The following is a 57,671-nucleotide window of genomic DNA, read 5'->3' as shown; positions in this document are numbered from 1 at the left end:
GAAACAGGGATATCGGCATTACTGTCTTCACCGTCCTGAAGCGCATTGTTAACATTAAAGTTAAGACTAAGCTCTTGTTTTTCTAGAACATCATTGAAGTTGCTTTTATCAATGCTAATTGGTTGGCGATCCTCCAACTTTCGATCATCACTACGCTGGGTAAAGTCACCTAAAACCATGACCTTAAGAGGTAGTTCAACATCTTCCGTTGCCCCATTACTGGCTGGTTTGAATGTAACGTTGACACGTTCCTTGGGGGCGACAGAGGCTTCTTTCGACATGGTATCTCCTTGATAATTAAATGTTTAAAATTCTAATGGGATTAAGACTGCAAAGCCTCTCACTAATAACCTGTATCTGCTCCGGATCCTGTTCCTTGCCTGGTCGTTGTTGCAGACTACTGAGCCAAAGCGCCAGTAATCGCTCCTGCAGTACTGGCTCCCAAGTCGCTAGATGTGACGACGTAAAACGGGTATCGAGTGAATGTAAAATTGAGCATGCAAGATCAAACCGACGTGAATATATAAATAACTGGGCTTGAGAGAGTTGCCAGAAGAACTGTTCACGTTGTGAATATGCCTGCTGCCAACCTTGAACAAGTGGTGCAACAGCACCGCTGATCCCCAGTTTTTTTAACGATGATTTAGCTTGTTCCAGAGCGAGATCCCATGGCATCTCCGTGCCGGCGATAAGATGATGTTCAGCCGGTATTTCGCTTGCGTCACCCGGTTTAGTTCCTTGTTGTGAAAGCCAGTCTTGTGTCTCAATACTCGCAAATGGGATCCCATCATCAAATGTCAATTTGGTTAAATTCGGATTTTGTTGAACAAATGCAGTAACTTCTCGGCACACCACTTCAGCCCCCTCTGAGTTTCCAAGAGCTTCTAAGCTTTGCCATGCCAGATAGTGGCCATCCAACCAGAATGGCGCTTTAGTTAAACTTATCTCTAATTCTGTCAGTAATTCGCTGTATTTTTGGTCGTTAAACAGATTGTCATAGTGTTGTGTTTTACTTAATGGAACTGGCTTTAAAGGCGTGGCACCGTCGAGGTTTCCTTTTGGAGCTTGTAAAATGTTCAACCAGGTCAAGGTACGATTTAATTTGTATGCTCTTGAATCACCAATTTTTTTTGTTAGCCAAAAGTGAGATATTTTGCGAGAAATTTCCTGTATTTGTCGCAGTGCTTTATTCGCATCCTCGTTGCTGGATATTTCGCAATCTTGAGATTGCCGCTGCCCCAGAGTTGAACCGATATTTATCGTTTGAGTTACAGCTTTTGTTTCTTGTGTATTGGTTTTTTGCGTGTCAATGGCGATGCGTCTGAGTGCTGTTTTTGCCTTTTTTATTAATGGTAATAAGCCTGGAACCTCATTTGGATATAAGATTTCAATCATTTCATCGGTGTGGCTAAACACCTCGATTGCAAGCTCCAGGTCTGATTTCGAGGCTTGTTCGAGGTATTTACCGAACTCAGTGTCGATAAATGTTATGTAGTTAGTGACAACACCTATTTGCGTCCTTTTTCTCAAAGGATAGGCTAGTTCTCCAAATGCTGAAAAAAAGGCCCCAAGAATTCTGACACCTGAAATTAATCCTTTCAGGCTGGCGTTGATTTTATACTCTGATCTTAGATACCAGTTTAATAGTCGGTAATCTTTTGTCTCAGATTGTAATAAAACAGATGTTTGATTTTTTATTTTTTCCCAGTCGCTATAAGAGCCTGAATATAAGCTATTATCTTTATTGACTTCATTCTCAATATTTTCGAAACGTTCATCATATTTAAGATCCGTGCCAGCCTTATCGCCATCGGTAAAGGGCGATAAAATAATATTATCGAATTCCATATGTAATTATAAATTTTAGCTGAAAGTTATTTTGATTCTTTAATCCTTTAAGTGTGTGCAATGCTATTGCATATGGCAGGGCTCTGTAAAGACAATTCTCTCCGCGGTGTTTTTGTTTTTATTTCTTTTATTACAATGACTTGGTTTGTTTTTGTTTGGTGGTTATTATTTAAATGGGAAGATAATCAAGAAGTTTGGAGTTATATCACAGCAATGGATGTTGAATGAAAATGTAGAGTGAATCTAATGATTTTGTTATTTCCATGAAAGTGATAGTTGAATAATTAATGACTTTTAATTGATGGTTTTGTTTTTATTATCTCTTAAGGTTACATTTATATTTATGGGTTTTTTAGATTTTATGGTTAAATTTTTTGTGTAATGAACTCTATTTTAATGAAGCTAAAAGTCATTTTACGAAGTCGTGGCGATTCAGTTTTAGCTGGATTAGTGTTCGCGATGATGGTTGAGGTTAGTCTTGTTTAATACCGTATATCATAAAGCCACCATTCGGTGGCTTTATAGTCGGGCGGGGCATAGAGAGAGTTTAGGGAATTACTCCTCCCACTGGATCAGCTTGTCTTTTGGCCAGTTGGCTCCTAAGTCATGGTATTTTTTCTCTAAGATATGACGTTTGATCTTAAGCGTCGGAGTGAGTATGCCATTCTCAACCGTCCATGGCTCTTTTACCATCAGTACCCCTTTGATTTTCGCATGGGATTCCAGTTCGCTATTAATGGTTTCGATTACTCGTTGGATCTTATGTTCATAACGGGCAGGGTCGAAGTGAGGGAACTCATGTGGGATCGCCAATAAGATAGGGAAAGGCATACCAGAGCCTATTACACACATTGTTTCAATGTTGCTCAATTCGAATAAGCGTTTTTCAATGGGAACGGGGGCGACAAACTTACCTTTGGCTGTCTTGAAGTTGTCATTAATACGACCTTGAATGGTGAGGTAGCCGTCTTCGTCAAGAGAGCCAATATCACCGGTATGTAACCAACCATCTTCATCGAAAATTTCCTTGGTCGCTTTTTCATTTTTGTAATAGCCAGAAAACAGGCCGAGACTGCGAACAAGGATCTCGTCATTAGAGGCGATTTTAATCTCGACCCCAGGACCAGCATTACCGACTGTGCCAACTTTGTCACTGCGGAACGGGTGGTTTATGGTGCTGTAAGCAAAATTCTCGGTCAGTCCCCAGGCTTCGGTGATATTCAGGCCGATGTTTTCATACCAGCGTAATAGAGCAGAGGATACAGGAGCCGAGCCACACCCGAGCATACGTGCTTTATCTAAGCCTAAACCTTTAGCGAGCTTGCGTTTGATAACACCGGAAATGAACGGGATCTTAAGCAAAATATTCAGTCTGGCTTGAGGCAGCTTATCTAAGATACGCTGCTGGAACAGCGTCCACAGCCGAGGGACTGAGATAAAGAGGGTAGGTCGGTACATTTTGACATCTTCGATAAAGGTATCGAGCGATTCAGGGAAGGCGACCTGAATCCCCGCCATGACTGATGTACCGAAGACATAAACGCGTTCAGTAATATGGGCTAAAGGCAGGTAAGAAAATAGTCGTTCGCCATCTTGCATGCCGATATGGTCAACCAGGCGTTGTGTCGTCCAGGCAAATGAACCGTAAGTCAGCATTGCCCCTTTAGGCAAGCCTGATGTACCTGATGTATAAACAATCGACATCAGGGCATCTTGAGCATGTTTTGGACGTTCTTCACTTGGAGGGGTTTCAGTGACGAGTGTATTAAATTTGTGGGTGCACTCCGGGGTTCCGGGATAGGAGAAAGCTATCGTTGGAAGGCCGGGATATTTAGCCAATACGGAGTCAATTGCTTTCGTGTCGTCAAGTTTACCGATAATGAGCACTTTAGATCCACTATGCGTGGTGCAATGTTCGATCGTATCAGGGCCTGCTGTTGGAAAAATGGGAACACTGATATAACTACCCAGCATGAGTGCAAAGTCAGTAATAAACCATTCAGCACAGTTTTTTGACATTAATGCTACCCGATCGCCGGGCTGGATCCCCATATTGCGTAGAGCGCTAACAAGACGAAGTGCTTTATCGGCTACGTCGGCATAAGTGAAATCAACGAATTTTCTATCAATAATCTGTCGCAGATAGACTTCATTCGGACGTTCTTTGGCCCATTTTAAAATCATCTCGTGAGGTAATGGTTGAGCCATAAGTGTCTCTCTTAAGCGTTCCGTGGGCAGAGGTAAAGTCATATTAGTCCCATCCTTGTGGTGTTATGATGCTGTTAAAGTAAAGGCTCTAAGAACTGACCCGTCAAGTTTAAATTTTGACCAGATTTCATGCTATTAGTGGAGTAACACCCCAGCCATGTTGGTGATGTTGCGCCATCTGCCCGAAATACAAGGGAAAATTTAAACGCTTATATTATTTTTTGTGCTCAATGACGAGCTTTTGAAATAATTGCATATGTTATCACCATGTTTCATATGTGTTGAGGTAAATGTGCCGTTGGTTTGTTTTGATGTTCGCTTTCTGGACATTGACCACACCAATCTCATTTATGATTCTGGGATACAATCGTACTTTTAGCGAAAGAAATATCATTTTATCTTGGCTCTTTTGTTTTTTATTGGGATGACTTTATAAAGACGGTCAGTGACGCTCCTTTTTCAGCCTCTCAACCACTCAGCCACGATGATCTGTGCTAGGCAGTTACTATGACGTGAAACGAAAGCGGCGGTGACACTCAAGACGACTCTCAGCTTGAGGTGGTTTGGGGATGGTTGATTTCTTCAAAGTATGATGTGGGGCGAGTATTTTGTTATCTTTTGGCTTTTATTCAGCTTGGCGTATGGAAAAGATGATAATAATGATCGGAACGCTGGTTAGCGGAATTGTATTTTGTGATACTAGTCAGACCAGACTGACAATGAAACCGTTACAGTAGCCTTTCGGACTATTTGCTTGAAAGTGACATTGTTGATAAAAAATTTAAGATCAGAGTCTATTCATTATGCCGAAGCGTAGTAAAGAAGATACAGAGAAAACGATTCAGACGATCATGGATGCAGTGGTCGATCAGATACTAACCTTGGGTTATGATAAAATGTCATACACCACGTTAAGTAACCAGACAGGGATTTCACGTACCGGTATCAGCCACCACTTCCCTAAAAAACAAGACTTCTCTAATGCGCTGGATGGACGTATTTTCTCTCTATTTGTTGAAAGGTTAGAATTGGAACAAGACCTTGATGCATTTGTAACCAGCTGGGTTGAGGCTCTGAGGGATGAAAAATTCTGTGCTATATTACGCTTGTTGTTCCATCATATTGTGACGGCAGATACGTCCCATGAATTTGCATCGCGTGGTATTGATCGCCTGTACAGTCTCTGTCAGGAACGTTTCGGTGAAGGCTGTGGAAAAGAGCTTGAGTGGTTGTTTGGTAAATCGCTAATAAGCCTTGCTTGTTAAGCTAACAGAAGAACAATATGAAAGCGGTCTGTATTATTGCAGGCCATTTTTAATCCATAGTGCTTCTATTTTCTGTCATAGATTGTTGCTTGATTGACTCAAACAATTTCTTTCCGATAGGGTGTTAACTTTTCTTTTTAAAACGCCTCACCCCTTACCTATCTTTTTATTCTTATTTAAGTTATTGAAATTTAATTAAATATATTAATATTCTAGTTTCAATAAGGTGATTGAAAGGATGGATATGACGCTTTGCACTACTTCGTCTCTATTGTTAAGTTGAATTTTAGAGTTAAAACTCTAAAATAGCCTTGAATCAGCCAAAGATAAAGGCTTATAAGGGTTTAACAATGAGAATAAAGCCACGAGTGGCAAAGCCGTTTCTTGCTGCTGTTTTAGTATTATCACCGGGCCTTCACGCGGCACCGGTGACTTTCGCTGAAGCATGGCAGGCGGTCGTTACCGGCAATGATGCATTAGCTGCAGAACGAGCCAATGTTGAGCGAGCTGGGAACCTGCAAGATGCGGCCAGCGATCTATATCTGCCGCAGCTGAGTGTTTCCGCTAACTATACGCGCTTAGATAAGCCGATAGAGATCGCCCCTTCAGATTTATTAGGGAGTATGCCTGCAGGCGGTGCGATTGCGGCTAACCCCAAATTGCAGCACTTATTGCAATCAGTAGGGATCAATCCTGCTGACCTAGATCGACAGTTCACCTCTCAGTTAACAGATCGCGATATATTTACCAGCTCGATTCGTGCGATATGGCCGATATTTACCGGCGGTCGAATCACTGCGGCGCAAGATATCGCCAAAGGTCAGACGGAAGAAGCGAAGCACTTGCTGGCAATGAAGCAGCAGGCAACGTTTGAAGACTTATCCAAATTTTATTTTGGTGTCGTGTTAACCGAGCAGGTGCTGCAAACCCGTATCGATATTGAGCAAGGTCTGCAGAAGCATTTAGATTATGCCAGGAAGCTAGAGCAGCAAGGGCAGATTGCCAAAGTTGAGCGTCTCCAAGCTGAAGCCTCTTATGATAAAGCTCGTGTAGAGCGTCAGAAATCGGCGCGTGATATGGAAATAGCTCAAGTTGCGTTAACCAAATTATTAAAACTGACTACCCCTGCAATGCCATCCTCTGGTCTGTTTACCAATGAATCCTTACCGCCAATGACGGCATTTATTGATAAGACGCTGGCTGACTATCCCGGCTTACATATTCTCGACGCCAAGAAAAAACAAGCGAACGGTTTAATTGATGTCGAGCAGGGTAAGTATTATCCGGAAGTGTTTTTGTATGGCAATTACAGCCTTCATGAAGACGATACTCTTGCTGCGAAAACAGCCCCAGACTGGGCGGTCGGGGTTGGCGTCAGCATTCCCCTGCTAGATCGTTCAGGCCGTTCAGGCAAAGTACAGGCTGCTCATAGCGCGGTCAAACAGGTGAACTACCTGCGTGCCCAGGCCGAGCAGGATTTATCGGTACTGGTTGAGAAAACCTATCGAGAAGCGCGTCAGGCGCTGGAAGAGTACGGCGGACTGGCGTCAAGCCTGACGCTGGCCAAAGAAAATGTTCGGTTGCGTGAAAAAGCCTTTAGCCAGGGCTTATCTACATCACTTGATGTCGTTGACGCTGAAATGTTTCAGGCGGGTGTCAAAATTCAGCGACTGGCGGCTGCTTACCGATATGTGATTTCACTGTCGCGCTTGCTGGCGTTAAGCGGTGAGATAAACAGTTTCAATCAGTATCAACAATATCTAGGTCTAGAGGTTAAATAATGAGTAAGTTTAAGTCACTCGCTGTGGCCATTCCCGCGGCAGCGCTAGTCGGTTGGGTTGGTTATACCTTCTGGCAGGCTTACCAGCCTCAGCCTGAGCGTATGCAAGGTCAGATTGAAGCTCAGCAATACAGTATATCGTCGAAAGTACCGGGTCGTATCGATCAGGTACTGGTAAGAAAAGGCGAGCAGATCGAACGTGGGCAACTGATTTTTACGCTGCTAAGCCCGGAACTGGATGCCAGACTGGAACAGGCTAAAGCTGGCGAACAAGCGGCCGGGGCAATGGCGGCACAAGCAGAAAATGGCGCTCGAAGCCAGGAAATTGAAGCCGCCCGCGATCAATGGCAGAAAGCCAAATCGGCTTCTTCTTTGATGGAGAAAACATACAAACGGGTTGATAACCTTTACAAAGATGGTGTGCTCGCTGAGCAGAAACGTGATGAAGCCTACACTCAGTGGCAAGCTGCTCGCTATACCGAACGTGCTGCGTATCAGATGTTCGGAATGGCACAAGAAGGTGCCCGCGTGGAGACTAAGCGGGCCGCGAATGAGAAAGTACGTATGGCGGCAGGGGCGGTTGCTGAGGTCGAAGCTTACGCGGCTGATACCAGGGTCGAGAGTTGGCACAACGGTGAAGTGACTCAGATCTTGCTGCATGATGGTGAGTTGGCGCCTCAAGGCTTTCCGGTTGTCAGTGTCATTGACATGAAAGATGCGTGGGCTGTTTTCCATGTCCGTGAAGACAAGTTAACAGCCTATAACCAGGGGGCAGAACTGAGCGTCTCTATTCCTGCTCTGGGCGATGAGCGCTATCCGTTTAAAGTGAGTCATGTTTCCGTGATGGGGGATTTTGCAACCTGGCGTGCTACCGATGTAGCGCAAGGCTTTGATATGCGAACCTTTGAAGTTGAAGCTCGTCCTTCGCAGCCAATAGACGGCCTGCGAGTCGGCATGAGTGTGATAGTAGAGTAGAGATCCCATGGCGTTAACTCCACAGCTCCAACGTGAGTGGCGAATACTGACAGCTGATGGTTGGTTGAAGGCATTACTGTTTTGGCTCCCTGTCGTCTTGTTTGTCTCGATTTGGGCCATTTTTTCTGCGGGCATCGCCCGGGATCTGGCGATTGGTGTCGTTGATCTTGACCATAGCCGGATGTCTCGCGGACTGGTGCGTTACTATGACGCCAGTCCGACTCTTGAGGTGACACAGCAGTTTCATTCGGTCGCACAGGGCAGTAAGGCACTGCGAAATGGCGATATTTACGCGCTAGTAGTGATCCCTCATGAGCTAGAAAAAGAGACCATTCTAGGGCGAGTCCCAGATGTGACGGCGTTTTACAACAGTCAGTTCCTCTTGATTGGTAAGTTAATAAACTCTGCAATGAATCAGGCCCAAGGAACCTATACGGCAGCCATTGATACAGTAAAAAATATGGCGGATGGTGCACCGGTTCCGCGCCTGGCTCTGGGGCAGGCGGTGCCGGTTCGCAGTCAGATCACGCCGTTGTTTAACAGTAACAACCACTATGGTCAGTTTTTAGCATCGACAGCGATACCGGCTATCTGGCAGATTGTGATCGTGGCCACCACGGTACTTTCCATGGCCGCAGAGTTCCGCCAGCAGGGGATCCAACCTTGGCTGGCCGCTCATCCGGTACGAAATCTGCTTGCCAAATTAGCACCTTATACGGTCTTATTTTTGGTTCAGGGGGGGCTATTCCTGTGGGGCTTGTATGGCTTACTGGAATGGCCAATGCGGGGTAGCTGGTTGATTTTAATGTTTGCCCAGTTAACGATGGTGATTGCCTGCCAAAGTATGGGAGCGCTTTTCTTCATGCTGCCACTGGACACTACTCGTGCAATGAGTTTAGTTGCCGGTTTCACGGCCCCGGCTTTTGCGTTCATGGGGATCACCTTTCCAGTCAGCGATATGCCGCTTCTGGCGCAATTATGGCGAGCGATGTTGCCTGTGAGTCATTATATTGAAATTCAGATTCAGCAAGTGAACTACGGCGCGTCGTTGCTGGCGGTAATACCTCATCTCGCAGCGCTGATGGGTTTCACTCTGGCACTTGTTCCGGTGATGTTTAAAGTACAGAAACTTGCACGCTCTGAAGCTCGAGACAGAATGCGAAGTGAGCCCGGACGATCTGAACTTGAAACTGGAGATCTGAAATGAATTGGCGCGCATTATTGAAGTTCGAGCTGAATGCGGTATTCACCAACCCGGCACTGTTATTTACCGTGTTTGGCGGGGTGATCATTTATTCGTTTTTGTATCCTCTCCCATACACTCAGCAACTGCCACGGGAGCAAGCTGTGGCAGTCGTCAATCTCGATAACAGCCAGTTGAGCCGGGAGCTGGAACGGATGGTCGATGCGACGCCACAGGTGAAGATCACCCAGCACGCATACAGCCTCGACCAGGCTAAGAGATTACTTATTAACGGTAAAGTGCAAGGTTTATTGGTGATCCCTGATAACTTTTACTGTGATTTATTATTGGGTAAAAGCCCGACCTTGGCTTATGCCGGCGATGCGGCTTATTTTCTGGTCTACGGCACCATCGTGGAAGGGTTAGCGACAGCGGGTGGTACGCTGGGAGCTAAAGCGAAGGTATCTCGAATGGTCATGTCAGGAGATAATATTGCCCTTGCCTCAGAGCAGTCTTCAGCCATGACGTTGAATATGCGACCGGTATTTAACCCGACCATGGGCTATATCAATTACGTTGTACCTGCGGTATTCGTCTTGATCCTGCATCAGACGTTATTGATTGCCGTTGCTTTACTCGGGGGCGGACAGAATGAATACCGTCTGCAGGGGCTAACGGGATACTGGCTACGCTATCCTGGATGGCAGGTTATGGTCGTGCGTGCGGCGTTGTTTGTACTGATATACTTGCCATTGGTGGCCTATTACTTTGGTTACAGCTTTTCAAGCAACCAAATTAACCGTCTGGCATCAATATCCGATCTGATTGCTATGACCATTCCCTTCTTGCTGGCAGTGATTTTCCTTGGAATAATCATTGGTCAATTGATCCCGCGGCGTGAATTGGCCACCTTGATCGTCCTGCTCAGCTCTTTCCCGTTGATTTTCTCCGCCGGATTTATCTGGCCGGCATCAGCGATTCCGGCTCCCATTCATGCCTTGGCTCAACTGGTACCGTCAACGCCTGCAATTAATGGTTTCCTGAGGTTAAATCAGATGGGAGCCAGCTTTGAGCAAGTGATTAATTGGTGGGGTCAACTATGGCTGCAGGTCTTGGTCTACGGCTTGATTGCTGCAGGTTTGATGTGCCGCACTCAGGGTAAGTCAGAGCCTGTTACGCTTTAGACTTTAATGACAAACGGCTAAAAAGCGCCACATTCTTTAATTAGAATCACTGGCGCTTTTTCCGTCATGCCCTTATGGCTTGCGTTGATTTTGAATTATTGTTGTTTCGCAGCCTGCTCGGCAGCCATCATCTCTGTCCAGGCTTCTGAGCCATAGAGTGGAACCGTTGACAGTGAATGCTTGTAGCTACCCTGAGTTTCCTTGGTAGAGTAGGATAGGTACATCAAAGTTTTGCTATCTTTATCATAAATACGACGGATTTTCAGGGTCTTAAACAAAATACTCTTCGAAGCTTTAAAAACCACTTCACCGTTTTTTGAGGTGTCGACGTTTTTCATCATGTCCATGGTAATAAAGCCGGTTTGCCGGCAAGCAATTCCCATATCAGAAGGGTCGGCTAAATCGAGATTTCCCTGAACATGGCTGATGTGGCAGGTTACCCCCGGGATTTCCGGGTCGGTGAAAGTCTGGATTTTAATATCTTTAGTGGTGAATATGCCTAAGCTTACATCACCCACTTCATCATCTGAGCAGCCAGCTAACAGGGCTGTTGCAGCCAGTAATCCCACTAATAATAGCGCTTTTTTCATTTGATTCTCCAAGTCTGTAAGGGGGGACTTATACTTTAAAACGTTTGAGCATTCATCAGCTTATACTATTTTAACAAAAAAAGGGGGAAGCATTAGGATTCACCAAGATTCGCTGGAAATAGCACTCATTGCTGTACTGCTATGAATTGATGTATGGTGGTATTTTTTAGTCTCGCTAACAGTACAAACGCTGAATAAAAATCCGTCATAGTTTCATATTATGATGAAAGGTTTTATTTGGTTTTTAATTAGGTTGTTGATAATAAATCCTTTTTTTTGCCTGTAAACAAGTGAGAGTGATACGGTAGAGTGATGAAGGTATTTTTTATTGAGAAAAATAGTCATTTAAACTTTTCTTTAATAAAAAATACACATAGGATGATAATTACAGCACGTTACAAAGAAAATGTATTAGCGGAGTATTTTTACACATAAATAGAATCTGGAGGATAAGATGTCAAATATCATAGCTTTTCCAGTAAAAGAGCAGCCAAGAGAGCTAACGCAACTCGAACAAATTGTCGAGCAAGAGCTGCTTGATATCGGTGCCGACCACCAAATGGCAAGAGTGATAATTGAGCGGATGGAAAAATTTTTATCACTGGCGTCGTTTGAGTTTGGGATGAGTATGAAGGTACCAAAAGAGTGTGTAGAAGAAATGCATAAATCTGTATTCCCGGCAATTTCACAAATGGAAGTTAACATCAAAGATGCAATGGGCGAATTGCTGACGGAGCGGGTACTTCATGAAATTCAGCTTTATCAATTAGAACAGCAAGCGTGACCAATTATATAATCAGCATCAGCCACTAGAACATGGCAATTATGGACATTTAACATGGAAAAACCACTGCATTTTGGCAGTGGTTTTTCATTTTGGCTAACAGATCCAGTCAGTCGTCGTCGGCCAGTCGAAGCTACCAACTTGGTAACTCTGCGTGAGCCTCGGTGTTCTTAGTTTAATGTGATCTATTGTTACAGCTCGTCAGCGGCAACCTCGCCAGGCATAAAGGTCAGGATGTGTTGTTCAGAGGTTAACGTGAGAGTATCGTTTTCAAGCGCGGCATTGCTCCATTGCTGAAGAGATTTAGTCATTATCGATTCAATGGTTGCTTGGTCATCTTGAATGCAAGCCATTTTAGTGGATCCCATCGCTGTTATTCTGAATTTACTGCCATCAATTTCACCTTGGCCAAAGAAGCGGTTACAGCCTCCGAAACCTGCGACTTTTAAATCGGAATCAATTGTCATATTCGGCGCGACCCGGGGTTCTGTGATATTGCTCTCTTTCCCATCGACTTTAGTCAGCACCCAACTCCGCTGAATATTTTTTGCTGAAAAACCGCTGGGTGGATTGCTGTCGCAACCGAGTAGCGAGAATGACGCAACTATAACTGCCAGTAGCCACTTTTTCATCGTTTAAGCCTTATTCATCAGAGAATTAGTACTAATTTTAGCATATCAATACTAGCGACGACCGAAGAAGTTTACTTCACCTGAATGAAAGCGACATCTCTGATCTGTCTCAATCCCAAGGGGCTAATCTAGAAGTGGCAGAGCTGATAAGCATGTACGACACAGACAGGTGCCAGGCTTGATTGCTGAAGTATTACGCTTGGATAATTCAAAACACCAGCAGGTTGATTTTCCTGCGCTAATGTCACAGTAAGCTGGCTTACCACACTGACTACAGCTGTGTGTTGACCGAATACCTTTGATTTGATCTATTTTGCTACTGTGTTGTTTATCTGACATATGACGCCATTCTCCTATTTCGGCCATTGTGCGGAAACAGCCAATGCAAATCCCTTCATTGTTCTTACATTTTGCAATACAAGGTGTTTTCATTTTTCTACACTGCACCAAATATAACGGAGAGCGTAATATATCTGTTTCTTGTTCTAGCGTCGATGACCTATCCCCAAGTCACCTGAGGATAGACTAACGCTTTCGCCAAATTGTCATTTCCGAGAGCGTGTACTGAAATTTGCGCTTAGTTTCGCGGATAACAAAGGGGATTTCTTTCACCGCGATGAGCTCAAAATTGCTGATCAGGGTTTCAGTTAACCCATCTAAGGTTGTGAAGTTTTCGCCGTGAACTTTAATTCCCCCTAACCATTTATCTTTATCCGTATAGTCTTCCAGCCATGTGTAAGGGGACGCTATGACCAGATAGCCGCTGCTATTGATACGGTGGTGGATGGTCGCCAAAAATTGTTTGGGTTCATTTAGTCGATCAATCAGGTTCGATGCATAGATAAGATCATACCCTGAATATTGTGGTTTTAAGTTACATGCATCACCCTGGATAAAATTGACTTTATGGATCAGAGATTCATAACCCAGTTGTGCTATGGATACACTCTTAAATTCAACCAGATCGCCTTCTGTGCGAATGGTATAACGCTTTTCGCCATGTTCGGCTAATACATAGGCTTGCTGAATAAATCGCGCTGAAAAATCAATACCATCAACATGATCAAAGGTTTTGGCTAATTCAAAAGTGGCCCGGCCAACAGAGCAGCCAATATCCAGCGCTTTGGCAGTATGTACCAGTTGAATTTCTTGCAGACATTGTTGTACACCGTTGATACAAAAATTTGGAACAGAGAAATATTGAGTACCGTAGTGAAATTCGAGGTATTGAGAAATAAGCTCGTCTGTTTCATAAATATTCACCCTGGCCATGGTGGCAGGGTCTTGCTTTGATTCCACATACCTGAACCCGGCATGTTGGTAGAAATGCCGCCGGAAGGCGTAACGAGAGGTGCTGGTAGCTTCGTTACCCGTTGAAATCCAGGATCCGCCTTTAATCAGGTTGTGCTTACCATCGAAGGTCGGGGTAGAGAAATCGTCATATAAAGGATGAACTTGAAAGCCGTTAAAGCCGTCAATCGGTGTTTCTGTCCATTGCCATACGTTTCCGACAATATCATATAGTCCGTTGTGCTCGAATCGGTTAACCGGACAAGAGGAGGCGTAATATTCGAGCTGGATATTTCCTGGTGCTTCTGACCACTGCGGTGAGTCTGTCGTGATATTCTCGCGTAAAATAGACCATTCAGCTTCAGTTAGTAGGCGGATGGTGGTTTGAGCTTGTTCAGTTTTCCAGTTACAGAATGCTTTCGCTTCTAATTGATTGACTTCAACGGGCCAATTAAGGGGGAGTGGCACCTCCTCTGATAAGTTACGCTGTAACCACGTATTGTCACGGTAACGCCAAAAGCGTGGCATTGTCGCTTTTGTATAAGCGAGCCATGCTTGTCCTTCTTCGTTCCAATAGCGAAGCTGGTTATAGCCGCCTGCTTGCACGAAAGCCAGATACTCCTGATTAGAAACCAGGTATTTCGCGGCTTTAAAGTCTTCAACCGTAAAGCTCTGCTCGCCGTATTCGTTATCCCAGCCGTAGGTATGGTTATCCGGCTTCTTACCTAAAGTGATTGACTTTCCTGCTACAGGAAGAAGGTGGTTGGGCTTCGCTTCGCTACTATCGGTACAGGCTGCCCATTCAGGGTGAGGGCTAACGTCGTCGAGGGGGAGCTGACGAATAATCACTGAGGAGGTTTCGAGGTGAATACGCTCATGTTCAATGCCCATTAAAATAATCCAGGCTGGATCAGATTGACTGATTGGTAATTCAAGTATCATTTCATCTATAAATGCATTAACCCTTTGATGAACTTGATTTCGATACTTTCTAACTGCATCTACAGACGGCCATTGATAGTGTGTGTCATCAAGATCATCCCACGACATCTCATCAACACCGACGGCGAACATTGATTCAAAGTGTTGATTTATCCGATGCTCTATGAATTTTCCAAGCTTTAGCTTATTGATATAGAAAGTTGCGGTATGACCAAAGTAGAAGATCAGAGGGTGGCGGAGTGGCTCCGCTATTTTAAAATAGGCGTCATCGTTGTTAACGACTTCAAACAGTGATTCATACAGGGCCCATGTTTGATTAAAATAGCGTTTGAGCTCCAGACGCTTACTTTCCTGATCAGTACCGGTTAGTAAGATGGTCTGAGTATTTCTAATGAGTTTTGTATCCATTGGCTAGCGAACTCCGTAAGAAAAGGGCCTGTATCCAGATGGTGCGAGTTTACAATCTAGTTCATCTTCAGCGATAGTTACAGGTGTACAGCCAGTAATACCGACATTGTCAGTTGGAATATAAATTTTGATGATGTTTACGCGAATAGTGGAGAAAATTTTTGCCATACTTGAAGTACTCTGCCGTAGGTACAGGAAGATGAAATTGAAAAAGGCGTTAACCATACCGACGTGGACCTTAGTTGGCACAGGCTTGCTGTTAAATGTGGTATCAGCGTTGATGACCAATTTTTATATTGATGATGCAACTCGTCAGGCAAACGCCTTTATCCAAAAACAAGCTGATAATGACAAATTAATTACACTGATATGGCAACAAGTTGAAACTGTTGAGCGTAAACGTGAGCATGTTTTAGACCTGATGGTAAATAGTGACTCAATGAATAAACCGTTAGCACCTGAAATTATGCAGCAAGTGATAAGTGATTTAAACTATTGGATAAAAAATGACATTTCAATACTATCACTCGATGGGGTTTCTTCATTAATGGTTGAATTAAATGAGGTACAACTTGAACTGAGAGATAAAATAAACCATCTATATCTGGAAAACTTGGATTTAAGTGACTTATATTCAGATGAAATGAAATATATTTCACGCCTTAGAAATCTAGCTTTATTTTTGCAAGTAATAGGTTTGGGGCTGGTACTCTCAAGGGATTTGAGTCGTCGCGATGACATGGATAAAAAAAGTAAGCCCCATAAGATAGGCTATGGGGCTTGGGATTAGTAATTATTTGTTGGTAGAGTGGAATGCAAAACGAGATGATTCCTTACCTGTTTCAGTTTTTGCTTTGTATTTAACGGAACGCGAGCTTTCCAGTGTTAATGGAATGAAAACTCGACCATTTTCATCAGTTTGGTAGCTTTGTTTTTGTTGGGGAACATTCGCTACAGAAACTGAAGCATTGGCTGCTGGCTTACCATTCTCAGTGATAGTAACCCAAGCGCCGTTATGAGTGTCCGCAACTCTGATGTCCGCAAATGCTGAAGAAGACATTAGAATCACAGCTGTGGCTGTTAGTACTTTCAAGCTAGACATAATCTTCACCTCATCGTTTGGCAGTAAATACCAATTTGTTATAAGTATATTTGTCTACAATCATTTAATAAGACCTATTGTTCACAAATATATTTCAAAAAAGCTAATTAAAATTAAAGATGCTTAATAACAAACGGTTAGACCAAAAACTGTGACTTTAAATAAGCTTGGTCATCTATATGCATATAAAGCAATTCTCAAATTTTGCTTAATCATGCCTGTTGCTTATTACATCACTATCGATATGAGTATAGTCATATCGTTAGTAATACGGTAAGTTTTTTCTATAAGGAAGTTTTTAATTGTCCTATTGTAATGAATTATTTGGAAATAAAGGCTGGTTTCTATATGTAACTAAATGTTATATATATAATTCTTCCGATGAAGAATTATCACTTATAGTTTGTTTAATACTGTCTCTTATAAAAAGGTCGTAATTAAAGTTCGTTTTATAAAATGAAAGGGCTAATGATTGATGTAATACGATATAGATGACCGATATAACTATTCGGTTAAACCAACACTATGCAGAATCCCAATTACATATCCAGTTGATCAACAATATAGCTAGCAATCGGAAAGCATGAGGTTGCGGCCGGTGAAGGGGCATTACAGACAACTAAAGATCGTTCAGTGTGGTGGAAGATAAAGTCATCAATTAATAACCCCTTCTTATCGACAGCCTGAGCGCGAATACCAGGCGGGTAAGGTTGTAAATCAGTCAGTTTTAACTGAGGACAATACTTTTGTACCCGCTTTAAATATGCGGGCTTCCAGAAGCTATTTGTTAATTCTGCTAAAGCAGAGCGGAAGTGATGACGAATTACTTTCCTGAAACCGGGGAAAGCAAGCATTTCAGTGCAGTCTTTAAGGTGTACGCTATGTTTATTATAGCCTTCGCGTGAGAAGTTAATAACGGCATTGGGTCCGACGGTCACACTGCCATCAATCATGCGGGTAAGGTGAACGCCTAAGAAAGGTAAATCCGGATCAGGAATAGGATATATCAAGTGACTTATCAGTTGATTATGCCTTTCAGGCAGTTGGTAGTAATCACCACGGAAAGGAATGATCTGGAACTTGGGTTTATCACCGAGTAGCTTAACGATACGGTCTGCCATCAGTCCGCCGCAGGCAAGTAATCTATTGCAACGCAGTGTGACATCGTTAGCCACAACGTTTACGCCATGGTTCGTTTCATCAATTGAGGTTACTTGGTGGTTGAACAGTACTTGGCCTCCGGCTTGTTTAATTAACTTAACCAGTTTCAGGCATATTTGTCGGTAATCGACAATACCCGTCGCAGGGATCAACAAAGCACCAAGCCCTATGATATTAGGCTCTTTTTGCACCAGCTCAGCATGATCGAGGATCTTAAATTCAATATCATTCAACACTGCTCGTTCAGCCAGATCATGCATTCGTTTCAGTTCGAGCTGCGTTGTTGCGACCAAGAGCTTGCCACATTCATCAAATGGAATTTGATGTTGCTGACAGAACTGTTTGATGGCGATATTACCCTGTCGGCAGAACTGAGCTTTTAAACTGCCAGGAGTGTAATAAACCCCGGCATGAATGACACCACTATTATGGCCGGTTTGATGAAAGCCCGGAGCCATTTCTTTCTCGACCACAACGACATGGCATTCTGGTTGCCGCTTCTGCAACTCATAGGCGGTACTTAAACCGATAATACCTGCACCAATGACCAAATAGTCACAATGGATCATGTAAACACCAATGGTGAAGAAAGTTGATAGCAATAATCCTAATTGATATAACCGATGAGAACTGTGCTATGGCAGGTAAAACAATAGTTTATTTCTGTTAATAAATAAAAACGATGTATTGCAAACAGAACGAATACCGATCTAATTTAACAGTGATGACTTTCCGTTTCTGTCATCGTATTGAGTTCATAATATTCTAAATTTTCAGTGATCATATTAACCCTAGTTGCATCGATTTTTGTGGTGATATGCTGCATACCAATTTTCTGCATTACTTTTCCAGGTGCAGGATCACGACTTAAATGCTGGGCGTAGATAACGTCTAAATTGAGTCGTTTGAAACCAAACTCAGTGACGCGTTCAGCAGCTTCCGTACAGAATCCCAGTCCCCAGAATGGTACGCCAATCCAGTAGCCGAGTTGGGCTTTTCGTTCATAAATGTTATGCAACCCAACGCACCCGATGAGCTGATAGGTCGACTTGAGAGTAATGGCGTAAATAGCGGATTCCTGACTTTGCCAACCCGCCAGATGCTTGCCAATCCACCGGCCGGCCATGCCATCATCATAAGGGTGAGGAATATTGATTGTACCGTTAGCAATACTTTGATCTCCAGCCAATAGCTGGACTTTATTGGCATCGGAAAGCTGGAGTGGTCGTAAAATAAGCCTTTCTGTTGTCAAAAGAGGCTGTTGTCCCATGAGTTCATCCCTGAGTGTAAGGTTGCAATTTAATACCTAGTGGTTATCAAATCGATTTCACACGTTGAATAATATTCACCAGATCAAAGATGTACTCAAATAATTTAACCGGAAAGTATGACATTCCTATTATTTTTAGGTGAAACACAGTGAAAGGACGATTGATTCAAATGGCTGACAGACTAGAAGCCAATGAGCTCTCGCTGTACTTTGTTTTTTGAAGTGGTTTGGAGCGATGTGGAGCGACATCTCAGATGAAATCCCGTCAGTACGAGGTCATCTCTGATGGTTAGCACACTCAGCGTTGCCATTCAGATTCTCCAAGTTGGGCAATATGCGATAAAGCTTTTTTGGTGTCTTTTTGTAATAAATATTTGATAAGCCAACCTGTACCTTTGATCTTTGGCGAAAAGTTAATCCGATAATGAATCAGGCTTTGGTTAGCGTTAATGCTTTGAAAGCGGATCCAGCCACCGTGTTCTTTGACTGGGCCACCTTGGATGATTTTGTAGTGGAGGTGCTCGTTTTCCTTGTAATCGATAATTTGTTCTTGAAAAGTAAATGGGCCAGTGGTGACTTCTCTGATAGCACCGATTCCATTGGTCTCAGGCTTTCCTTGCCTAACTAATGAAAACTCAGCATTAAAAAAACGGCCTAAGTTTTCATGGTCAGAGAGCAGGTGAAATAGAATGTCTTTTGGCACATTAGCTGTTTGCTCTAATGTGATGGTGTGGATGGTCATTATCCTTCCTCCCCCTCTCTTCATGCTGTGATAAGAATGCTAGCAAAATGTAAACAAGTGTCAAGGTTTTGGAGTGAATCATTTCTGGCATTTTTTTAAAAATCAGAGGATTAGTGAGATTGTTGGTTTTTATGGTGGGTCTCTGGTTTTTACGTTTTATCAAAAGATTCGAGTATAGAGCTATGCATTGATAGAATACGTTTTTATCTACAAAATCAGATATAACTCGACAAGGCGGGCGCAAAAAAAATCGACATGAATCACAAAAATATTACAAATGATACTTGTAAAAGAGCATAAAGGCTTTTATATTGGTTTTGAGATATAAATCGTCAGGTGAAATTTATTAGAGAATATGGTTTACCTTAATCCATTCAAATAAGGTAACTTCTTAGCATCACTTCCACGAAAAATATCTCATTGATCATTCATTCCTGTTCGTTTTTCAGTCGGCTAATTTTGATTGGAATGTAGAGATCGTTTTACTTTCACCTGGTCGTAATATGTTCGTCATAATTACCTGGTTATAGTAGAGCAAATAAGAGAGTGAGAACGGTATTTAATTAGTGATATCAAGCTTACTCATTGATTAAAATGAGAGGTGTTATATGAAAAGTCAAAACCGTAGAAAGTGGTTTTACTACCAAAATAAAACAACTAAAACAAAATCTAACTGATTGAAAATTCGCTAAAGCGATATGATGTGTTTTAGAACAACCAACTGAAGGTCATTATAGAGAATCTTTAGTATCCCAGTAGCCAGGAGCATGCAGAACCAAATCGGTGTTTCTGGCTAAATAAAAAGTACCCGCTTTAATGCAGATCCCCCGCTGATAAATTACATTGCAGAACGTTTTTTCTCGGCGCTAGATAAACGGTCATCTTACTTGTGTAAGCTGAACGCAATATTTGTCAATACGTTGAGTTACTAAGGCTCGTTATTGATAGATTTTACCCCCGATAGAGGCTTTTTCTGGCACCGATGCTATCTGCGTTCCGCCCAAATAGATACTCCCTTGTACAACCAGAAATTTTGGCAGTTCAGTAATTGCCGTATTTGCCAGATATAAATCACCGCCGACGTAAATATAAGGGGGAAGTTGTGTCAGTTTCGTTCCCATCAGGCTCAAATCCCCTCTGACCCTTAGACCATTATTCAGGTAGGTAATCTGAGAATGGGCAAGATTAATATAGCCGTCGACTTTCAATGTTAGAGGAAGTCGGGTCACTGAGCTATAAGCCAGATTGAGATTCCCTTTTACGACCAGTTTTTTTGGCAGGCGCTGGATACGGCTGTTTTCTAAATTCAGATTGCCATTAACTACCATAGGATCGGGTAGCTCGATATTTGTGGTATTACGGAGTGTGATATTGCCATAGGAGTCGGTGTAGTTCAGTAGCTTGAGCTCTGATACATACTGGTTGGCGTGTGCAAGGCTGATTGTGTTCAAACTGGTGAGCATGATAGCAGCACTTACCCCGGAAATTTTTAGACCGGAAAGCAAAGAGGTGGGGAAGTGGATTCCTGCCATAGTAAAAATGCCCTGAACTGGAGTGATAGTCTTCAATTATTGCCGTTTACATAACGGCACATTCCGTACCAGCGAGAATGGTCTTAGTTAAATCGGCTATGTACGGCGTGATGTACAATAATGCCTTGCTGCCGCGAACTGTCAATTTTAACCGTAGATTTTTTGAGTCAGTGTTGTTTTTTATTTAAATTAATTACTAACAAACTGTAGTCCCTTTCCTGCTATTTCCGTGAGCGATGTTCAGCTTAAATTCAGATATAAAACAATGTTTTTTATTTTAAGCTTAGGTTCAGTTTCCTTGTGTAGAGTAATCATCAACGAAACGAAGTACAGCAGATAACAACGTTAATCTGTACCTTATATAAAGAACAGGCAGGAGTGATTCATGAAAAAGTTCACAGCAATCTCATCGTTAATCTTGGCTACAACGGTTGCACTTCCGGCTTTCGCGGCTGACGCTGATTGGTTTGTTGGTGGTGGTGTCGGTTACCAGCAAGACGAAGTGAAAGGAACCCATGATCAAAACGGAGAAGATGCGACTTATCAGTTACGTGGTGGTGCGATTATCAATGATCATCACCGTGTAATGGGTACCTATAGCTACATGGATAAATCATCACAAGACATGTTATTAGCATCTTACGATTACCTGATACCGCTAGCTCAACAAGTGAACTTATTCGCAGGTGTATCGGCTGGTTTTGCTGATAGCGAGATTGCCAGTAAAAGCTCAACAGACTTTGTATGGGGTGGTCAGGTAGGCGCGATGTATGAAATTAATGATAGCTGGTCAACTGAATTAGCGTACCGTTATCTTGACCAGGACTACAGTGAAAATAACACTAAAATTGATTATTCACAGCAAGTTGTATGGTCTGTCGATTACAGATTCTAACACTCTGATGGTCGCTAACGTGTCATAAAATGAATAACAGGGAGAACGGTGTTCTCCCTGTTGCGCTATATGGACTGTCAAAACAAAATAGGAACATCGTTAGTGAAAAGTCAAATATTGAGCTTATTGCTTTATATTTGCTTGCAAACCATCCATTCGAATCCAGAGCACACTAAAAACGCCGTTTTGGATTGTTAATGTGATCTAGATCTCTATATACTCCCCTTCCGGCCAGAACCATTGAGTTCAGCCACCTTAGTTACAAGCTGTCACCAGGGAAATGTGAACGACCCACGGAGTTGGACCGGCATGATTTTTAGCTTGTTATCAAGGTGACTTGTATGTTGTTTGTTTGGGCGGACAGATCCTTATTGTCTAAGCGTTATTGCTTGGATCCCTCCTATGTTTGCTTTTTTCCTGAAAGCTTATGTTCCCCAATGACAACAAGCAGTAACACCTTCATTTTTCGATATCCATTTAAGAAAAGCAGTAGGACGAAATAATGCAGTTGTTAATTAGTATGGCCGGTATTTTGGTACTGGTAGTGTGCGCTTGGGTCTTTTCCGAGAACCGTAAAGCGATTAACTGGCGCACCGTTGGCGGAGCCTTGTTCTTACAAGCAAGTTTTGCCGCTTTGGTACTGTATGTACCCGCTGGGCAAAAAGCGTTGGGGGCGATGAGCCGTGGTATCGCCAGCGTACTGGGGTTCGCGGATGAAGGGATCAAGTTTCTGTTTGGTGATCTTGCAACGTCCGGTTTCATTTTTGCAATTCGCGTCCTTCCTCTTGTTATCTTTATCAGTGCTTTAATTTCTCTTCTTTATTATCTTGGCGTGATGCAATGGGTGATCAAAGTGATCGGTGGTGGCATTCAGAAGTTTTTGGGTACCAGCCGTGCAGAATCATTAGTTGCAACGGGCAATATCTTCCTTTCTCAAGGCGAATCACCGCTTCTGGTTAAACCTTTTCTTCCTCAAATGACCCGTTCAGAACTCTTTGCCGTAATGACTGGCGGTATGGCTTCTGTCGCGGGCAGTGTGCTAGGTGGTTATGCTGGTCTTGGTGTTGATTTAAAATATCTGATTGCTGCAAGTTTTATGGCCGCGCCGGGTAGTTTGCTAATGGCTAAGATCCTGGTGCCCGAGCAAAACGTTGCCGTTGAGCAAACGGATATTGAAATGGCAACCAGCGAGCATAGCAATGCAATCGATGCACTGGCTGCGGGTGCCATGAACGGGATGAAAGTCGCGGTTGCTATCGGTACGATGCTGATTGCTTTTGTCAGTGTTATCGCAATGGCCAATGCTGGTCTTGAAATGGTTGGTGAATGGTTTGGTATGAGCAACCTGACACTGCAAGGTGTTCTGGGATATATCTTCTCGCCTCTGGCCTTTGTGATTGGCGTACCTGCGAGTGAAATGCTGCAAGCGGGTGCATTCATTGGTCAGAAATTGATCCTGAATGAGTTTGTCGCATTTCTTGATTTTGTTAATGTGAAGGAAACCCTCTCATCTCAGAGCCAGATTATTATTACTTTTGCCCTGTGTGGTTTTGCTAATATTGGCTCGATAGCGATTCAGATTGGTTCTATCGGGGTGATGGCTCCTGAGCGTCGCGGCGATGTCGCAAACCTTGGCTTCAAAGCGGTATTGGCTGCAACCCTGGCTAACCTGATGAGTGCTGCGCTAGCGGGTATTTTTATTACGCTGTAATTTTACTCATCTGTTATAGCTCCTGCGGAGGAGCTATTGATCATGAGCTGATATTTAAGCCGTCATTGATAGTGACGGCTTATTATTTTCCTCGTTATATAAATAGATGCTTTTTGAGCGTGTTTATTGTTGATCAAACTGCTTAATCAGTACTGAGGTATCGGCGCGATTAAAGCCGCGCTTTTGCAGCTCGGCATACTTTTCATCAACTTGTTTAGCCAGTGGCAGATCAACCCCCAGTTTCTCTGCTGCATCAAAGCAGATGCCGAGATCTTTACGCATCCAGTCAATGGCGAAACCAAAGTCAAACTTGTCCTGTGCCATCGTGACAGCCCGATTTTCCATCTGCCATGAACCTGCCGCACCGTGTTTCAGTACATCGGTCATTTTTTCAATATCCAGTCCGGCAGATTTAGCCAGAGTAATCGCTTCAGACAAACCTTGTAGTATACCTGCAATACAAAGCTGATTTGCCATCTTGGTAATTTGACCGTAGCCAACATCGCCCATTAAGGTGCTGGCTTTTGCATAACATTCGATAACAGGCTTGGCTTTTTCAAACACATCAGCGTTACCACCGACCATTACCGTCAGGCATCCGTTGACTGCGCCAGCTTCACCGCCAGAAACTGGTGCATCAAGAAAATCGGCTTGAACCGCTTTGGCGGCTTGTGCAATTTCACGTGCAACTTCAGCGGATGCGGTGGTGTTATCAATCAGGATAGTACCGGGTCGAATGGTTGATAGAATACCATTTTCACCGATATACACCTGGCGAACATCGCTGTCATTACCGACGCAGGTAAAAACAAAATCCGCCTCTTTTGCCGCTTCTGCCGGAGTCAGAGCCAGTTGGCCGTGATGGCTTTTAAGCCACTTTTCTGCTGTTGCTGTCGTGCGGTTATAAACAATAACATGATGACCTGCATCGGCAAGGTGTCCCGCCATTGGGAAGCCCATAGTGCCGAGTCCGATAAATGCGATATTTTGCTGAGTCATTATAATAGCTTCCCTGTTTTGTATTTAATTTTAGTTACGGCAATATATACCCAAACCGTCTCAAGATGTAGCGTCTAGCGAAGATTCCATCAAACAGTATCAATGATAATGTTATCCAGCTCTACCCTAAAAGCAGGCCTTAGGTAGCTGGTAATACTGAGATCATAAGAGCTGTCTGAATTCTCCCAGAGCTATGCATCTTGAGGTACTTTGGGTATAAGTATGTTAACGTCGTTGCTATAGCAACTTAAAAGGATATTTGGGTTTATCATGGGTAAAAAAGAACTAGATACAAAAATTGTCACCGCTGGACGATCGAAGAAATGGACTCAGCATTTGGTCAACCCCCCGGTAAGCCGCGCATCGACAATTGTTTTTGATTCAGTCAAAGAAATGAAGCATGCAACGGCTAACCGCGCCAATAAAGCGCTGTTTTATGGTCGCCGGGGCACTAATACCCATTTCGCTTTTCAAGATGCGATGGTTGAACTGGAAGGTGGTGTTGGTTGTGCTTTGTATCCATGTGGTACCGCGGCGATTTCTAACGCGATTCTGTCATTTGTGAAAAACGGCGATCATATTCTGATGGTTGACGGTGCCTATGAGCCCACTCGTGAATTTTGCGACAAGATCCTAGATAAAATGGGGGTGGAAACTACCTATTATGATCCCATGATTGGCGAAGGTATTCGTGAGCTGATCCGCCCGAATACGACGGTACTCTTTCTTGAATCTCCTTGTTCCATTACGATGGAAGTACAAGATGTGCCGACGCTTGCACGTATTGCTCATGAGCAGGATCTGGTTGTCATGCTGGATAATACCTGGGCATCTCCAATTAACTTTCAGCCTTTTGAGCATGGTGTCGATATTTCAATTCAAGCTGCAACGAAATATATAGTGGGTCATTCTGATGTCATGCTGGGTACCGCAACGGCCAATGAACGTTGCTGGGACCAGCTACGCGAAAGCAGTTACCTCATGGGGCAGTGTACTTCTCCTGATGATGTGTACCTGGCGATGCGTGGTTTGCGTACGCTTGGAGTACGCCTGAGGCAACATGAGCAAAGTAGTCTTAAAATTGCTCAGTGGTTGTCAGAGCGCGAAGAAGTTGATCATGTGCGTCATCCGGCTTTTGAAAGCTGTGAGGGGCATGAGTTCTACAAGCGTGATTTTAAAGGTTGCAACGGGCTATTTTCTTTGGTTTTAAAACGAGGAAATACCCAAGCCTTAACGGCTTTGCTTGATGGTATGGAACATTTCAGTATGGGTTATTCATGGGGGGGGTTTGAAAGCCTGATCCTGGCGAATGAGAATATCAATGCGCTGCGTACAGCGAAGAAGAAAGACTTTGCCGGCCCGATGCTGCGTCTTCATATCGGCTTAGAAGACGCTGATGATCTGATCCGTGATCTTGAAAAAGGCTTTGAGCGTTTTAACGCCGTATTAGACAAGTAATCAGGCTGTCTTCGTAGTAGTATTTTTCTATCAGCTGTTTTCATCTTAATAGAGGCCGTATCAATGGCCTTTATTTTTTCGTGATAGTTATTCGATGAATTTTAGCCTTTGATCTCATGACGTAACTGCGTCAAAAATCCTTTCATATATTCAGTTCGCTTAACGGCTTCTTGTCTTGCCGCTGCGGTGTTCATCGTATCCTGCAACTTAAACAGTTTAGTGTAGAAGTGATCAACCGTAAAGAGCTTATCGTTATAAACACGTGTTTCACAAAAAGGGTCTTCATCTGAATACAGGCTTGCATTGAAAGAGGTACCGACCTGAATACAGCGCGCAATACCGATCGCTCCTAACGCATCGATGCGATCGGCATCTTGCACTATGGCGGCTTCTAATGTTCTTACCGGTATATTTGCACTGTAGCTATGTGCCTCGATGGCGTGTCTGATGTCAGCATAGTATTGCTCGGGATAACCCACAGAACGCAAAAAACGGATAGCTTCTTCTGCCGCTAAGCGCGATGCACAATGACGCTGAGGGTGATCTTTCGGCAGTGAAGCACAATCGTGTAGCCAGGCGGCAGGAATGATAATTTCAAGCTTGGCGTTTTCCTGGTGGGCAAATTGCTTAGCGGCCACCACAACCCGCTCAATGTGGCTAAGATCATGAGCAGGATCGGTTGCCATCATCTGTTGCACGTATTTTTTGAGTTGTGGCTCGATATGTTCCATTTGCTGTATGTTCCTCAGAAAACCAATTATCAAAAGTGTATTTTGCTGGACTTAAGTCGCTGGCTCAAGTTTATGTCGACATGAGTTTTTCAAAAACATGATGTTGTGATCGGGGGGCTTCTCTATTGGTATTAATTTGGTCAACCTAGAAAGTGCCGGAAGACTCAAGGTCAGAGCGAAATGGGCTCGCTGAAGTTAAGGTGTTAGACGGCAGTAACCCCAGTTTAACGAAGGTTAGGATACGGGAAATAAAGCATGCCAAATCAGGCTGCGAAAATGGCAGATTTTTTCTGATCATATAGACTTAGACATCATCAATAAGCCAGTTGTGCATATTTGTCGTAGGAGTATATGAATACCGGGGGGAAAGATTTCAACTTTGCGAAATTAATCTCTTTTATCGAATAGTCGATGAATATGGGAAACTTTTTATTAAAATGGGGGTGGTTAGTTTACCTGAAAATATAAAAGTTGAAGTGAATAATTGATTTTTATAAATTGTTGTTAAGTGATTGTATGTGAATTTATTGTTAATGAGAAACAGACCCTAAGGGTCTGTTTATTTATCATCTTTATTATTAGGACATTCAAAAAAACCTAGCCTGTTTTTTCTTAATCGTTATTGATACCTAAATATATAAAGAAGGTGAGCAAATTTAACTGCCAGTTATGCAGCTTGTATCATATTTATCGAGAATATTTGACCATCATGAAAATTCACCGGTACTACCATATGTACTTCAGGTAACAACAGAAAAGCACCATCATTATGCATTTTTACAATGATTTGTAAGCGCTGGTCGATTGTTTCTTGTAGTTGGGATGTACATGGTTTACTCACTTGAGTGCCAAACTGACTATAATGACCATTACTGGAATATACCCAGATGCTGAAAGGGATTTTTTCTCTTTCAAGCTGCTCTATAAAATCAGTGATATTTCTCATAAAAAGTCCTTTTTATTAAATCAATATCTTTATATTGACGCATTAGTATTATGGAAGGATACGTATATATTACAATTTGAATTCATAACCGTTATTCGAAATATGTGACGTCAGCAAGGTTTTCTTGAGAATTTAAAGAGCTATCCAATATTGTTTTCATAGCCTCTGCAAGAGAAAACAATAATAACGAATTATTTAAAATGATAAACAAAATACATGTAAAGTGTTATTAATCAGAATTATTATAAAATCGGATTTTTATATAAAACACATCCCATATGTTGTGTTGTAATATTGAATAATGGTACAGGATTATGATGCCGTTAGGTACAGAGGTAATACCAATCGGTGTTTAGTCACGTTCAGGACTGTTTAGTACCCGTTTAAAAAGCGTGAAAGCTACCGCACAAGGCATTTGATAACGATGGACTTTAAACCTTAGTTCGCTATGATGATTTCGGCTACGGACTTTATAGCGAAGTAGTTTGAGACCACTATGTTGTAATAAGCTGTTTTGAGAAGAATTTATGTCAGATACACCGGTAAGACTGATTCAGAGAGTCACATGGATTGGAGCAATAGCTAACGTTGCATTAGCACTGTTAAAAATCACTGTAGGTAAACTGACAGGCAGCCAGGCCTTAATTGCCGATGGTGTCCATAGTTTTTCAGATTTAGTGACTGATACGGCAATCTTGATTGGTTCAAGGTACTGGACCGCACCTGCCGATAAAGAGCACCCGTACGGGCATGGACGTTTTGAAACCCTGACCAATATATTTATTGGCATACTGCTTGCCGTTGTCGGGATAGGGATTGGCTGGAATTCCATTGACTCGATTGGCCAGGAATCAAATACCACACCTGGAATGCTGGCCTTTTGGGCCGCTGTCGCATCTATTCTGGTGAAAGAAGTTCTGTATCGTTGGACAGTGATTCAGTCTAAGAAAATTAATAGTCGTGCTTTGTATGCTAATGCTTGGCACCACCGCTCAGATGCATTGAGTTCATTACCTGTTGCTGTCGCTGTTATTGCAAACTACTTTGTACCTGATTTGTATTATCTTGATCAGATTGCCGCTCTGCTGGTTACTGCAATGATATTGAAAGCGGCCTTCGAGATATTGTGGCCTGCAATAGTGGAAATCACAGAAGCCGAAGCAGACAGTGAGATTGAAGCTAAAATTCAGCGTTATGCTTTGCAGGATAGTGATATTCGTGAAGTTCACGCCATTCGTAGCCGCCGTACAGGCAGTATAATTTTGTTAGATTTCCACTTGTTGGTGGATCCGGTGATGAGTGTCGATAAGGCCCATACGATCACTGAAAACTTTAAGAGCCATATTCTAAAACAGATAGATGAAGTGGTTGATGTGATCATTCATGTCGAGCCATATACCTGTGCCGAACGGGTTATTAACCCGTGCTGTGATTGCGATGAGTGTCATGATGAAATGTAAGGCGTTGAAGGCTTGTTTGGTGATGAGCTAGTCGCTTTAATGCCTCTGACTAAGAAAAACGTCTGCAAACTTGCAGGCGTTTTTTTGTTTTATAAGCAAACTCTGTGTGCACTTTTTTATGATTACCATATTATTAAGATTGGCTGGGCTGTCAAATATTCACCAGTATGGCGAATACCAACCCAGATAATAACTATGGTTGGTTTTGTACCGCGATAAAGATGTTGGATTAGTACTGCTTAGATAGCCTGATTAAGCCTTGGACCGGCGCTGTAAAGGGAGAAAGAATATGCCGTTGATCAGAGTGAAATCGCTTCTATTTGACCATGAGGTCAATGTTTCTCAGGTCGTGTGTAATCTATCACAGGCAATGTCTGATGCGACCGGCATTGAACCTCATCATATTATGATCACCTGGGAATATCTGTCTGCGGGTCATTATGCGCATGGCGGTAAAGTAACCCAGACTCAACCTATCAATAGCCATCCGGTGCTGATCGATCTTATCGCACCAAATTTTAATACCGAAGATCAGATTAAGGCGATGCTAGAGCTAATCGCTAACACTGTCGCAGAGCTGGTGCCGATCGCGAAAAATAACATCTTCATTAATTATACCCCTGCCTATAGTGACGGTGTCTATGGTGACGGGCATGTTGTGGAATGGGATCTGTAGCGCCGGACAACAAGAGAGAGGGCTTCGTTACAATTAAAAAACCAATCACCTACCAGTTGCGGGAGGTGATTGGGTGACAGTCATGGCTTTTATACCGTTTTTTCGCTATTCATCTTATCGACAACATAGCCCTGGAAACCTCTGACCATTAACTCTGCCAGTTTCTCTTGCTGGCTTATTGTTTCCACTCTGGATGCGATGGTTGTGATCGATAAATTATTAGCCGTGCGGGTAATGGAAGCCAGTACGTCTGCTTTTATCTGGTTGTCAATTTGACTGGTGTAGGCGAAATCCAGTTTGACATAAGCCGGACGGTACTTGCTTAGATACCCGATGGAGCTGAAGTTGTGGCCAAAGTTATCAATACCAAAACGGAAGTTATTCTGATGAATGATCTCGCATAACAGGCCGGCATCATCGCTGTTTTTAATGAAGCAAATCTCGGGTAACTCAAACAGGATACGGCTGCTCAAAGCCTGGCAGGATTGCATCTTATTCGATAACCAGTGTATGAAGCCAGTATCGTTGACACTGTTTTGGGTAATGTTAACGGCAATTGGCCCCAGTTCTGGGTTGGCTGCAAGCTTATCGAACAGTTGCTCAAGAATGTGCATATCGAGTGGAGCACCCGCGTTAAGCTGTTCAATTGCGCCGAGGAACTGGCCTGCGGAATAACGTTGCTTGCCTTTCTGAATATAGGCAAAGACTTCCTGGTGCAGAGGCATTCCGTCATGGTCGACGGCTTTTTGATAGTTAAATTTAAATAGTTTGCTGGCGATCGCTTCTTCTACTACTGCTTTCCATTGCTGCTTGCCCATAGCTGATTGCCGTTTACCCGGTGCTGATGGTGGCACGATATCAAACAGTGCCAAAGGCTCTTGTGCTTGCTGTCTTGCCTGCATTAAGGCGTTATCAGCCTGAGCCAGAATTGTTGTGATATTGTCGTCTTCACGGCGCATCACCAGACCCACAGCAGCTTGTACAGGGGCTGCATCTAATGAGGTCATGTTAAGCATAGAGCGGCCAATCATTTTAAGCTCTGATGCCGTAATGTTCGGGGCAATGAGCATGAATTCCGACTGGTTCAGGCGTGCGATCGTGTAATCATCCGTTGCCAGTTCTTTCAGCCGAACCGCGAGTTTCTGCACGAATTTATCACCCGCTTCATAGCCCTCTTGAGCATAGCAATCGGTGATCTGGTCAACTTTTAACAGGGCAACCCCTCCTTCCGGAGGGTTAGAGAGCCAATATCCGAGCTGGATCATCAAGTAACTACGGTTCGCCAGGCCAGAAACAGGATCCTGATAGGCGCGTATTCGGAGTTTGTCGGCCTCTTGAGCTTGCTGCTCAAAATGCATTTTAAGTTGATTACTCATTGAGTTAAAGGCGAGAACCACATCACTCAACTCGCGGGTACGGGGAACAGATAAAGGCTGACCAAATTGGTTATCAGACATTTCTCTGGCGCGGCGCTGAATCGATTTTAATGGCATTAAGACTTTCGACAGAATAATAGCCAGAACCACTGCGCCAAACAGGAAGGTCAGAAGAAAACCAATAACCAGCTGCACGGTTGCTTTCCATAGCTGGATATAAGCATGAGCCGGACTACTGGTCACAGAAAGGGTTGCCAGTTGCATCCAGCCACTAGTCAGTGTGGTCGATTTCGTTATTGGCTGAATGGCAATAACATTACGAAACCATTCCGGCACGCCTGAAATTGCTGATGGGTACCTACGCTTCAACTCGGTATTATCTTGCAACATGTCCAGGGTGATTGCACTGTAGAAACTGCCATCAAAAGTTGCATTGATAATGGACTCGGCTGAAACTTTATCGTCAGCTTCCAGATAAGGAGACAGCGCCATACCGACAGCACTGATAGCATTATCCATTTCGGTCGATTGCTGTTCGCGAAGAAAATCTCTCGTGGTATGAAACTGGATAACAAACACGGAGGTGATGAGTGTAAAAAATACAACCAGCATCCATATCAAAAGTTGTCTGTATAGTGTCATTGTGATCACTTATCAAAGTTAATGTTTGGTCGGTGTAGTTGGATGTGGGTTGAACGCTGACGTAAATCATTCCACAAACTTAAACGGGAAGAATTCCCGGCCAACTGTCCTTGTCCTTTTTGCTTCATCAGCCAGAGCTTGCTACCGTTAAAGCTGTAAATAGGCAGTAGATCCGGGCGTTCATTAGCGGGCTTGATGTCGCCGTTTAAGTTATCAAGTAGCAAAGGTACCGCCGAAGGGGTAGGGTAGTAGGCTACCACCATATGAAACTGGTTTAAATTTAGCGCTTTTACATATACCAGTCGGAGCTTGTTATCGGCAATGCCAAGTTCACGAAGTGTGAAGTATTTTGCAATACTGAAGTCTTCACAGTCTCCGGCCGCCGCGCCAAGAAATTCTAGAGGGGTGGCCCAGTAGTCAGTTTTTCCCCATAACTTGATATCATCGATAAAGATCAGTTGGTTAAAGAAGCTATTTACCTCTGCAAGTTTGGCGCTTTCGTCAGTGGTCGCAATGTCATTGATTAACTGGTGCCACGCATTCACACGCTTTCCAGCACGCTCCCCGTAAAATTGTGCGACTTTGTTGATTTGCTTTAACTCTTCGCTATCAGTCAACGCAATGGCGCTGGCTGACAACAAGATACAGCAAATCCAGAACATAATAGTCTTCAAGGCAATTGGTCTACTGTTGGATCCATGAGCTGTCACTTACTGTGATAATTAATATACTTTCAGGCGCTTTCTTTTTGCCTGCTGTACTCTTTACTAGACGGTGCTGCGCAGGTTTATGGTTTATCAATCCGTTATTGTGACAATAACAGGTCCGTGGCGTTGAGAATATGTAATTGCGCCAGAATATCATTGTAAGAAATGCTTTTAAAACAGATCAATCGCCCATAATCAGAAAAATCCGGATAACTGAAGGTTGAGTTATTTGTTTGATTTCTGTTGCAAGTGTGATTGTTTTGTTATTGTCTGAGTGATGGTGAACAAACATGGAGTGTCTATGAAAGCATGTGAAGCGAATTTTGATGGGTTGGTTGGTCCGACTCATAACTACAGTGGGCTCTCTTTTGGCAATGTCGCTTCAGAGAAAAACCAGGCGAGGGCGTCTAGTCCTAAGCAGGCGGCCAAGCAAGGGTTGGCGAAAATGAAAGCATTAACCGATATGGGGTTAGTGCAAGGTGTATTGGCACCTCAGGAACGTCCCGATATTAATACACTGCGCCGTTTAGGGTTTACAGGCAGTGATCAGCGCGTGATAGAGCAGGCAGCAAAGCAGGCCCCAAAAGTTTTGACGGCTTGCTGTTCAGCATCAAGTATGTGGACAGCCAACGCGGCCACGGTTTCTCCGTCAGCGGATACCGCCGATGGAAGAGTCCATTTCACCCCGGCTAACCTGACCAATAAATTTCATCGTTCGATCGAACACGAAACGACAGGACGTATTTTGCAGGCAACTTTTGCCGATCCTGACCATTTTGCTCATCATCAGGCACTGCCGGCGGTTGAACATTTTGGCGATGAAGGTGCAGCAAACCACACACGTTTTTGCCATCAATATGGTGAGCAGGGGATAGAGTTCTTTGTTTTTGGTCGTTATGCGTTTGATAGTCGTCACCCGGCGCCGAAAAAGTATCCGGCCCGTCATACGTTTGAGGCTTGTGAAGCCGTTGCGCGTCTGCATCAGCTAACCGCTAAAAATGTTGTTATTGCCCAGCAGAATCCAGATGTTATTGATCAGGGCGTTTTTCATAATGATGTTATTGCGGTGGGTAATAAAAATATACTGTTTTGTCATGAACAGGCATTTTTAAATAAGCAGTCTGTCTATAAGGATTTGCAGTCCAGAGTTGGGGGGGATTTTACCATTATCGAGGTACCAACCAGCGCGGTCTCGATTGATGATGCGGTGACCAGCTATTTGTTTAATTCGCAACTGTTAGAACTGCCTAATGGCGAGACCTTGTTAGTTCTGCCTGAAGAGTGCCGTTCAAATCCGCGAGTTTGGGCCCATGTAGAGCAGATCCTGGCAGCGAAGAAAGGCATTGATCAGGTGCGTGTATTTGACCTTAAGCAAAGTATGGCAAACGGTGGTGGTCCGGCATGCTTGCGTTTACGTGTTGTTCTTAATGAGCAAGAGCAGAAAGCCGTTAATCAGTCGACATTGATGAGTGATCAATTATTTAGCCGCCTGAATACCTGGGTTGATGATCATTATCGCGATAGTCTCTCGGAAGCCGATCTGACTGATCCCTGTTTATTGGATGAGTCTCGTTGTGCTTTAGATGAGTTAACGCAAATTCTACATCTTGGTTCTGTTTATCCATTCCAGCGTTAGAGTCAGGGCAGTGCTGAGCCTTGCATTTAGAGGTTACTTGGCTACGGAATTGAATGTAACCTTGACCCGTTTCTCTTTCGCCAGCGATAATAGGGGCAATTGATATAAATTGTCACCATAATGGAGTCAAAATGGCAAAGCTAAGCTTACAAGAGCAAATGCTGAAAGCAGGTCTTGTTGACAAAAAGAAATTAAAAAAAGCGGCGAAGACATCTAAGAAATCGCGCGTTCAGGCAAGAGAGGCCAAAGCGGCTGTTGAAGAAAAAAAAGCTGCGCAATTGGCTCAGGATCAAGAGCTAAACCGTCAACGAGACGAAGAAGCACAAAAAAAAGCTTTTGCATCTCAGATTAAACAACTTATTGAGATGAACCGGATTGACCGTAAGCACGGCGATATTGGTTATAACTTTACAGACGGCTCACTGGTTAAGAAGATTTATGTTGATAAGAGCATTCAAGATCAGCTAGTGAAAGGTCGCTTGGCGATTGTTCGTTACCTTGATGGCTATGAAGTTATCCCGGGTGTTGTTGCCGATAAAATAGCCCAGCGTGATGATGAGTGTATTGTCCTGAATAACATTGTTGAAGAACAAACGGTGGAAGAAGATGATCCGTACGCAGACTTCGCCATCCCTGATGATCTGATGTGGTAACGTTATTAGCCCAATGCTAATAAGGGTCACTATTCATTCATAGTGTTGCCTTGTTTAAAGCCTCGAATAAGCTTTGTTTATTCGAGGCTTTTTTTGTCTCATTTTTATAATTAAGTCGTTATTTTTGCCGGAAGTTTCTTCTCTTAAGGGTTTCTTAAGTTTCCCCCTATAGGCTTGCGGGTAGATTATCGAGAGTCTATTCGGGGGTGGCTATGCAAGCCTATCAAGCTGTACTTTCTCAATATGAAATAGTGGTGGCCGATGTCAGCCATCCGCGCCGTCGCGAAATAGAATATTATATCTCGCATCGGTATCAGCAAGCGTTTCAGGCGACGATCTGTGAATTCATGCCTTACCTGGTGGCCTTGTTTGATGATCAGCAGGCGTTGGTTTCTGTCTGTGGCTATCGCCTTGCCAAAGATGAGCCGCTATTTCTGGAGCAATATCTTTCTCAACCCGCTGAAGTGTTGATGTCGACGCATTTCCAACGACGCATTTCCCGTGATTCACTCATCGAATTCGGTCAACTGGCTTCATTTTCTTGCGGAATGGCTCCTGTACATTTTTCCGCGATGATCCACCTGCTGCTTGAGCAAGGGTATCACTGGTGCATTTTCACCGCGACCGGTCCTCTGTACGCCATGATGAATCGTATGGGCCTGAAACCCCATTCTCTGATGGATGCGGATCCGACTTATATCGCTGATGCCGATGCCGTGTGGGGCCGTTATTACCACAGCAAGCCAAGAGTTTCGGCAGGAAACCTAGAGGATGGACTGGCAATGATAAATCATCGTATTTCCCGCTTTAACGGCCAGATAGAGAGACGGGATCGCCTTATTAATCCTCTGTCGTTACAGAACATATCGTTACCGCAACTGTCGTTGACGGATGCAGAGAAAAGGAGTTAACGATGGAAGGGATCATCGAAGCGTTACACCGATTTGCCATTGAACGTCCAAACCAGATTGCTTTGCTTGGTGAAGAGTGGGAAAAAGATGACGCAGAAGGGCATCAACCCTGTCAGCTGAGTTACGCCCGGTTACTGGCTGAAGTCGAGCGAGCCGAACAACAGATAATCAGTAGCGGTTGCAAACGTATAGCATTACGGGCTGAGAACGGGTTCGATTGGGTTATCGCAGATTTGGCCTCAATGAAAGCCAATATTACCCTAGTGCCAGTGCCGATGTTTTTCTCTGCCGCTCAGGTGAAACATCTGTTAGCTTCAGCCCGGATTGATGCAGTGTGTGGCGATTGGCAAGGCGTATTGGATGATGGGAACCATAAGGAAAACCCAATTAGCCGGATTGCCGGGTTGCCGCTTTATCAATATTGTTCTGAGCAAGAAGCTGTGCATGACTTGGCGCTGCCTGCACAGACGGCAAAAATCACTTTTACCTCCGGGTCAACCGGGCAGCCTAAAGGCGTTTGTCTGAGTCAGACGCATTTAGAACAAGTCGCCAATGTTTTATCGGCATCGCTGCTGGCGTCAGGCACCGACATCGAACGTCATATGGTGTTACTGCCTTTATCTACCTTGCTTGAAAATGTCACCGGTTTGTATATCCCTCTGTTGTTGGGTGCAACCAGCGTTATTGTACGAGGTGAAGCGTTGGGACTCACCGGCTCCAGCCAGTTTAAGGGAGCCGTATTTGCCCAGGCTCTGGCGAAGTACCAACCGCAAAGCTTAGTGGTAACGCCGGCACTGTTAACGGCGCTCGTCCGCATTGCTGGCCAAGCGCCGAGGTTGATCCAATCCTTGCGATTTGTCGCGGTCGGCGGGGCAAAAGTCTCGCCCGCTTTGTTACAACAGGCGCACCAGTCAGGCATTCCAGCCTATGAAGGCTATGGGTTGTCAGAGTGTGGATCTGTTGTCAGCCTGAACCTTCCGGGAGCCATGAAACCAGGTAGTTGCGGCCGAGTGCTCCCTCACTGTCAGATCAGCATTGAAGATGACGGCGAAGTGATGGTGGCTGGATCGGCGATGCTGGGTTATGCCGGTGAAACCAGCTCTTCGAAGATGATTGCAACCGGTGATTTAGGCTATATCGATAGCGAGCAGTTTTTGCATATCACTGGCCGCAAAAAGAACCAGCTGATCACGGCGTACGGCCGGAATATCTCACCGGAATGGATTGAATCGGAAACACAGACCATTGCCGGACTCGAACAATTTGTGGTGCTCGGGGAAGGAAAAGACGCCTTGGCTGCGGTGGTATTTAGCTCGCGTCCCGACTTGATTGAAGCCGGTATTGAACGGCTGAACGCCGGATTACCCGATTATGCTCGAATACAGCATGTTGTCGTATCGCCAGATCCCCTGCTTTCAATTCCCGGCCTGATGACCAGCAACGGTCGGCCGCGACGAGATGCTATTGCTGATTATTTCCATAATGAACTTTTTGAAAAGGAAAATGCTATGTCTCAGAGCCCCTCATTTTTTAATGTCCTGAAACAGCAGACTGCCGATGCGCAATCTTACATGTACAGTGCCCCTGTTTTTGAAGCTTGTGCGCAGGGACAGATCACCATGCAAACCTATACGGCATTTCTGACACAGGCTTACCACCACGTAAAGCATACCGTGCCGTTACTGATGGGTTGCGGCTCTCGTTTACCTGAACAGTATGAGTGGTTACGTCAGGCGTTAGCAGAATATATCGAAGAAGAGAAAGGACACCATGAATGGATCCTGGACGATATCAGAGCCTGTCAGGCAGATGCCGACTCAGTGAAACACAACCAGGGTGAAGGGCGGATGTGTGCACCAATAGAGCTGATGGTGGCGTATTTGTATCACCAGATAGATCGCCGTAATCCCATGGCATTTTTCGGTATGGTCTGGGTATTGGAAGGAACCAGTGTCAATGTTGGTGGCCAGATGGCCAAAATGATCCAATCGACACTAGGGTTACCCGATAAAGCCATGGTTTACCTGACATCTCACAGCACGTTAGATCAGGAACATATCAAACTATTTGAAGGCCTGATGAATAAGATTGATGATCCGGTTGATCAGCAATCCGTCATCGACGGTGCCAATATGGTTTTCCGCTTGTATGGCGAGATGCTACACAGCTTGAGTCAGCCAGTTCACGCCCGTTCGGCAAATGCAGCATAAGCCAGCCAGATAACAGGAGTATGTTATGGAACTGAAAGCGAAACACATTCTGCTGACCGGAGCGAGTGGGGGGATAGGCTCTGCTCTGGCACTGGCTCTCGCTGAACAAGGAGCCAATCTATTGCTGGTGGGCAGGAAAGAAGCAGCCCTGAACGAATTAAAAACCAGCTTACTGCGTCCGAGCGAGCACCAGATCCTTGCCGTAGATTTATTAACGACAGAAGGAATGAGCGAACTGGATCATACATGCAAGCAATGGCGAACCGAAGGACGGGGCATTGATGTCGTCATAAATAATGCCGGGATCAACACCTTTGCTTTTTTGTCACAGCGAGATGCAAAGTCAATTCAAAGCGAAGTCAGCCTTAATGTTATTACGCCGATTTTATTAACCCAAAAGGCCATTCAGTGGATCCGACGTCCGGGTATTGTTCTCAACATCGGGTCGACTTTCGGTGGGATAGGTTACCCCGGATACAGTGTCTATAGCGCAACGAAAGCGGCCCTCCATCGTTTTAGTGAAGCGATGAACCGAGAGTTAGAAGGTACTGAAATCAAGGTGCTTTTTATTGCCCCCCGGGCGACACAGACAGCCAGTAACGATCTCCGGGTCAAAGATATGAATCAGGCCCTGGGAAATAAAACCGACTCGCCAGAATGGGTGGCTCAGCAAGTGATAACTACGCTGACGCAAGAAAAGCCCGTGACATGGCTGGGGTGGCCGGAAAAAATATTTGTCCGAATTAATAACCTGCTGCCCAGAGTAGTGTCAGCAGCAATCCGTAAACAACATGCCACGATTACTGAGTTTGTCAGTAAACACTCGTAAGCCAGGAGATATTTGCTATGTATGACCTCAAATGTAAACCGACTAAATTGTTGTCAACGATTGCCGTTGCTTGCACATTCGGCCTGTCTGCCAGTGTTGCGGCTGCTACGCTGGAAGATATTCAACAACAGTGGTCAAAATGTCAGTACGACGTGTTTAATAAAGACAACAAAGTGGCCTGCTTTGAACAAGTGATAACTGACAATCAAACAGCATTGAATAAAGATCCGGGCCGGAATGATTTAAAGGTGTGGTTAGCGATCAATAAAAGCAGTCTGGCCGGTGCGAAAGGGGGGCTAGGTGCGTTGTCGCTTGTGAAAGAATCTAAGAAACTATTGGAAGATGTGATCAATAAAGAGCCAGAAGTGCTTGATGGATCAGCATTTACCAGTTTGGGTTCGCTATACTACAAAGTACCGGGATGGCCGATTGGCTTCGGCGATGATGATATGGCGGAAACCATGCTTAAAAAAGCATTGGCAATAAACCCTAATGGCATCGACCCTAATTATTTTTATGGTGATTTTCTGGCTGAAGACGGACGAAAAGCGCAGGCTGTGGCCTATCTTAAAAAAGCGCAACAGGCCAAACCCCGGTTAAACCGTGAGTTAGCAGACCGAGGTCGACAGCAAGAAATTAGTAACCGATTGAATGATTTACAATAAGGAATGGCAATAAAGCATGCGGATTTTGCTGGTAGAAGATGATTTTATGTTGGGTGAATCCATGGTGGCATCGCTTGGCCGCCATGGCTATACCGTCGATTGGCTCCGGCAGGGAATGGGTGTTGAAGTCGCGCTCAATACCGAAGAGTTTTTAGCCATTATCCTTGATTTAACCTTGCCGGATATTGATGGTTTGCAAGTTCTGAAAAAGGTGCGAAACGCCGGCCATAAACTTCCTGTTCTGATCCTTACTGCCCGAGATGGTATTAATGATCGTGTTAAGGGCTTAGATGGCGGCGCTGATGATTATCTGGTTAAGCCCTTCGCCCTGGAAGAGTTACTGGCGCGGTTGCGGGCCTTAGTGCGCCGTATGGCTGGAAGTGTCGAGGAATGTATTGAAATAGGGGAGCTTTCTATTTCCCTAAACGCCAACGAAGTTCAGTACCGTAATCAGCCCATCAAGACGACTAAAAATGAATTCAAGATCTTAGCAACACTGGCCACCCAGGCCGGACGGGTATTGAGTAAAGAAAAGCTGCAACAGTGCCTGCATGGCTGGGACGAATCCGCCAGTGATAATGCCATCGAAGTTCATATCCATAACCTTAGAAAGAAAATAGGAAACGATCTGATCAAAAATATCCGGGGCGTGGGGTATATCATTGAGCGCTGAATTTTCTATAACGAAACGACTAATTATCACCACGACAGTGGTTGCCAGTTTGTTGGTGATAATTTCGACGGTATGGACTTTTTATGAAACCCGCCATGAAATCAATGAAATTTATGATGCCCGACTAGGCCAGTCCGCAAAGATTTTAGCGCTGAGTATGAAACATTTGCTCAATGAACCATTTCCGGATCAAACCAAGATCTATGCTGACTGGTACAGTGGCATTCAGATTCAAGCTGCGGGTCGTGACGATACCCCGACCCAATACGGACATGCCTATGAACAGAATCTGATGTTCCAGGTGTTTGATGAAAAAGGGAGCCTGCTGTTACGCTCGCCGGGGGCACCTGTATCGCTCTTTGTCCATTCGACCGCGCAGGGTTATATAGACTTTGACATGGCAGAAGAAGCGTGGCGTAGCTTTCTCATTGCGGTACCAGTGTTATCAGGCGATAGCACTTCTGCGTATTTGCTGGTGGCGGAAAAACGATCGGTACGGGATGAGCTAATGGATGATATCGCTCTTTCTACGGTTGTTCCCCAATTGGTTTTGATCCCACTGTTGGCGCTGGTTATTGTGATCTTATCCAACAAATTTCTTCGTCCAATCAGAGAGCTAAAGCAAGCCGTCGCTCAGCGTAGTATCAATAAGCTGGATTCTATCTCTGTGCCTAATCCGACCGTAGAATTGAATCCATTAATTGCTCAGTTGAATGCGTTATTCAGTGAGTTAGATAAAGCTTGGCAACGGGAAAAACGCTTCACCCATACTGCAGCTCATGAGCTGAAAACACCATTGGCAGTGTTGCGGCTGAATACAGAAAATGCGCTTAATAGCCGAAATAAGGACGAATTACACGCTGACTTACAGCAGGTTCTTGCGGGTATTGAGCGTAGTGACCGATTAATTCAGCAGTTGTTGATGTTATCGCGCATTGAGTCTCGTCATGATATTCAATTCGAGCCGTTTGACCTGATCACCTGCTTACAGGATGCGATTTCAGGACTCGCACCGTTTGCATTAAAACAACAGCAAACGTTATCACTCAATGGTCCAGACAAGATGGTGATAAAAGGTAACCCGACATTGTTACTGAGCTTATTTAGTAACCTGATTGACAATGCCGTGCGTTATTCAGGCGCAGGAAGCGTCATTTCAGTCAATGTCACGGAGACTGACAGTCTGCCAGAACGATCCTGGGTAAAAGTACAAGTTACAGACAGCGGCGTATCAATCCCACCGTCTATTCATCATAAGATTTTCGAGAAGTTTTTCCGCGCCCACTCAGAACAAGGCGATGGTGCAGGGTTAGGTATGTCAGTGGTACTCGATATTGTTAATTTCCACGATGGGCAGTTACAGCTGCTTCAGCCGGATTACCCGCAAGGCAACACCTTTGAGGTATGTTTGCCGAAAGGTTGTTGAAATCACTATCCCGAATAGCACTGCATGAAGGAGTGAAGCTAGTTCCTGTAGTACGGGGCGTGCCACAGGAACTAGGCCTCATAGAGTTTTGTCGCTATAGGCTGAATTTATTCCGCATCAATTCTTTCGCTAATGGAGAAAACGGTTGCCTGAGTTTGTTGATTACCCCACTTATTTGTCAGTTTAACCGGAGGAGCGGTGATCTGAAGTTTCTTTGCACGCTTCAGGTTTTGATAAGCCTTGGCATAGTACGTCGGGCTGGCATTGATCGCCTGTTCTAAATAGTTGACAGAGGCCTCATAATCGCCTTCAAGCATCGAGAAATAACCAATGTCATTGAGTGCTTCAGCCGGTGACATTACGTGCTGCAGTGAGTCAAGAGCATCTTCATAGCGCTTGCTACGAATGTAAATCAAACCTAAATTTGACCACGCACGCTTGTCATCAGGGTAAAGGATAGTTGCTCGTTTATTGATGATTTCTGCCTGTCTGGTATCTCCGCTAAGATAATATGAATAGCCGAGGTTGGTCAGGGCTGAACGTGATTTGCCGTCCACTCGCAGGCAGCTACGATATATCAGCTGGGCTTGGTCGTGACGGGCATCTAAATCGGTAATAATACCTAGTGCAATGTAGGCGCTAAATGGCGAAGATTTGTCAATACTCAGCTGGCTGGCAAAGGTATCCAGATTAGGATCCCAATCCGCCTTCCCTTGCCGTTGTTGATCCATTCGGATGGTACGTAAAAGGTGTTGCTTTGCGTTATCACGCTCCCCGAGTTTTAATTCCATGATCCCCGCGGATGCGGCATATTGAATATTATTCTCATCGATAAGCGCGGCTCGGCTGTAGGCAATTTTCGCCAATTCAGAGTTTCCCCGCTGTTGGTGTATGTAGCCTATTTTATAATAAGCTTGATCAGCTTTATCTTGAGTTGGAAAACTCAGAGCTCGAATATATTCGTAGAGCGCAAGGTCTGTATTTTTTTCTAAATAGGCTTTGTCACCACGAATCATCGCCTCTTCCGGTGTTGCTGGCGGGAAATCACCGCTTAAGCCCAGCGTTGACTTACCATCATAAAGTTCATGATCAAAGTTAGTATTTGAAGCGTTAGTCTGGTCTTCCTGAGTTGCACATCCACTAAGTAAGGATGAAAGCAATATACTCAGGAATATGAGAAGCTTGATATTAGAGCGTATTAGGTTCATTCATTATCTCCCTTAATCCTTACTGTTAGGGCTATCCCTAGATCTATTATTTTCCGAACACTTCCAGTACTGCGACAATAGCCGGGCCGATGGCGATGGCGAAGAATCCTGGCCATATGCAAGTAACTAGTGGAAAAATCATTTTGGTGCCTATCTTTGCCGCTTCCTCTTCGGCTCTTTGCATGCGTCGGTCACGAAATTCCACAGCATATTCTCTTAATGTGTCGCCCATGCTGGCTCCTAGCTTGACCGATTGACTGATGATGCTAACAAGCCCTTGTAACTCAAACAGACCTGTTCGTTGGACAAATTGCCCCAGAGCGGACGGCATCGGCACACCAACTCTGACTTTTCGACCGACTATTTGCAGCTCCTGACTTAACTCAGGAGAAATGGCGTCTATTTCGTTGGCGACTCGATTTAACGCGGCATTGAAACCCAAGCCAGCTTCTGACGTAACCACCAGCAAATCCAGAGCATCGGGAAAGGCGTTGGCAAGTCTACGGATTCGTTTTTTTGCTATTTTCCGAAGAATTATGTTGGGTATAATGGTGGCTAAACCCATAGCCACTAAAGTATAAAATAATATTTTTTGTGAGGAGAGCTCGGGCATGAACCGAGTCCCGACCAGTACGCTAAAAAGAGCAAAAATGACCAGTAAAATTTTAATGGCATAAAAATTTGTCAGCGCTTTTTTATCTTCATAACCTGCATGCATCAGTAGCGCTTTAGTGCTATCCCTTTCTTTGGCCGATGTCGGGGTAATGTATTTATCAATCGACTCCAGGGTTTTATCAAAATGTTTTTTCTCATTAACACTTTTGCCAGGTACAACATTTAGATGCGAGATTTTATTGAGTTTTCTTTTTAACGGGCTAAATACACTGGAGAGTAGTATTGCAATACTGATCGTGAACGCTACGGCACTGATGAAAAATAAGCCAAGGAAAATCCATTCGGCCTCTTTTTCATTACCGACTAACCCCATAATCAGGGTGATAAAGTAATCCATATTACACCTCGATTCGAAGAATTTTCCGTATCCAGATCAGGCCGATAAACATACTGACAGCGGTTACAGAGAGAATGGTGGTACCTTGTTCTGATTCAAAAAGCGGGGTGAGGTAGTCAGGGTTACTGAAATATAGAACAATAAATAAAACAAACGGAACTAACATCAATACCCAGGCTGACATTCGCCCTTCAGCAGACAGCGTTTTCACTTTTCGCATCAGACGAAATCGTGCTCTGATAACTTCTGAAAGTTTTTCAAGAGTTTCTGCTAAGTTACCCCCGGTCTCTTTTTGAATGATAACGGCGCTGTTGAAGGCTAATACGCTGATCGAAGGGTTGCGATGTGCAAGGTTTGCTAAAGCTACTTTAATATCGACACCGTAGTTGAGTTCAACAAAGGTTTTACCGAACTCAACCGAGACCGGCGCTGGCATCTCTTGACTGACGGTTTTCATTACTTCGCTAAAAGGATATCCGGTTAATAAAGCGCGTTTCATTACATCAAGCGCTTCAACAAACTGTTCTTCAAACAGGCTAAGACGCTGCTCAGCTTTGTATCTGAGCCATAATGAAAAAACAAGCAGAATGGCTAGCGGCGTTAGCAGGGTTATAGGCAGGCTATGAGTGACAAGTAGTATGACGAGACTACAGATGAAAGCAGTCAGTGCTAACCAAATAGCTGTTCTGTAGGCTTTCCACTCAAGTCCAGCTAAAGAGAGTTTTTCGCCTAAAAACTCACCTAGCCGGTTGTTTTCCATCCAGCGCTCAGTGTTGCTGAGTTTGTCCAAATAATTTTTTCGTAATAATGATTGCTGATGTTGTGCATTGCCTGTTTCGGCGATCATGTCGAGTTGGTTTTTTAACAGGCGAGAGCGTTTGGCTCTGGTACCGTTAGAAGACACTAATACCGTTTGCGAAATCACCACCACCGCAATAAAAAAAACCAATAAATAGAGTTCGAGACTGCTCTCCATCAGAACCCTCCTAAGCCATTATTTGGCGTGAAGTAAGAGTATGGTAAATCAATGCCCATATGTTTAAAGGCTTCAATAAACGAGGGGACATTACCTGTCGCCTGATAGTTGCCCAGCACATTGCCGTTTTCGTCGATACCAGTACGTTTGAAGGTAAAAAGTTCGGTCATTGTAATGACATCACCTTCCATACCGTTGAGTTCAACAATGCTGGTGATTCGACGCTTACCATCTTCCATTCTGCGTAGCTGGATGACGATATGGATAGCAGAAGCGATCTGAGTTCTGACGTTTTTCGTTGGCATATTCCAGCCGGCCATGGCAAACATGTTTTCGATACGGCCCAGTGCATCACGAGGGGTATTGGCGTGGATGGTTGTCATAGAACCATCATGACCGGTGTTCATCGCTGCAAGCATATCGACGGCTTCGCCACCTCGGACTTCGCCGACCACAATACGATCAGGCCGCATTCGAAGTGAGTTAATCACGAGTTCCCGCTGGGTAATTGCCCCCCGGCCTTCGATATTCGGTGGCCGGGTTTCGAGTCGAACAATATGGGGCTGTTGTAATTGAAGCTCGGCTGAATCCTCAATGGTAATGATGCGTTCGGTTTCAGGAATAAAACAGGAGCAGATGTTAAGTGTGGTGGTTTTTCCTGAGCCGGTACCACCAGAAATTAAAATATTGAGACGTCCCTTAACGATAGCCTGAAGGAAATGTGCCATTTCTTGATTAAGGGTGCCATAGTCGAGTAATTGTTCGACTTGCAGTCGTTCAACAGCGAAGCGACGGATAGAGAGCGATGGACCATCAATGGCTAACGGGGGAATGATGGCATTAACCCGTGAACCATCTTTCAGGCGGGCATCTACCATCGGAGAGCTTTCGTCAATGCGGCGCCCAACCAGAGACACAATGCGATCAATGACATTCAGTAAGTGGCTGTCATCACGAAATTGGGCTTCTGTCGCTTCCAGTTTACCTTTACGTTCGACATAAATCTGATCATAACCATTAACTAAAATATCGGAGATGGACGTATCTTTTAACAGTGGCTCAAGCGGGCCTAATCCCAGAATTTCGTCGCCGATCTCATCAATTATGCGTTTACGATTTTCGGCATTCAGAGGAACATTTTGTTCCAGCAATAACATTGCTGCGGTCTCTGAAACTTGTGTCCTTGCCTGAACGGGGTCCAGGGTTTCAAGCAAAGAAAGGTCAAGTGAATTGAACAGGGAGTCAAGTAATTCTCGTTTGATACGCTTGTCACTGTTAGTTGTCGATGGTGAATGCGTCGTAAGATTGGCATCTTCCCTTTTAATGTTGTCAGTGACGGGCTCTGAAGCCTGATCTTTTTTAAAAAACATGCTCAACTCCTTTTAAAAAAACATGCTTAACTGGTTAAAAACGAGAATAAGCGTTTAATGCCGTGTGCTTCGTCTGGTGTCTTATTCAAAATACAGTTCGCTGCAACCCGCATTCCCTTGACTATTGGCCGTTTGACATAATTAACCGCCAATAACTCACCGAGGTTGGTTGCTGCACTGACCGATTGATAGTCATTCGGTATTAATATTAGTTCATTGACATGCAATGTTTTTTTTATTTCATCAGGTTCGATGTCAATACTTTTGGAATAACGGTTAACGATGATTTTAAGGTGATTTTCATTGATACCAAGCAGGTGCTTCAATTGTTTTATCAGATTGGCTGCTTCACTAATCGCAGGAACATTTTGTTGTACTACGATAAAAATGTTATTGGCCTCCGCCAGTGCGGGCAGGGTGCTATTTTCGAGCCCTCTGGACAGGTCAACGACGACATGATCAAAATTATTTCTGAGTTGTAACAGAAAACGATTGAATGCAAGCGCATTTATTGTCGGAATTTTATCAAGAAGATCATCACTCCGACTTGAAATAAAACGCAATCCGGATTCGTGTTTAGTTAACAGTCCGTCAATGGCATATTCATCCAATTCCTCGACTTGGTTGAGTGCATCGCTGAGTATGAATTTTGGTTGTGCTGATAATAAGCTGGGTATACAGCCAAATTGTGCATCTGTATCAATTAACACTGGGTTAGTCGTTTTCTCCAGAGCAAGCATATGTGCAACAGTGGTAGCAATAATTGATGAGCCCATTCCACCTTTAGCATTCATAAATACGCTGACGTCGCCTAATCGAGCCGTATTTCTTTTTTTACCAGCACAGTCGTACAAGATTTGATCGAGTTCAATTTCATTGAAGGGAATGCTTAAAACATCTTTAATGCCGCATTTTAAGGCTTGCCGCATCAGTGAAGTATCTACGTTTTCTGCGAGCAGAACAATATCGGGTATTTTCGTTGTGTTGGTTTGATTAAATTGATTGACAATTGCAAGCCAGTCCGTTTTACCGTCAACAACGACTAAGTCTGGCAATACTTTATTCCCGTCATTGTTTAATAAAGCCCTTGATTCAAGGTCAGAAAAACCTTTAAATCGGGCATTAGACCAATGCCCGACATATGAAGACAGGTGATGGAGAAACGCTTCATCATGAGTGATTATCCAACCATCTATTAAGGTTGCTAACGGTTGTTTAACGTTTTCATTTTTAGTCTGAATTGAATGTAAATTATCCATACATCACCTTAGCAGTCTGTAAAACCCGTTCTAGTAACACCCAGACTTTCTCTAGGTAATATTGTCGAAAAGTCAGGGGCAGTAAAATCAACATCAAAAGTCGCTAAAGGAATGATGAGATTAATTTGATAGTTGATAATCCTGGCTTCAATAAAACTGATGTCATTAAATTTAGCCGGAGTTGTGAGGTCTCCTGTAATTGGAGTACCGTCTTCGCCAAGATAACGGAGTTCAATATTGGCGGCGGTAAAATTGGGTAGCGGCACACTATCGATGAAAGCAGAAGTGATGACATCGGTTTGTTCTGTTGCTGATACCTGACAAACACTGGCTATTCGTGCCGCACGCCGAGTGGTTTCATTTAATGTATGCCAGGTAAACATTAATCGTCCAAATTCAATGATCGCAAAAATAAGGATAAAGAACAGTGATGCAACAATAGTAAACTCAACAATTGTTACCCCGTGTTGTTTTCTTTTATTTGCTGCTCTGTTCATAACAACATCCTCATGGTGTAGCTTGATGTCATATTAAAATTTAAAGAAATGGCATCCCCAGAAAAGAAATTAGGTAATTGGTTAAGTACAGGTTGAAATGGATAGATAATTTCAACCTGCACATGACTGCCGTTCAGAGTAACAGAGACTTGTTCGGTTTTTAAGAATGGAAGCCGCGCGTCTCCTCCGCCATTGATATTACCGTAGACCGCTAAGTTCTTGGCATTATCTATATCAATTTGATTTAAGTGATAGTTACCTGATGAACCCGTAGCGATTGTATTTATCAAATATCGGGTACTGTCACGGCTCAACTTTTCTAATTCCGTATAAAGAAAAAATGCACGACCCAACTCCAGGATAGAGAGCAGGAGAAATAACAGGATGGGAAGAATGATGGTAAATTCAACCATTGCTAACCCTTTTATGCTTTTGGCTGCTTTCATCATGAGTCCTCGCTATCCGGGTCTTTATATAACTGGATTTTATAAGGGCCTATTTCACTGGGGATATTACTTGCTTTGCTGGCGTTGACTGGGCATTTGTCGAGAAATTGACCGATGATCCATGAGTTGCCACTTTCACCGCCATTGCTATCAACGTGAGTGGTGACACTTGAAGGCTGTGTCAGGAAGAAGCACCCAAGTCCTTTCAGAGGGATATCCATTCTGCCACCAGTCTTAGTTATCTTGTCACATTTTAGAATTGGTACGCTGATTATACGGCGATAATACCCTGATGCCTGGCAGGTTGAATCACCGATGCAGGTTTTATAATCATTTTCTGCAAATTCCTCATCCATGTATGTCTGGTTATACGTTTCATAGTTGTAAACATCATCCAGCGTCAGAGTTGGTCTGTAGATATTGACCGGGGTGCCATCTTCATTAAATACCGGGATTCGTTTGTTAGGATCATCGGGATATTCAGGATCAGGCTCAGTTTTTTGTACGGTTTCAACCTGAGCAGGCCCCCGGTACTCGGTCACTTTATCGGCAGGGTAGAGTTCCTGATCTTTTTTCATACTTCCGGAATAAAAGCCAAACCGGGTGTCTATACCGTCCGTTGGCCCAACCATGTTGCCCGGTTCGCTGGTAATGGGTTCATCTTCAACAACACTCAGGCAGGCGTCAAAACTACCTGCAAGTGCCTCTTTATAGGAGTTGGCACCTGAAATGGGATTGCCAGAGGCATCTTGTAGTGCCATTGGCATAAAGTTACCTGCGCCTATGCTGGAATCCTGTGAGGATGATGCCTTAAGAACATGCAGCGAATCTTTTTTATAGCCTGAAATTGTACTTGGATCCTCGTCTCCTTCGCAGATACTCAGTGGGACAATGTTACACGTTGATGCCACTTTTGTGCTCGGCCCAGCAACAGCGGAAGCACGAACGCTCATATCAATGTTGAAGATGGTGACTAAAAAATCGGGGATATCAACATTTTCTATACGTATCCTGACATAGGGCGAGTTCTCGGTGCTGGTGGCGGGATTAAAGGGTAATGTTTCTGAAAAGTCATAGCTGATACTGGTGCTATCAACTGTCAAAGCGTTAAAACCGTTTAATGCAAGGTTATCGGCAATGGTCTGATTGCCGGCAGCGATAGCAGCAGCGTGGTCACTACCCAAATCGATGGATTTAGCCGCACTGAGTGCGGCTGTATCGGCCAGATTTTGTAGCTTACCTTTTGATAAAATAAGGTTGCCAACATCAAGAGCCAGAGCACCAGCACCAATCAACACTGCCATTGCTAAAGTGGCGAAAACAGCCACTACACCTTTTTGCGAACGGTATGATGAGGTCATGCATTGTTTCATAGTCATTTTGCACCTCTAAACTCTAAACTTTGAGTTACTGCTGATTGTTATAGTTAATCAGGAAGAAGCTCTTTTGTTTTCACTTTCTCGGCTTCTTCTCCCTTATGATTAGAGCGAATAGCCTTACTTGCTTTTTCGCCACTGAAAGGGGGCGAATTTTCAGGGACTCTGTTTTCAGCCAACGGATCGACCGTTTGCATTCGAATTAGCTGATTTTGGCTATCTCCTAATTTCATGTCGTTAGCACAGGCAGTGACAGTCAAAGAGCTGACAACTAAGAGCATTATTGTTTTATCCATTTTCAAAGTCCCTCTATAAGCTATGACCAAATTGGCCTTCAGAGCCGGCATCTGGTGAAATGTTGTATGTAGAGGTAGCTGAGTCCTGAGAGAGATTGTCCGCTGAAACATCTTTATGCTTCAGTTCACTCATGCGACCTAGCAGGTAGTATTCCCAGTCATTGGGCTCAACAAAGCTGTCTGTTGGTAAGCTGATATCTTGCTGTCTGACAGGCTTGGCTAATCGAGGGGTGACAAGAATAACAAGTTCGGTTTCCCCTTTACGAAACGACTGGCTACGGAACAGTTGACCAATCACTGGCAGATCGCCAAGGCCGGGTAGTTTTTCGACGACATCGGTAATATTTTCACTCAGTAAACCTGCAATGCCGATTGTCTGACCATTGCCTAATTCAACGGTTGTCTTGGCACTTCGCTTGGTTAGTGCGGGAACAAAAAATTGCGTTCCTGTTCCACTGGGAGTAAGAGTAAGTGCATTTTGCGTTGAGATTTCGCTCACTTCGATATTAAGCGCCAGGTTAATGCTGTCTGCAGACATCACTGTCGGGAGGAATTTCAAACCGACACCAAACTCTTTATATTCAATGGTGATACCATCATCATCCGGTACCGGTACCGGGAACTCACCACCTGATAAGAACTCGGCTTGCTCACCGCTGAGTGCGGTTAATGTCGGCTCCGCCAGCACCTTCGCCAGGCCATTGGTCTTGGCAATATTAAGCGCGGTGGCAAATATGGTATTTCCGGTCATAAAGCTGGCAAACAGACCGCTGTCTTCAATATTCAGCAATCCCGTAATTGCATCGACACTCGTATCACCACCAACAGGCAGAGTTGCCCCGCCATTTACTCCACCCCAGGTCCAGTTACTATTATTGCGAGCGAAGACGAAATTTGAATCAAATTCGCGTACCAAGGAGCGCTGAACTTCTGCAACCGTCACTTCCAACATTATTTGATGTGAGCCGCCGACGGTCATCAGGTTAATAATGCCTGCGTTATCGCCTGAAAAAGTACGGGCAATCTCGACAGCAGTATCAACTTTGGCGGCACTTGTTACCTCACCACTGAGAACCAACTTGTTTTGACTGGTAAATACAGAGACTTTCTCACTCGGCATAAACTCATAAAGTTTCGTTTTTAAAGCATTCAGGTCATGGGTGACTTCGACGTCTAACACGCTAATAAGGCGCCCTTTCGAATCCCAGATAATCACGTTGGTTGTACCCAGTGTTTTTCCTAATACATAAATTTTGTTGGAACGCAGAATTAATATGTCTGCGACCTCTGGGTTTCCGACAGATATTTTCTTGGCTTGCCCAGGAATTTCGACAAGACGAGATTTATTTTGTGGCACGGTAATACTTTCCGTTCTTGCCGCAAACGTATTGAAACTAATGCCAAGCCCTAACAATAGGACAAGAATTGATATCAGCCGGCCGAAATCAAACTTGTTTATAAGTGGATTATCCATGTTATCAACTCCCTGTATTTAGATGCGTACATTGACACGACTTGTTTTAGTTCCCTTTATTACGGTGACGGCATCTGTTGTTCGGCGATAAACTCGCTGAGGTTTTTCTTCCGGGTCATTCGGATTCCGTAAAGCGAGTTGTAGTTCCCCTTTTGACTTTGCTGTAATCAGGGTTTCAACTTGTTTTGGCGTGACTTCCAGTGTAACGGCCCGGACGATAATCGGTTTGGATTCATCGGTGCGTGCGGTTTGATCTACGGCCAGTATTTTGATTTTTTTGAGAACGGTCGATGCTCTGTTTACTTTTTCTTGGGCATAAATAACGTCTACGAAATCGCCAGGTAAAAGGAAACCAGCGACCCCAATTACGTCGTTAACCCGAATAGTAACGGCACGCATCTTCGGTGCGATTAATGCTGCTAAGGTTGTTCCTTCTCCGGGGGCAACTAAACGCTCTTTACGGATGATATCCCCTTGAAACATTTCATTTCGGGCCAGTTTACCAATAACTTGTTCAATCTGTTCGTATCCGCTGGTCGACATAAGGTCTGCAGGGTAGTGTTCGACTTGTAAATGTTTCGCCTCAATTTTAGTGCCAAGAGGTATGCCCATCTGAGCAATTACTCGGGCAACTTTGGGTTCTTCCTTAATTGTCGGCTGAACTGGTTGTGTATACTCCGCTTGTTTTTCCTCAGATAAATTGGCTTGTTTTTGTTGTAGCCAGTTATTGGCCAGCAGTAATGCACCGGTTCCCATTAAAATGGAAACAAATAACATTAATATTACTTTTCCTTTAGCCATGAGTTTCTCCTGCTTTACTTGTGGTCATTCATGGTTATTCTGAGTCGACTTGGTCGACGAAATAACTGTTCCAGACACCTTCAATCAGTTGTTGGTCTATTTGAGGTGATAGTTGGAAAAAATCGATTTGATTACTGCACATCAATACCAAGTCTCGTGGATAACATGGCAAGAAAGGTACACTGTGTTCGATATGTAACTTATTGACCACGAGCATAAGACTATCTTTAGCTAGTGCAATACCGTGTTTATTACACTCTTGCTGCCATAGGAAATAGTAATCAGCCTGTGAAATAGGCTCAAATTGAATTTTATAGCCAATACGCCGCAAGAATGCGTCGTCAGCGAGTCGGCTTGGATGAATGTTTGATGAAAAAACAAGTACCTGCTCAAAAGGAATATCGAAGTGTTCACCTGATGCCATTGAAAGGTAATCGATTCGCTCCTCCAGAGGTACAATCCAACGGTTTAGAATCGCATCGATAGATATTTTCTGGCGGCCTAAGTCATCAATTAACAAAATGCCGTTATTGGCTTTCATTTGCAGAGGGGCTCGATTAATTTTGTAGGTGGGATCCATCGATACTTCGAGCATTTCTGCTGTGAGTTCACCACCCACAACGACTTCGGGTCTTTTACAAAGCACTAATCTGTCGTCATGGCCGTCATCGAGACGCAAGCTTTTGGTGTTCAAGCCTTCTTTTTTTATGCTTTGATTAACAGGTGGCTTGACCATTTCATGAATAATTGGGTCAAATACTTGCAGTACCTGGTGGCCAATACAAACAGCATAAGGAATGAGTACATTCGATTTAAATAGTCTGACCAGGCGGCGAGAAACATACGTCTTACCTGTTCCCGGAAGACCGTAAATAAAAATCGCTCGTCCAGAATTTAACGCCGGCCCAAGTTGAGCAACAAGCTTGTCGTTTAAAATCAGATCATTAAGCCCTGCTGTCAGTGAATCGGGGGTGACCGCTTCACGTTTTGACGACTGGCGTACGACTAATTGTTTGTATAGTTCAAGCGGAATCGGTACCGGGCCAAGATAGCCATCGCGCTGGAGTTCTTGTTGCGCAAATTGCCTGCCTTTTTGAGTTAAACCATAGCGCATTCCGCGGTCAAATCTGCCATCGGATCGGACTTCAACCAGTGCTTCTGCTTTCAGTTTCTGCAGAAGTAGATCAACAAGGTTACCCGATAAGGCAAGTGATTGAGATAAGGACGGTACATCTAAATCCGTAGCCTGCGATAAATGTTTCAGCAGCAGCGTTTCCAGTATTCGAGCGGGAATACCGGTTTGTTCAAGCGTACGCGGCTTTGGTACTAACTCACTTAGCGCATCAGGGGCGCACTTTTCAGAATTGAGCAATACTGACGATGCTGAATTGATCATGCTAACCCCTCTAATTGGTATTAAAAAGTTCTGCTATAACAAATAGTAAAATAATCCGTTAAAACAAATAAAACTCACAGTAAATCGTCGCTAGCAGTATGGCTCCTCCCATCGGAACTGCACCGGCTGCCACAGAGTTTGGTTGCGACGGCTGGTAGATGCGATAGATGAGAACATCTCGCCACCGTTTGAGCATATTAAGAAGTTCGCCGTAACAGGCCAGTCGTAAAACAGCGAGACTCCCAGCGGTTAAGACCGCCATGGCAATAAGCAAAATAATGTTCGGATACCCGACAATGGCGCCTAATGCCGCCAGTAGTTTCGCATCCCCCGCACCAAATAAGCCCACTATATGAAGCAGGATAGAAATCAGAAGCCCTACGAACAGTCCCAATAGGGCATCTGGTAATGAAATGGATTGAATCGAGCCTAACCCAATGGTCGTCATTGCTGATTGCACTAATCCAACCGTAATTATTGCAATAACCGCTTTATTGGGGATTTTGCAGTCTCTGAGATCGTAGAGTGCTGCATAAATCATGATGCTTATGATCATTAGGCTCATATCAATCCTTTTTGAGCTGGCAAGGTTTCATACATCCTTACTGTTTCATTCCCATTAGGGAGTCACCGTCCCACTAGCTGCATCTGTAAGATCATTAATGGTGTTTTCAACTGCGTCGCCTAACAAGCTGAATGCGGTAACGACACCCACGGCCACTAATGCACCGGCAATGGCATATTCCACCGTTGTTAAGCCTTCTTCATCACGGCAAAATTCAATTAAATACTGCTTTAAGTTATTCATCTTTGTCACTCCCGATTTGGATATCAAGGTCGTCCGTTATGTGTACCACTTTAAAACGAATTAAAGTGGTATGTTGCTACTGTGTTGCTAATTTAAAACTAGTTGAATATCAGAAAAGTACTAGCTATTTTTTGTTTTAAATTTTTATTTTTTTTACAAGTTATTGTTTAAATTCGTATTTTATGTGTATTTTCTTGCGTCAAAATAATGACGGGCGGTGGTATTAAATGACATGTTAAGGAATCAGGTTAGCAAGCCTGACAATGCTGTTTTTTACGACCGCACCTAACGAGGTAAAGGCTAATAAGAGACTAAAAGTCACTGATGAACCTGCAATCGCGTATTCCACTGTGGTTAAGCCTTCTTCATCAGTACAAAAATCAGTTAAATTCATCTTTAACTTAACCATGCTTGGTATTCACGTGCTGTTTTTACATTCAATTGAAGAATGTTGTTATTTGAAGATTAGTATAAGGTATAAAATAGTGGTATTTATTTGTTTTTATGCGTATTCAGGAATGCCATTTTATTTTAAGCGTATGTATTACATCGGTTATTTTTTTTGTTTTCTGTGGTTGATTAATGTTATTTATGATAAATAAATCGCTATGACGTGGTGTTATCCCTCTTTGTGCAGAGTGTTTTGCTTTAGCTTCTATACTTGATTTATTGCTTTGGTTTTCAATGATACCAATCATTTATCTGGTGAAAGCGTCACCATTGGGCTTCATCAGAAAGAACAGCTCAAGCGCACGAGTGCGTTTGAATGCTATTGCTGCGGATTGAGAGAAAACAACATTGTAGGAACTTTAATAATGAAGACAGAAATTACTCGTTGGTTAGCGCGAGACCCTGACCCTAAAACACGTGAAGAACTACAGCAGCTCATTGATTCGAATAAGGAAGAGGAATTATCTGCCCGGTTTGCTAGCCGTTTGGAATTTGGGACGGCAGGATTGCGTGGTCTGGTGGGGGCAGGCCCGAACCGGATGAACCGACTGGTGATTCAAGAGACGGCAACGGGCCTCGGCCAGTATTTGCTCGCGACTGAAAAAGATGCCGCATTTCGGGGGGTTGTGATCGGGTATGACGGACGGCCGGACTCAAAACAGTTTGCCCATGATACGGCTGCGGCTCTGACAGGGCAGGGGATCAAAGTGTACCTGACGGTTAAGGTATCCCCGACACCGCTAGTGGCTTATGGCGTGACTCATATAGATACGGCGGCAGGTGTAGTGGTAACTGCGAGCCATAATCCGCCTGCTTATAATGGTTTTAAGGTGTACTGGGGCAATGGCGCGCAAATTATTCCGCCACATGATTCAGGTATTGCGGCTGAAATCGATAAAGCGGCGAAGCAAAACCTTCACCTGATGGATCTGGAACAGGCTCAGCAGCAAGGCCTGTTAGTGTGGCTTGATGATGATTTTTATCAGGCCTACCGCCACACCATGAATACGAATGTACTGCTTTCAAATCATACCCAGCCTGATGGGATCAGCCTGGCGTACACCGCTATGCATGGGGTTGGGGCGGAGATGGCAGAAAGCTTGCTGAAAGATGCCGGTTTTAATCAGGTATATAGTGTCGCCGCTCAGCGTGAACCGGATGGTACTTTTCCTACTGTCAACTTCCCGAATCCGGAAGAGGCGGGGGCGATGGACATGGTGATTGCAGAAGCCAAACAGCATAATGCGACACTGGCTTGTGCAAACGATCCTGATGCTGATCGCTTTGCTGTCGCGGTGCGTAAAGAAGATGGCGAATATCAGATGCTGACAGGCGATCAGGTTGGTGTTTTGCTGGGATATTACTTGCTTAATCACGCCGAAGCCGGTCAGAACCTGGTCGGATCAACAATTGTTTCTTCCAGTTTATTAGAACAAATAGCCAAATCTGCCGGGGCCAATTATTTTCAGACGTTGACAGGGTTTAAATGGCTGACAAATATCGCAATGCAGCGCCAGACCGAAGAGAGTCGATTCCTGTTTGCTTACGAAGAAGCACTCGGCTATACCGTTGGCAGCGAAGTGTGGGATAAAGATGGTTTATCGGCATTGGTCGCGTTTGCCCAGCTAACGGCAGAGCTCGCCGCAAATGGAAAAACGGTGTGGGATCAGCTGGAAGCTATTTACCGAGAACACGGCTTATACCTGAATGCGCAAAAGAGTATCGCGCTGGATCCCAGTGCGCCGGCAATCGGTGAAACATTACGTATTAATCCACCGGTTGATATTGCAGGTCGGCGCGTAGTGGTTACAGATGACTTAAAGTCATCACTTAAAATCTATGCTGATGGTAAAACTGAAGCCATTGATTTACCTGCCAGTGATGTGTTGATCTACCGTTTAGAGGATGGTTCCCGTGTGATTGTTCGCCCTTCTGGCACTGAACCAAAACTCAAATGTTACTATGAGGTGATTGAACCGATGAGGCGTGAAGATACATTTGATTTTGCGGAACAGAGAGCGAATATTTCAATGAACGATCTTATTACACAGCATCAGGCTTCAATTTCAAGAGGGTAACGACTCTTCTTATTGCTGTTTTAATTAGAGACTTACAGTAACAGTGAAGCCGCATTAAGCGGCTTCTTTGTTATTTTAGTCGCGAGGGTATATCTGTTTTATGCGTTCAGCTTATTCTTTTTATTAATATTCTGATCGTGAATTTCAGCATAGTTGTGCAGTAACTCGGTCAGTATTTTGACCCAGCCAAAAGCATTATCCGGGGCGGTATCAAGCAGTGACTCAACCTGCTCACAGTGTTCTTCCAGTGAAACGGCTTCTTCCAGATTGAAAGACAGGGCATAGAAATGCCATAGGATCAGTCGGATCATGCGATCAGCATTTTGCTTTGCATTCTCTGATTCTGAAAAGGCACCTTTGACTTCACCTAATGCAATGGCCGTCATGCGTAACATGGCATCGAACTGCGCTGACTTCATCCGGTCGTCGCTATCGATCTCTTCCTGATCGAAGGTGAATAGCTCTTGCATCACATCTTCCGGCACCATACGGCTGATAACTCGGAGACTGAACTCTTCCAGTTCATGGCGTGGCATGGTCACCAGGCAGTCAAATTTATAATCGCGTTCCATAGTTATTCTCAGCAGTTGGATCAACGGGCGCGTATTTTGAGGGATTTTTCTCTCGGTCGCAACTATTGCTCAGACTTTGACAGAGGCATGACACGCTGTGATGGCTGTTTCTCTATCCTGCCCAAAACAGATCTCACAGCCTGATCAACCTT

At 44.1% G+C, this 57,671-nt stretch carries 54 protein-coding genes and 1 pseudogene (1 of these 55 running past the window's edge); 22 read left to right on the top strand and 33 right to left on the bottom strand.

Annotated features, from left to right (window positions below; all coding sequences use genetic code 11):
* The 3 genes from tssB to AC2204_RS08050 form a co-directional block, all read right to left on the bottom strand.
* Nucleotides 1–281, bottom strand: partial view of a type VI secretion system contractile sheath small subunit gene (tssB, locus tag AC2204_RS08060; protein WP_318925001.1) — the 5' portion only. The gene continues 220 nt to the left of window position 1, outside the view; 281 of the gene's 501 nt are visible here — the first part of the coding sequence; the start codon lies at nucleotides 279–281; its stop codon lies beyond the left edge, outside the window.
* A 16-nt stretch (nucleotides 282–297) separates the two neighbouring features.
* A complete protein-coding gene (gene tssA / locus AC2204_RS08055) occupies nucleotides 298–1,848 on the bottom strand; it encodes a type VI secretion system protein TssA (RefSeq protein ID WP_318925000.1) in 1,551 nt (516 codons plus the stop codon).
* Nucleotides 1,849–2,403: 555 nt separating this feature from the next.
* Nucleotides 2,404–4,032 carry an AMP-binding protein gene (locus AC2204_RS08050; RefSeq protein WP_318925038.1) on the bottom strand — a complete coding sequence of 543 codons (1,629 nt, stop codon included), beginning with the start codon at nucleotides 4,030–4,032 and terminating at the stop codon, nucleotides 2,404–2,406.
* A gap of 827 nt (nucleotides 4,033–4,859) precedes the next feature.
* Between AC2204_RS08050 and AC2204_RS08045 the strand changes: the two genes are divergently transcribed.
* The 5 genes from AC2204_RS08045 (at nucleotide 4,860) to AC2204_RS08025 (ending at nucleotide 10,443) form a co-directional block, all read left to right on the top strand.
* Nucleotides 4,860–5,321, top strand: a complete 462-nt coding sequence (locus AC2204_RS08045; protein ID WP_318924999.1) for a TetR/AcrR family transcriptional regulator — start codon at nucleotides 4,860–4,862, stop codon at nucleotides 5,319–5,321.
* A gap of 350 nt (nucleotides 5,322–5,671) precedes the next feature.
* Nucleotides 5,672–7,102, top strand: coding sequence for a TolC family protein (locus AC2204_RS08040; RefSeq protein ID WP_318924998.1), 1,431 nt, complete (start codon nucleotides 5,672–5,674; stop codon nucleotides 7,100–7,102).
* Nucleotides 7,102–8,076, top strand: coding sequence for an HlyD family secretion protein (locus tag AC2204_RS08035; protein ID WP_318924997.1), 975 nt, complete (start codon nucleotides 7,102–7,104; stop codon nucleotides 8,074–8,076). The genes AC2204_RS08040 and AC2204_RS08035 overlap by 1 nt, the downstream gene beginning before the upstream one ends.
* 7 nt (nucleotides 8,077–8,083) lie before the next feature.
* Entirely contained in the window at nucleotides 8,084–9,283 is a 1,200-nt protein-coding gene (locus AC2204_RS08030; protein ID WP_318924996.1) for an ABC transporter permease, read from the top strand.
* Nucleotides 9,280–10,443, top strand: a complete 1,164-nt coding sequence (locus tag AC2204_RS08025; RefSeq protein WP_318924995.1) for an ABC transporter permease — start codon at nucleotides 9,280–9,282, stop codon at nucleotides 10,441–10,443. Before AC2204_RS08030 ends, AC2204_RS08025 begins: the two co-directional genes overlap by 4 nt.
* 95 nt (nucleotides 10,444–10,538) lie before the next feature.
* Here AC2204_RS08025 and AC2204_RS08020 read toward each other — a convergent pair whose 3' ends face one another.
* Complete coding sequence (locus AC2204_RS08020; RefSeq protein ID WP_318924994.1) at nucleotides 10,539–11,033, bottom strand: CreA family protein; 495 nt, start codon at nucleotides 11,031–11,033, stop codon at nucleotides 10,539–10,541.
* A gap of 454 nt (nucleotides 11,034–11,487) precedes the next feature.
* Here AC2204_RS08020 and AC2204_RS08015 point away from each other — a divergent pair, with 454 nt between their 5' ends.
* Nucleotides 11,488–11,817 (top strand): hypothetical protein, encoded by a 330-nt coding sequence (locus tag AC2204_RS08015; protein WP_318924993.1) that lies wholly within the window; start codon nucleotides 11,488–11,490, stop codon nucleotides 11,815–11,817.
* Between the two features lie 191 nt (nucleotides 11,818–12,008).
* On the opposite strand, the gene AC2204_RS08010 is transcribed toward AC2204_RS08015, so the two are convergent.
* The 3 genes from AC2204_RS08010 to ovoA all read right to left on the bottom strand — a co-directional run bounded on the left by AC2204_RS08010 (nucleotide 12,009) and on the right by ovoA (nucleotide 15,089).
* Nucleotides 12,009–12,449, bottom strand: coding sequence for an META domain-containing protein (locus AC2204_RS08010; RefSeq protein WP_318924992.1), 441 nt, complete (start codon nucleotides 12,447–12,449; stop codon nucleotides 12,009–12,011).
* 123 nt (nucleotides 12,450–12,572) lie between these two features.
* Nucleotides 12,573–12,881, bottom strand: a complete 309-nt coding sequence (locus AC2204_RS08005; RefSeq protein WP_318924991.1) for a DUF1289 domain-containing protein — start codon at nucleotides 12,879–12,881, stop codon at nucleotides 12,573–12,575.
* A 93-nt stretch (nucleotides 12,882–12,974) separates the two neighbouring features.
* Nucleotides 12,975–15,089, bottom strand: coding sequence for a 5-histidylcysteine sulfoxide synthase (gene ovoA / locus AC2204_RS08000; RefSeq protein WP_318924990.1), 2,115 nt, complete (start codon nucleotides 15,087–15,089; stop codon nucleotides 12,975–12,977).
* A 199-nt stretch (nucleotides 15,090–15,288) separates the two neighbouring features.
* Here ovoA and AC2204_RS07995 point away from each other — a divergent pair, with 199 nt between their 5' ends.
* Entirely contained in the window at nucleotides 15,289–15,879 is a 591-nt protein-coding gene (locus AC2204_RS07995) for a hypothetical protein (protein WP_318924989.1), read from the top strand.
* 3 nt (nucleotides 15,880–15,882) lie between these two features.
* Here the strand turns inward: AC2204_RS07995 and AC2204_RS07990 are convergent, their stop codons facing one another.
* From AC2204_RS07990 to AC2204_RS07970, 5 genes are all read right to left on the bottom strand, one after another.
* Complete coding sequence (locus tag AC2204_RS07990) at nucleotides 15,883–16,191, bottom strand: hypothetical protein (RefSeq protein ID WP_318924988.1); 309 nt, start codon at nucleotides 16,189–16,191, stop codon at nucleotides 15,883–15,885.
* A 539-nt stretch (nucleotides 16,192–16,730) separates the two neighbouring features.
* A complete protein-coding gene (gene lhgO, locus AC2204_RS07985) occupies nucleotides 16,731–17,921 on the bottom strand; it encodes an L-2-hydroxyglutarate oxidase (RefSeq protein ID WP_318924987.1) in 1,191 nt (396 codons plus the stop codon).
* 146 nt (nucleotides 17,922–18,067) lie between these two features.
* Nucleotides 18,068–18,622, bottom strand: coding sequence for a GNAT family N-acetyltransferase (locus AC2204_RS07980; protein WP_318924986.1), 555 nt, complete (start codon nucleotides 18,620–18,622; stop codon nucleotides 18,068–18,070).
* A 298-nt stretch (nucleotides 18,623–18,920) separates the two neighbouring features.
* On the bottom strand, nucleotides 18,921–19,364 hold the full coding sequence (locus AC2204_RS07975; protein ID WP_318924985.1) for an SRPBCC family protein: 444 nt from the start codon (nucleotides 19,362–19,364) through the stop codon (nucleotides 18,921–18,923).
* Between the two features lie 938 nt (nucleotides 19,365–20,302).
* Nucleotides 20,303–20,896 carry a hypothetical protein gene (locus AC2204_RS07970; protein WP_318924984.1) on the bottom strand — a complete coding sequence of 198 codons (594 nt, stop codon included), beginning with the start codon at nucleotides 20,894–20,896 and terminating at the stop codon, nucleotides 20,303–20,305.
* A 385-nt stretch (nucleotides 20,897–21,281) separates the two neighbouring features.
* Here AC2204_RS07970 and AC2204_RS07965 point away from each other — a divergent pair, with 385 nt between their 5' ends.
* Nucleotides 21,282–21,791: a porin family protein gene (locus AC2204_RS07965; protein WP_318924983.1), complete on the top strand. Its 510-nt coding sequence runs from the start codon at nucleotides 21,282–21,284 to the stop codon at nucleotides 21,789–21,791.
* Nucleotides 21,792–22,293: 502 nt separating this feature from the next.
* Nucleotides 22,294–23,502, top strand: a complete 1,209-nt coding sequence (locus AC2204_RS07960) for a NupC/NupG family nucleoside CNT transporter (protein ID WP_318924982.1) — start codon at nucleotides 22,294–22,296, stop codon at nucleotides 23,500–23,502.
* Between the two features lie 123 nt (nucleotides 23,503–23,625).
* Here the strand turns inward: AC2204_RS07960 and AC2204_RS07955 are convergent, their stop codons facing one another.
* On the bottom strand, nucleotides 23,626–24,501 hold the full coding sequence (locus tag AC2204_RS07955; protein WP_318924981.1) for an NAD(P)-dependent oxidoreductase: 876 nt from the start codon (nucleotides 24,499–24,501) through the stop codon (nucleotides 23,626–23,628).
* Nucleotides 24,502–24,771: 270 nt separating this feature from the next.
* Between AC2204_RS07955 and AC2204_RS07950 the strand changes: the two genes are divergently transcribed.
* On the top strand, nucleotides 24,772–25,959 hold the full coding sequence (locus AC2204_RS07950) for a cystathionine beta-lyase (protein WP_318924980.1): 1,188 nt from the start codon (nucleotides 24,772–24,774) through the stop codon (nucleotides 25,957–25,959).
* A 101-nt stretch (nucleotides 25,960–26,060) separates the two neighbouring features.
* Here the strand turns inward: AC2204_RS07950 and AC2204_RS07945 are convergent, their stop codons facing one another.
* On the bottom strand, nucleotides 26,061–26,690 hold the full coding sequence (locus tag AC2204_RS07945; RefSeq protein WP_318924979.1) for an HD domain-containing protein: 630 nt from the start codon (nucleotides 26,688–26,690) through the stop codon (nucleotides 26,061–26,063).
* A 667-nt stretch (nucleotides 26,691–27,357) separates the two neighbouring features.
* Entirely contained in the window at nucleotides 27,358–27,636 is a 279-nt protein-coding gene (locus AC2204_RS07940; protein WP_318924978.1) for a hypothetical protein, read from the bottom strand.
* 527 nt (nucleotides 27,637–28,163) lie between these two features.
* Here AC2204_RS07940 and AC2204_RS07935 point away from each other — a divergent pair.
* Entirely contained in the window at nucleotides 28,164–29,096 is a 933-nt protein-coding gene (locus tag AC2204_RS07935) for a cation diffusion facilitator family transporter (RefSeq protein WP_318924977.1), read from the top strand.
* Nucleotides 29,097–29,385: 289 nt separating this feature from the next.
* Nucleotides 29,386–29,772 carry a tautomerase family protein gene (locus tag AC2204_RS07930; RefSeq protein ID WP_318924976.1) on the top strand — a complete coding sequence of 129 codons (387 nt, stop codon included), beginning with the start codon at nucleotides 29,386–29,388 and terminating at the stop codon, nucleotides 29,770–29,772.
* Nucleotides 29,773–29,861: 89 nt separating this feature from the next.
* Here the strand turns inward: AC2204_RS07930 and AC2204_RS07925 are convergent, their stop codons facing one another.
* Nucleotides 29,862–31,790: a bifunctional diguanylate cyclase/phosphodiesterase gene (locus tag AC2204_RS07925; RefSeq protein WP_318924975.1), complete on the bottom strand. Its 1,929-nt coding sequence runs from the start codon at nucleotides 31,788–31,790 to the stop codon at nucleotides 29,862–29,864.
* Nucleotides 31,791–31,795: 5 nt separating this feature from the next.
* Nucleotides 31,796–32,452: a transglutaminase-like cysteine peptidase gene (locus tag AC2204_RS07920; RefSeq protein ID WP_318924974.1), complete on the bottom strand. Its 657-nt coding sequence runs from the start codon at nucleotides 32,450–32,452 to the stop codon at nucleotides 31,796–31,798.
* A 346-nt stretch (nucleotides 32,453–32,798) separates the two neighbouring features.
* On the opposite strand from AC2204_RS07920, the gene astB reads away from it, so the two are divergent.
* The 9 genes and pseudogenes from astB (at nucleotide 32,799) to AC2204_RS07875 (ending at nucleotide 41,500) form a co-directional block, all read left to right on the top strand.
* Entirely contained in the window at nucleotides 32,799–34,133 is a 1,335-nt protein-coding gene (gene astB, locus AC2204_RS07915; protein WP_318924973.1) for an N-succinylarginine dihydrolase, read from the top strand.
* A 131-nt stretch (nucleotides 34,134–34,264) separates the two neighbouring features.
* Nucleotides 34,265–34,786 (top strand): DUF2058 domain-containing protein, encoded by a 522-nt coding sequence (locus tag AC2204_RS07910; RefSeq protein ID WP_107283239.1) that lies wholly within the window; start codon nucleotides 34,265–34,267, stop codon nucleotides 34,784–34,786.
* 212 nt (nucleotides 34,787–34,998) lie between these two features.
* Nucleotides 34,999–35,697: a thermostable hemolysin gene (locus tag AC2204_RS07905; protein ID WP_318924972.1), complete on the top strand. Its 699-nt coding sequence runs from the start codon at nucleotides 34,999–35,001 to the stop codon at nucleotides 35,695–35,697.
* 2 nt (nucleotides 35,698–35,699) lie between these two features.
* Nucleotides 35,700–36,737, top strand: a pseudogene (locus AC2204_RS07900) (AMP-binding protein); the annotation flags it as partial.
* A 468-nt stretch (nucleotides 36,738–37,205) separates the two neighbouring features.
* Nucleotides 37,206–37,907: an iron-containing redox enzyme family protein gene (locus tag AC2204_RS07895; RefSeq protein ID WP_318925037.1), complete on the top strand. Its 702-nt coding sequence runs from the start codon at nucleotides 37,206–37,208 to the stop codon at nucleotides 37,905–37,907.
* A 25-nt stretch (nucleotides 37,908–37,932) separates the two neighbouring features.
* A complete protein-coding gene (locus tag AC2204_RS07890) occupies nucleotides 37,933–38,736 on the top strand; it encodes an SDR family oxidoreductase (RefSeq protein WP_318924971.1) in 804 nt (267 codons plus the stop codon).
* 17 nt (nucleotides 38,737–38,753) lie between these two features.
* The gene (locus AC2204_RS07885; RefSeq protein ID WP_318924970.1) at nucleotides 38,754–39,401 is read left to right on the top strand and encodes a tetratricopeptide repeat protein; all 648 of its coding nucleotides are present in this window, start codon (nucleotides 38,754–38,756) and stop codon (nucleotides 39,399–39,401) included.
* Between the two features lie 16 nt (nucleotides 39,402–39,417).
* Entirely contained in the window at nucleotides 39,418–40,074 is a 657-nt protein-coding gene (locus AC2204_RS07880; protein WP_318924969.1) for a response regulator, read from the top strand.
* Nucleotides 40,064–41,500 carry an ATP-binding protein gene (locus tag AC2204_RS07875; protein WP_318924968.1) on the top strand — a complete coding sequence of 479 codons (1,437 nt, stop codon included), beginning with the start codon at nucleotides 40,064–40,066 and terminating at the stop codon, nucleotides 41,498–41,500. The genes AC2204_RS07880 and AC2204_RS07875 overlap by 11 nt, the downstream gene beginning before the upstream one ends.
* Nucleotides 41,501–41,607: 107 nt before the next feature.
* Here AC2204_RS07875 and AC2204_RS07870 read toward each other — a convergent pair whose 3' ends face one another.
* The 15 genes from AC2204_RS07870 to AC2204_RS07800 form a co-directional block, all read right to left on the bottom strand.
* Complete coding sequence (locus AC2204_RS07870) at nucleotides 41,608–42,708, bottom strand: tetratricopeptide repeat protein (protein ID WP_318924967.1); 1,101 nt, start codon at nucleotides 42,706–42,708, stop codon at nucleotides 41,608–41,610.
* Nucleotides 42,709–42,754: 46 nt separating this feature from the next.
* Complete coding sequence (locus AC2204_RS07865; RefSeq protein WP_318924966.1) at nucleotides 42,755–43,720, bottom strand: type II secretion system F family protein; 966 nt, start codon at nucleotides 43,718–43,720, stop codon at nucleotides 42,755–42,757.
* Between the two features lies 1 nt (nucleotide 43,721).
* Complete coding sequence (locus AC2204_RS07860; protein ID WP_318924965.1) at nucleotides 43,722–44,696, bottom strand: type II secretion system F family protein; 975 nt, start codon at nucleotides 44,694–44,696, stop codon at nucleotides 43,722–43,724.
* Entirely contained in the window at nucleotides 44,696–46,066 is a 1,371-nt protein-coding gene (locus tag AC2204_RS07855; RefSeq protein ID WP_318924964.1) for a TadA family conjugal transfer-associated ATPase, read from the bottom strand. The genes AC2204_RS07860 and AC2204_RS07855 overlap by 1 nt, the downstream gene beginning before the upstream one ends.
* Nucleotides 46,067–46,092: 26 nt before the next feature.
* Nucleotides 46,093–47,325, bottom strand: a complete 1,233-nt coding sequence (locus AC2204_RS07850; protein ID WP_318924963.1) for a CpaE/TadZ family protein — start codon at nucleotides 47,323–47,325, stop codon at nucleotides 46,093–46,095.
* Nucleotides 47,326–47,333: 8 nt separating this feature from the next.
* A complete protein-coding gene (locus tag AC2204_RS07845; protein ID WP_318924962.1) occupies nucleotides 47,334–47,822 on the bottom strand; it encodes a TadE/TadG family type IV pilus assembly protein in 489 nt (162 codons plus the stop codon).
* The gene (locus tag AC2204_RS07840; RefSeq protein ID WP_318924961.1) at nucleotides 47,819–48,271 is read right to left on the bottom strand and encodes a TadE/TadG family type IV pilus assembly protein; all 453 of its coding nucleotides are present in this window, start codon (nucleotides 48,269–48,271) and stop codon (nucleotides 47,819–47,821) included. Before AC2204_RS07840 ends, AC2204_RS07845 begins: the two co-directional genes overlap by 4 nt.
* Nucleotides 48,268–49,647 (bottom strand): pilus assembly protein TadG-related protein, encoded by a 1,380-nt coding sequence (locus AC2204_RS07835; protein WP_318924960.1) that lies wholly within the window; start codon nucleotides 49,645–49,647, stop codon nucleotides 48,268–48,270. Before AC2204_RS07835 ends, AC2204_RS07840 begins: the two co-directional genes overlap by 4 nt.
* A 47-nt stretch (nucleotides 49,648–49,694) precedes the next feature.
* Entirely contained in the window at nucleotides 49,695–49,940 is a 246-nt protein-coding gene (locus AC2204_RS07830; RefSeq protein ID WP_318924959.1) for a hypothetical protein, read from the bottom strand.
* A 13-nt stretch (nucleotides 49,941–49,953) separates the two neighbouring features.
* Nucleotides 49,954–51,414, bottom strand: a complete 1,461-nt coding sequence (locus tag AC2204_RS07825; RefSeq protein WP_318924958.1) for a type II and III secretion system protein family protein — start codon at nucleotides 51,412–51,414, stop codon at nucleotides 49,954–49,956.
* Nucleotides 51,415–51,432: 18 nt separating this feature from the next.
* Nucleotides 51,433–52,215, bottom strand: a complete 783-nt coding sequence (gene cpaB, locus AC2204_RS07820; protein WP_318924957.1) for a Flp pilus assembly protein CpaB — start codon at nucleotides 52,213–52,215, stop codon at nucleotides 51,433–51,435.
* 34 nt (nucleotides 52,216–52,249) lie between these two features.
* A complete protein-coding gene (locus AC2204_RS07815; RefSeq protein ID WP_318924956.1) occupies nucleotides 52,250–53,611 on the bottom strand; it encodes an AAA family ATPase in 1,362 nt (453 codons plus the stop codon).
* A 58-nt stretch (nucleotides 53,612–53,669) separates the two neighbouring features.
* The gene (locus AC2204_RS07810) at nucleotides 53,670–54,176 is read right to left on the bottom strand and encodes an A24 family peptidase (RefSeq protein ID WP_318924955.1); all 507 of its coding nucleotides are present in this window, start codon (nucleotides 54,174–54,176) and stop codon (nucleotides 53,670–53,672) included.
* A 54-nt stretch (nucleotides 54,177–54,230) separates the two neighbouring features.
* A complete protein-coding gene (locus tag AC2204_RS07805; protein WP_318924954.1) occupies nucleotides 54,231–54,419 on the bottom strand; it encodes a Flp family type IVb pilin in 189 nt (62 codons plus the stop codon).
* 235 nt (nucleotides 54,420–54,654) lie between these two features.
* Nucleotides 54,655–54,813, bottom strand: a complete 159-nt coding sequence (locus AC2204_RS07800; protein WP_318924953.1) for a Flp family type IVb pilin — start codon at nucleotides 54,811–54,813, stop codon at nucleotides 54,655–54,657.
* A 421-nt stretch (nucleotides 54,814–55,234) separates the two neighbouring features.
* Between AC2204_RS07800 and AC2204_RS07795 the strand changes: the two genes are divergently transcribed.
* On the top strand, nucleotides 55,235–56,947 hold the full coding sequence (locus AC2204_RS07795) for a phospho-sugar mutase (protein WP_318924952.1): 1,713 nt from the start codon (nucleotides 55,235–55,237) through the stop codon (nucleotides 56,945–56,947).
* A 98-nt stretch (nucleotides 56,948–57,045) separates the two neighbouring features.
* Here the strand turns inward: AC2204_RS07795 and AC2204_RS07790 are convergent, their stop codons facing one another.
* Nucleotides 57,046–57,519: an exoribonuclease R gene (locus AC2204_RS07790; protein ID WP_318924951.1), complete on the bottom strand. Its 474-nt coding sequence runs from the start codon at nucleotides 57,517–57,519 to the stop codon at nucleotides 57,046–57,048.
* Nucleotides 57,520–57,671 lie beyond the last annotated feature (152 nt).

It is taken from the genome of Photobacterium sp. (genome assembly GCF_057456235.1).
Note: the sequence above shows the minus strand (reverse complement) of the source record. Positions and strands in the feature narration are given on the sequence as shown.

Coding starts and splice junctions, on each gene's coding strand:
- AC2204_RS07800 (WP_318924953.1), bottom strand. CDS start 54,813: ATGAATTTAACTGATTTTTGTACTGATGAAGAAGGCTTAACCACAGTG.
- AC2204_RS08040 (WP_318924998.1), top strand. CDS start 5,672: ATGAGAATAAAGCCACGAGTGGCAAAGCCGTTTCTTGCTGCTGTTTTA.
- AC2204_RS07965 (WP_318924983.1), top strand. CDS start 21,282: ATGAAAAAGTTCACAGCAATCTCATCGTTAATCTTGGCTACAACGGTT.
- AC2204_RS07920 (WP_318924974.1), bottom strand. CDS start 32,452: ATGTTCTGGATTTGCTGTATCTTGTTGTCAGCCAGCGCCATTGCGTTG.
- AC2204_RS07980 (WP_318924986.1), bottom strand. CDS start 18,622: ATGGGACAACAGCCTCTTTTGACAACAGAAAGGCTTATTTTACGACCA.
- AC2204_RS07995 (WP_318924989.1), top strand. CDS start 15,289: ATGAAATTGAAAAAGGCGTTAACCATACCGACGTGGACCTTAGTTGGC.
- AC2204_RS07960 (WP_318924982.1), top strand. CDS start 22,294: ATGCAGTTGTTAATTAGTATGGCCGGTATTTTGGTACTGGTAGTGTGC.
- cpaB (WP_318924957.1), bottom strand. CDS start 52,215: ATGGCTAAAGGAAAAGTAATATTAATGTTATTTGTTTCCATTTTAATG.
- AC2204_RS07940 (WP_318924978.1), bottom strand. CDS start 27,636: ATGAGAAATATCACTGATTTTATAGAGCAGCTTGAAAGAGAAAAAATC.
- AC2204_RS07950 (WP_318924980.1), top strand. CDS start 24,772: ATGGGTAAAAAAGAACTAGATACAAAAATTGTCACCGCTGGACGATCG.
- AC2204_RS07845 (WP_318924962.1), bottom strand. CDS start 47,822: ATGAACAGAGCAGCAAATAAAAGAAAACAACACGGGGTAACAATTGTT.
- AC2204_RS07865 (WP_318924966.1), bottom strand. CDS start 43,720: ATGGATTACTTTATCACCCTGATTATGGGGTTAGTCGGTAATGAAAAA.
- AC2204_RS07835 (WP_318924960.1), bottom strand. CDS start 49,647: ATGACTATGAAACAATGCATGACCTCATCATACCGTTCGCAAAAAGGT.
- ovoA (WP_318924990.1), bottom strand. CDS start 15,089: ATGGATACAAAACTCATTAGAAATACTCAGACCATCTTACTAACCGGT.
- AC2204_RS08035 (WP_318924997.1), top strand. CDS start 7,102: ATGAGTAAGTTTAAGTCACTCGCTGTGGCCATTCCCGCGGCAGCGCTA.
- AC2204_RS08005 (WP_318924991.1), bottom strand. CDS start 12,881: ATGAAAACACCTTGTATTGCAAAATGTAAGAACAATGAAGGGATTTGC.
- lhgO (WP_318924987.1), bottom strand. CDS start 17,921: ATGATCCATTGTGACTATTTGGTCATTGGTGCAGGTATTATCGGTTTA.
- AC2204_RS07905 (WP_318924972.1), top strand. CDS start 34,999: ATGCAAGCCTATCAAGCTGTACTTTCTCAATATGAAATAGTGGTGGCC.
- AC2204_RS08050 (WP_318925038.1), bottom strand. CDS start 4,032: ATGATTTTAAAATGGGCCAAAGAACGTCCGAATGAAGTCTATCTGCGA.
- AC2204_RS07815 (WP_318924956.1), bottom strand. CDS start 53,611: ATGATCAATTCAGCATCGTCAGTATTGCTCAATTCTGAAAAGTGCGCC.
- AC2204_RS07895 (WP_318925037.1), top strand. CDS start 37,206: ATGTCTCAGAGCCCCTCATTTTTTAATGTCCTGAAACAGCAGACTGCC.
- AC2204_RS07790 (WP_318924951.1), bottom strand. CDS start 57,519: ATGGAACGCGATTATAAATTTGACTGCCTGGTGACCATGCCACGCCAT.
- AC2204_RS07825 (WP_318924958.1), bottom strand. CDS start 51,414: ATGGATAATCCACTTATAAACAAGTTTGATTTCGGCCGGCTGATATCA.
- AC2204_RS07840 (WP_318924961.1), bottom strand. CDS start 48,271: ATGATGAAAGCAGCCAAAAGCATAAAAGGGTTAGCAATGGTTGAATTT.
- AC2204_RS07810 (WP_318924955.1), bottom strand. CDS start 54,176: ATGAGCCTAATGATCATAAGCATCATGATTTATGCAGCACTCTACGAT.
- AC2204_RS07890 (WP_318924971.1), top strand. CDS start 37,933: ATGGAACTGAAAGCGAAACACATTCTGCTGACCGGAGCGAGTGGGGGG.
- AC2204_RS07870 (WP_318924967.1), bottom strand. CDS start 42,708: ATGAACCTAATACGCTCTAATATCAAGCTTCTCATATTCCTGAGTATA.
- AC2204_RS08030 (WP_318924996.1), top strand. CDS start 8,084: ATGGCGTTAACTCCACAGCTCCAACGTGAGTGGCGAATACTGACAGCT.
- AC2204_RS07970 (WP_318924984.1), bottom strand. CDS start 20,896: ATGGCAGGAATCCACTTCCCCACCTCTTTGCTTTCCGGTCTAAAAATT.
- AC2204_RS07955 (WP_318924981.1), bottom strand. CDS start 24,501: ATGACTCAGCAAAATATCGCATTTATCGGACTCGGCACTATGGGCTTC.
- AC2204_RS07910 (WP_107283239.1), top strand. CDS start 34,265: ATGGCAAAGCTAAGCTTACAAGAGCAAATGCTGAAAGCAGGTCTTGTT.
- tssA (WP_318925000.1), bottom strand. CDS start 1,848: ATGGAATTCGATAATATTATTTTATCGCCCTTTACCGATGGCGATAAG.
- AC2204_RS07990 (WP_318924988.1), bottom strand. CDS start 16,191: ATGTCTAGCTTGAAAGTACTAACAGCCACAGCTGTGATTCTAATGTCT.
- AC2204_RS08045 (WP_318924999.1), top strand. CDS start 4,860: ATGCCGAAGCGTAGTAAAGAAGATACAGAGAAAACGATTCAGACGATC.
- AC2204_RS07805 (WP_318924954.1), bottom strand. CDS start 54,419: ATGAATAACTTAAAGCAGTATTTAATTGAATTTTGCCGTGATGAAGAA.
- AC2204_RS07855 (WP_318924964.1), bottom strand. CDS start 46,066: ATGTTTTTTAAAAAAGATCAGGCTTCAGAGCCCGTCACTGACAACATT.
- AC2204_RS07860 (WP_318924965.1), bottom strand. CDS start 44,696: ATGGAGAGCAGTCTCGAACTCTATTTATTGGTTTTTTTTATTGCGGTG.
- AC2204_RS08010 (WP_318924992.1), bottom strand. CDS start 12,449: ATGAAAAAGTGGCTACTGGCAGTTATAGTTGCGTCATTCTCGCTACTC.
- AC2204_RS07975 (WP_318924985.1), bottom strand. CDS start 19,364: ATGACCATCCACACCATCACATTAGAGCAAACAGCTAATGTGCCAAAA.
- AC2204_RS07925 (WP_318924975.1), bottom strand. CDS start 31,790: ATGACACTATACAGACAACTTTTGATATGGATGCTGGTTGTATTTTTT.
- AC2204_RS07885 (WP_318924970.1), top strand. CDS start 38,754: ATGTATGACCTCAAATGTAAACCGACTAAATTGTTGTCAACGATTGCC.
- AC2204_RS07880 (WP_318924969.1), top strand. CDS start 39,418: ATGCGGATTTTGCTGGTAGAAGATGATTTTATGTTGGGTGAATCCATG.
- AC2204_RS08020 (WP_318924994.1), bottom strand. CDS start 11,033: ATGAAAAAAGCGCTATTATTAGTGGGATTACTGGCTGCAACAGCCCTG.
- astB (WP_318924973.1), top strand. CDS start 32,799: ATGAAAGCATGTGAAGCGAATTTTGATGGGTTGGTTGGTCCGACTCAT.
- AC2204_RS07935 (WP_318924977.1), top strand. CDS start 28,164: ATGTCAGATACACCGGTAAGACTGATTCAGAGAGTCACATGGATTGGA.
- AC2204_RS07795 (WP_318924952.1), top strand. CDS start 55,235: ATGAAGACAGAAATTACTCGTTGGTTAGCGCGAGACCCTGACCCTAAA.
- AC2204_RS08015 (WP_318924993.1), top strand. CDS start 11,488: ATGTCAAATATCATAGCTTTTCCAGTAAAAGAGCAGCCAAGAGAGCTA.
- AC2204_RS07850 (WP_318924963.1), bottom strand. CDS start 47,325: ATGGATAATTTACATTCAATTCAGACTAAAAATGAAAACGTTAAACAA.
- AC2204_RS07930 (WP_318924976.1), top strand. CDS start 29,386: ATGCCGTTGATCAGAGTGAAATCGCTTCTATTTGACCATGAGGTCAAT.
- AC2204_RS08025 (WP_318924995.1), top strand. CDS start 9,280: ATGAATTGGCGCGCATTATTGAAGTTCGAGCTGAATGCGGTATTCACC.
- AC2204_RS07830 (WP_318924959.1), bottom strand. CDS start 49,940: ATGGATAAAACAATAATGCTCTTAGTTGTCAGCTCTTTGACTGTCACT.
- AC2204_RS07945 (WP_318924979.1), bottom strand. CDS start 26,690: ATGGAACATATCGAGCCACAACTCAAAAAATACGTGCAACAGATGATG.